Origin of the sequence: Dysgonomonas sp. ZJ709, assembly GCF_011039195.1 — a bacterium.
Classification (GTDB): domain Bacteria; phylum Bacteroidota; class Bacteroidia; order Bacteroidales; family Dysgonomonadaceae; genus Dysgonomonas.
In genome coordinates this window covers 1-57,671 of the sequence record NZ_JAAKEM010000014.1, presented here as the reverse complement: position 1 = coordinate 57,671, position 57,671 = coordinate 1, and the positions used below count along the sequence as shown (strand labels likewise).

The window sequence follows — 57,671 nt, the reverse complement described above, 5'->3', positions numbered from 1 at the left end:
ATCGTTTCATATTTAATATAGAAATTAAACAATCAAATATACAAGAAAAAAACAATCGGAATAAAAGTTTTAGTAAATTTTATCTAGCAGAATTTTCGCAGTCTCGAAAAGAACTTATTACCTCTGAAATAGAAATCAGCAAGTATACTTTTAGGATAAATAGTTTTAAGGCTACTTTGAGTCGCCTTCTCTAAATTTTCTTTCCTAGCTAAAGTGTAGGATTGCTTTATCTGTTTAAATTCTTTATGAGCAGCGTGCACAGCTTTAGCATTAGGCATTTTACCCGTCAATGCATATTTCAATGCTGCAATGTAGTCCAATAATATTCGTTTATTTAATACTTTATCTATCGAATCTTCGGGAAGGTTCTTATAAAGCATCAATAAATTATTCCTGAAATTGAGAAATGTCTTACGTGGGCTTTCTTCCGAAAGTGTAGCACCTCCTACATGATAAACCACAGATGATGGTATACAAACAATGCGTTTTCCTCGCGAGTTTAGCCGCCAACAAAGATCAATTTCTTCCATGTGAGCGAAGAAAGTAGCATCAAACCCTCCCGCATCGAAAAAATCCCGGGCACGAATCACCATGCATGCACCTGTTGCCCATAGCACATCTGTTATAGTATCGTACTGACCTTTATCTTGCTCTATTTCTCCAAATATGCGTCCTCTGCAAAAAGGATAGCCATATTTATCTAAAAAGCCTCCCGCTGCTCCTGCATATTCAAAATACGACTTATTTCTCTGTGCTAACAATTTAGGTTGAGCAGCAACAACATCTTCATTAACATCTAAAAAATCAACAATAGGCTGTAACCAGCCCTCTCCTACTTCCACATCGGAATTTAAGAGAACAAAATATTTGGCTTCAATCTGTTTCAATGATTGAATATAACCATCTGCATAGCCATAGTTTTCGGGTAAAACGATTCGCCTTATTTGTGGGTAAGTCTCTTTAAGGAAATCAATAGAATTGTCTGTCGAGCAATTATCTGCAACAATAATCTCTACGTCATCCGATAGTGTATATTGAATAACCGACGGTAGAAACTGCTCTAACAATTTCACACCATTCCAATTTAATATTACAACTGCGGTTTTAATCATCTATGTTGAATTGATTCTACTTCCTGACGACTTCTTTTCCAGCGTTTATGTGTCCAAAGCCAATAGGCCGGATAACGAAGAATCGTTTTTTCCATTGCCCTGATATATCTTTCTGTTATAACAAATTCGGGTTCATCCTGAGGCTTATCTGTTAACAAGCGGATAGTTGCTTTATAATATCCTCGTTTTAATTTCTGAACATCAAGATAAAAAACTATAAATCCTGTTTTCTTAGCAATACGCTCCACACCCGTAAACACAGGAGTGTCCTGATTCAGAAAATTAGTCCAATAGTGAATATTATTAACCGATGGCGTCTGATCGGCCATAAAGCCTATAAGCATTTGCTTATTTTCTCTTTTCTTCTTGATGATAACCCTCAGTGTATCACTCTTGGGTATTCCTAACGAACCGAAACGGCTTCGTATCTTAAGGAACAAATCATCAAAAGCCTTATTTTTCAGAGGTTTATATATCTGTGCTAGAACCTCTCCATCTACAAAATTCAGATTGAGAGATGGCACCCATTCCCAATTGGCATAATGCCCCATAAACAGCAAACCCGATTTGCCATTTTTCATGTATTCTTTCACCAGCCCAACATTCTCGAATTGTAAACGTTTCTGCATTTCCTCATCGGAGATATGCAAAAGCTTAACTGTTTCAAAAAAATAATCGCAAAAATGATGATAAAACTCCTTTTCTATAACTAGACGCTCTTTCATCGTCTTGTCGGGAAAAGAACCTGCCAGATTCCGGCGTACAACCCTCTTTCTATATCCGACAATATTATATACAATAACATATAAAACATCAGATAAGACATATAGGAACTTTAATGGAAGCAGGGCATGCAAATACATCCAAGCATATACAATATAATAAAGAATATTATTTAATAGTTTCTTCATTTTTCGACTAGAGCTGTTTTTGCATTGTTGAAATTGCCTAAAGTTATAATTTTTATTTCATTTGCCTGATTTATATCGAAAGGGACTTCTACTTTCACATAATTTTCGGTAAAACCATACATAACATCATCATATTGTGCATGCTCTAATAAAACTTTGCGTTGGGTACCTTGCTGTGACTGATAAAAAGTTTGTAATTTCTGATCCGACAAATCCAATAGAATCTTACTGCGTGTATGTTTTGTTTTAGGATCAACCTCATGGTCGATCTTCAATGCTTGTGTATTCGGACGTTCCGAATATGTAAAGACATGCAATTGCGAAAAGTCCAAACTTTCAAGAAATTGTCTCGCTTCCTCAAAATACTCGTCCGTTTCTCCACGAGTACCCACAATTACATCTACACCAATAAAAGCATCGGGTATAATTGATTTTATTTTCTCAACCTTATGACGGAACAAAGCTGTATCGTAGCGACGGCGCATCAATTTAAGTACCGCATCGGAACCCGATTGTAATGGAATATGGAAATGGGGAGCAAATCGCTTAGAACTTGCAACAAAATCGATAATCTCGTCAGTCAGCAAATTCGGCTCAATTGAAGATATCCGATAACGTTCAATACCTTCTACCTCATCTAGAGCTTTTACCAAGTCGAAGAACGTTTCTCCTGTTGTACGTCCAAAATCTCCGATGTTTACGCCTGTCAACACGATCTCTTTTCCTCCTTTAGCGACAACCTCCTGAGCTTGCTCCACTAAACTATCAATTGTTCCGTTACGGCTCCGCCCTCTAGCGAAAGGTATAGTACAAAACGAACAAAAATAATCGCACCCATCTTGCACCTTAAGAAAATAACGTGTTCTGTCGTCTTGCGAACAGGAAGGTACGAATGATTTTATATTATTTGTTTTAGATGTATGTATTACACCTTTATCTTTTTTCTTTAGCTCGTCAAGATAAGCAACAACATCCAATTTCTGTTCCGATCCTAATACAATATCCACCCCTTCTATGCCTGCAATATCTTCAGGTTTGAGCTGTGCGTAACAACCCGTTGCAATCACATACGCGCCAGGGTTTTCTTTAATCATCTTTCGAACAGCCTGACGGCATTTCTTATCGGCCAATTCCGTTACCGAGCATGTATTTATTATACAAATATTAGCCACTTCCCCTTCTCTTGCCTTTCTTACACCTACGGAGTTCAATTGCTTTCCGATAGCAGATGTTTCAGCAAAGTTTAGTTTACAGCCGAGAGTGAGATAAGCAGCAAGCTTATTTTCAAATATAGAGTTATCAATCATTATTATGTATAGTCCTAAATAAATATTGAGTGGGGTAATGTGCAGTTATAATATATAAACCATTACCCAAAAGCCTACAAAATTACATAATTGTCTCAACTTTACATAGAGAATACTTGGAGATTATGTTAAGAGTATTTATTTTTGCACAAATTCACTAAAAATGAGCAATCGATGATCGATAAAAATTTTGTAAAACTTTACGAAGACAGCTTCAAATACAATTGGGATCTTCCGGCACTTTCCGACTATTCGGAACAAAGCACGCTTTATTATAAAGATCTCGCAAAAGAAATTGCACGTGTCCATCTATTACTGAAAGGAGCAAATATAAAAACAGGAGATAAAATAGCGCTCATTGGCAAAAACAATATACCATGGTGCGTTACTTATTTAGCTGTTATACACTATGGGGCTATCATAGTTCCTATATTGCAGGATTTTCATGCCGATAATGTACAGCATATTATCAATCATTCGGAAGCAAAACTGTTATTTACAGGCAACCAAATATGGGATAACCTCGATGAAGATCGATTGCCTCTGATAAGAGGTGTATTTTCAGTAAATGACCTCAAATTTAATTGTTTGTATGAACAAAAAGGCGAAAGACTATCATTTATAGCCTCCTCTCTTGAAAGCCTTATGGCAGAAAAGTATCCGAGTGGCTATTCTCAAGGTGATGTGAAATATGCAGAGGTGGATAATTCGGAGGTTGTTCTCATTAATTATACATCAGGCACTACGGGCTTCAGCAAAGGAGTTATGCTGACAGCAAATAATCTGGCGGGAAATATAACTCATGCTCATTATCTACAACTTCTCTTTAGAGGACAAAACATTGTATCCTTCCTTCCTTTAGCCCATGCATACGGATGCGCATTCGAGTTTTTATACTCGCTGAGCGAAGGTGCACACACAACATTACTAGGCAAAACACCATCACCTAAGATTCTTACTCAGGCTTTTGCTGAAGTAAAGCCGCATCTCATTATTTCCGTTCCACTTGTTATAGAAAAAATATACAAAAAAGCTATTTTACCCAAGATAGAGAAACCAGCCATAAAGGCTGCCCTTAAAATACCAATTCTTAAAGATCGGGTTTACGCTAAAATCAGACAAGGGCTGATGGATGCGCTTGGAGGTAACTTCCACGAAGTAATAATTGGAGGCGCAGCACTAAACAAAGAAGTTGAAGCATTTTTACATAAAATTAAATTCCCTTTCACGGTAGGTTATGGCATGACCGAATGCGGACCATTAATCTCTTATGACCATAATTACGATTTTATCCCCACCTCGTGTGGCAAAGTATTAGATAATATTATGGAAGTAAGGATAGATTCTACCGATCCATATAATATTGTAGGTGAGATCCAGGTAAGAGGAGAAAATGTAATGAAAGGCTATTATAAAAATGAAGAGGCAACCAAAGCTGCATTTACGGAAGATGGTTGGCTGAAAACAGGTGATTTGGGGACAATAGACCACGACAATCGCATATTTATCAGGGGGCGTTGCAAAACGATGCTACTAGGACCCAGCGGACAAAATATATTCCCGGAAGAAATAGAAGCAAGACTAAATAATATGCCCTTTGTTATGGAAAGCCTTGTCGTAGAACGAAGCGGTAAATTAGTAGCACTTATTCACCCTGATTATGAATCGATGGATTCGGCTCAAATAGAACAAAATATGCTTCCCGAGATAATGGAAGAAAATAAACGCACGTTGAACAAATTGCTAGCCAGCTACGAAAATATCACATCAGTACAAATATATGCCAGTGAATTTGAGAAGACTCCCAAGAAGAGCATTAAGCGATATTTATATGAGAACTAGGGGTTCTCAGGACTAAAATGAGAAGAAAAATAAAAAACATTAAAAAAAATACATTTGTGTTATATAACATATAATAAATATGTGTATATTTGCATCGTGTTATCAATAAAATAACTCGAATACATTTACCGTTTAAGTTAAATAGAAAAGAAAAATGAAAAAATTAGTATTATTCGCTGTTGCTGCTATCGCAATTACTTTCGCATCTTGTGGAAACAATGCTGCTCAAAACGCAGAAGAAGCTGCTAAAAAAACTGCTGATTCTCTAGCTGTTGAAGCTGCAAAACTTCAAGAAGCTGCTGCTGCTCAAAGCGATTCTTTAGTTAACGCTGCTGACTCTCTTGTACAAGAAGTTAAAGCTGAAGTTAAATAATAGAAGCAAAACAGCCTTAATGGTTATAACCTGTATGAGTTACTCATATAGGTTTTTTTAATTTACACAAAACTACTCAATGCTAATATTCGTTGTATTTGAACAGACTTTACAAATATTCAGATAAAAAATAACTACCTTTACATAAAGATTGGCTATCGTCAAGTCAGTAGCTCAGAACAAACTCGTAAGCACAAAACATTCTAACAAATTATTATTTATTTAATGGAAGTAGAAAAAGAACACTGGGATATAGAGATAAAACCGAGAGGCAGTAATTTCTCGCTTAATCTCAAAGAAGTTTGGCAATATAGAGACTTGCTACAAATGTACATCAAGCGAGATATTGTAACAATGTACAAGCAAACAGTTCTTGGACCTCTGTGGTTTATTATACAGCCACTATTCACAACAGTTATGTACATGTTTGTATTTGGTGGAATTGCGAACATACCAACAGACGGCTTACCTCAGATGCTATTTTATCTAGCCGGAATCCTTTGCTGGAGCTATTTTGGAGATTGTTTGGGCAGAGCCTCCGGAACTTTTTCTCAAAATGCAGGTGTATTCAGCAAAGTTTACTTTCCTCGCCTGGTTGTTCCCATTTCTGCTATAACCTCTAACTTAATCCGCCTAGTAATACAATTAGCTATTTTCTTGATTGTCTACTTCTATTATATATACAACGGAGAAAATCTACAACCTAATTCGACATTATTCTTATTACCTCTGCTTATTTTAATGTTAGCAGGTCTAGGGATGGGATTTGGAATTATAATTTCATCTTTGACAACAAAATACAGAGACCTTGCCATATTATTTGGCTTTATTACTCAGCTTTGGATGTATGCAACTCCCATTATATATCCATTATCGGCTATACCACCCAAATACAGCGGAGTAAAATGGATAATAGAATTAAATCCTCTTACATCAATTGTTGAAACATTCAAATACAGTTTTACCGGAGCCGGAACATTTAGCTGGTTTTCACTAGCATATAGTTTCATTTTCACAATTGTAGTCGTAGTAATCGGCTCATGGATGTTCAACAAAATTGAACGGAAGTTTGTTGATGTAGTATAATTCTAAAAGGAACAAGAAATAATGTCTGATATAGCAATAAAATTCGAAAATATTTCTAAACAATACCGCCTTGGCACAATTGGCACAGGAACTATTAGTCACGACCTGAACAGATGGTGGCATGTGGTTAGGGGTAAAGAAGACCCCTATCTCAAAATTGGCGAAGTGAATGATCGCTCGTCGAAGGCTACCAGTGACTATGTATGGGCGCTCAGAGATATAAGTTTTGAAGTTAAACAGGGAGAAGTACTTGGTATCATTGGTAAGAATGGTGCCGGAAAATCTACTCTTTTAAAAATTCTATCAAGAGTAACATCTCCTACAACTGGCACAATTAAAGCAAAAGGGCGTATTGCTTCACTTTTAGAAGTAGGTACAGGCTTTCATCCTGAAATGACAGGCCGGGAAAACATATACATGAATGGTTCTATCATGGGGATGACGAAGGCAGAAATCACAAGAAAACTGGATGAAATAGTTGATTTTGCAGGCGTTGAAAAATACATTGATACACCAACTAAGCGCTATTCATCGGGAATGACTGTAAGGTTAGGATTTGCTATTGCCGCCCATCTAGAACCGGAAATCCTAGTAGTAGATGAAGTTTTAGCTGTTGGAGATACTGAATTTCAGAAAAAAGCTATAGGTAAAATGCAGGATGTATCGAGAGGTGAAGGAAGGACTGTATTATTTGTGAGCCATAATATGGCCGCTGTAAAAAATTTATGCAGAACAGGAGTCTATCTCGAAAATGGCACAGTTAAATTTGCTGGAGGAATCGATGATACTATTGACTATTATCTATCATTGAATCAAATAGAATCGACAGTCATATTAGAAAAAAAGAAATTCAAAAATTTATATACTGCCAAAATAGATAAAATAGAGCTACTAGATACATCTACTTATAAGTCTAAATCGGCTTTTAAAATGGGCGAGAATATCGGTATCAGGATTAGCTTTAGCATTCCTGAAACGCTGAATGACTTGGGTGTAACTGTAAGAATGAATGACATATACAGCAATGGAATTGCTGCTTGGAGAACAAAAGAAACCGGATTTACTATCGACTACAAGAAAGATTTATCGTTATATCTAGAAATTAACAACTTAAATGTTTTCGACGGAATATACAATTTGAGTTTCTCTCTGGTGAACGGTAAAGAGACTATCGATTTTCTTGATAATGCGATTAGTTTTGAAATAGTTGCATCTGAATTAGAGATTTTTGGCGGCAGAGCCATGACTAAATCCCATAATTTAATCTATACTCCATGCAAATGGATTGAGGAATAAAAATAATTTAACAAGTAAAAAATGAATCTCATATATTGGAAATCGGATATTGGAAATCTGGGGGACGATCTGAACCCTTGGTTATGGGAAAGAATTTTCGGCGATTTTTCTAATTATTCCGACGATTATGATTTCGTTGCTATTGGCTCTATTCTTACTAATAAAATAGAGGATGACAGAAAAAAAATAATTTTTGGTTCTGGAATCAGAGATTTTCTCTATAATCCAAATTTTCAAAATGGAAGTGATGTTAGATTTGTTAGAGGCCCTGTATCAAGCAAGGTATTTAATAATGCGCCATATATTACCGATGCCGCATACTGTTTAGGTCTATTGGAGAAGGAAGTGTATGAAAAAAAATACGAAACATCATATATCCCTTATTTTCGTCAAGTTCATACTTTTGACTGGAAATCATTTGAAAAATGGTCTGGTATGAAGGTTATTTTGCCGACAAACCCCATAGAACAAGTCATAAAAGAAATTAATGAATCGAAGAACATCATAGCTTCCGCTATGCATGGTGCTATTCTGGCCGATATATACCGTATACCTTGGATAAGGGCTCGATTTTCCAGTCTTGTTGGAGAATCAACTATGATTTCGGAGCTTAAATGGTTTGACTGGCACAAATCAATTGGAATTGATGATTTACGACCCATCACTTTTGGTTTTACGATCAACTATAAAAGTAAAAATTTCTTAAGTGATTTCACAAAAGGAATGATGATGATTAATAAATTCAAAAAAGCACATTATTTTTTATCCGATCAGTCATTGTTTGAAAAGAAAATCAATGAACTTAAGGATCAAGTAGAGTATATTAAAGATAGATACATCAAATAGCTTGATATCCAAAACGCATCTCATAACTACACTTAGTATAATCTCAATAAGCATGATATTATTTATAAAAATAATTATATAATATGAAAAAAATACTCATTATAAGCCCTGATATACCTTATCCTCTAACTAAAGGAGGAAGACAGGGGGTTTTTCATTTTATAGACAAGCTAAGAGATAGATATGATATTTCCCTTTTATTTATTTTGGATAATATTGATAAGGAATCGTATATTGAATTAAGTTCCCTATGGAATAATGTGACGTTCTATCCGCTAGAGAGGCCTGCCATTCAAGAGAGAAAAGAATCGTTATTTTCCAAGCTATATAATTTACCTTATAAGGTTAAGGATAAAATAATGTATTATTCTAAAAAAAATGATACAGATAAAGTAAGTAATTCTGATTTTGTAAGAGACAACAGCACTTTGAATAGTTCTTTAGTGCTTGTGCATTCAAAAGAATTTATAGACTATGTAACAAAAATAGCAACACAGGAATTTGATATAATACAAGTTGAATTTTATCCCCTACTATCTCTGGTACACATACTACCTGCTAATGTTGAAAAAATATTTATTCACCACGAACTACGGTATGTAAGAAATGAAATAGAGATGTCTTTTTTCCAAAAAGTAACCAATTGGGATAAATATGTATTCAAATCATCAAAATTATTCGAGATAGAAACCTTACGACTATACGATAAAATTGTAACAGTTACGGATATAGATAAACTAAAACTGGAACAAGAACTTGAAGGTAAATCTATCTTCGCCTCCCCATCAATGGTGAATATGCCTGAAGACAATCTCAGCTACAAATATAAATTTAATAATAAACTGACTTTTGTAGCGAGTGCAGCACATTTCCCTAATTATGATGGCATTAAGTGGTTTATTTCGAATATTTGGCAACAAGTATATAAAAAGCATCCTGAATTAGAACTGCATATAATTGGAGGTGGATGGAATGCCGAAATGTTCCAAGATATAGAGCTCCCTAAGAACATCTTTTTTGACGGATATGTAAAAGATTTAAAAGATATACTACCTAACTCTATTTCAATCATCCCAATAAGGATAGGAAGTGGAATGAGAATGAAAATTATAGATGCCGTTAATTTCAAAATACCTTTTATCACAACGAGTGTTGGAGTAGAAGGACTGGATTTTATTAACGGAAGAGACTGTCTCATTGCAGATGATGCTAACAGCTTTGCCCAACATATAACGGATCTAACTAAAAACGAATTATTACAGAATAATCTCATTTTGAGTTCTCATAATACGTTACGTAATATGTATAACGAAGACATCTTAATAAATAAAAGAATGCTTGTTTACGAAACAAGCATACCTAATAAAAAATTCGGTAAATAAGTATATTAGATAGTACAAAGTTTAAATAGAAAAAATAATGATATCGGTTATTCTTCCCAATTATAATCATGCTGCTTTTCTTAAGCAAAGAATTGATTCTATACTAAATCAAACTTATAAAGATTTTGAGCTTATTATATTGGATGATAAATCGCCCGATAACAGTAAAGATATCATAGAACAATATAGAGGAAACGAACATATATCACACATAGTATATAATGACGTAAACTCTGGATCTACATTTAAACAATGGAATAAGGGCATCCAGATTGCAAAAGGTGAGTATATCTGGATTGCAGAGAGTGACGACTGTGCTGACAATAATTTATTACAGACTTTGGTCACAAACATCCAAAAAGATAAAAATATTTTCATTTCATTTTGTCAGTCTTTTGAAATAAATGGACAGAATGAAATCGCTGGAGATTGGATATTCAGAACTCAGGATATGGTTGATTCTGAAATATTTAATTCTGATTTCACAATGAACGGCCAGGAGTTCATTACTAAATATTTAATAGAAAGAAATGTTATTCCGAATGCGAGTGCCGTTTTGTTCAAAAAAGAAGAATTCTCTAAAATAGGAAACGTTCCATCAAATATAGGCTTTGCCGGCGATTGGCTGCTATGGCTGCAACTCCTATCGGCAGGAGATATCGCTTATTCTCATCATAGGTACAATTATTTTAGAAGACATGATAAAAGTGTAGTTGTATCGACGACAAATAAAAAAATATTTTTAAAAGAATACGAACTAAAGATGCGATTCGCATATCAGAAGTATATGAATCGACACAATAAAATCACACATTTGATTAAATTAAATAAAAAATATATCGAAAGTAGTTCTATTCTGGAGGCACGATTTTCATGGAATAATAAGAAATACATAAAAGCTCTGAAATATTACTTATTCTCGATCCGATACTCTAGTGATTTAGTTCAAGTATTACAGCGTGGATTTAAATATGTATTTAGCAAAAAATAGTTATTTTTATTAATAATGATAAATATAGCCCACATATCTCCCAATCAGAATGCATATTCTGAGACCTTTATTCAAAGCCATAAAAAGCATTTTAAAGGTAATGTCAGTTTCTATTATGGAGGAAGCCACCCTCAATATTTGGAAGGAGAGGGTTTAATTCCCACTAAAAATAAGGTTAGATTAGAATTCTATATAAAAAGACTCCTGTCTAAAGAAGTATCCGCAGACTTCTTTAGAGAGAAAGCTTTGATAAACTCTTTCAAAGAAAAGAAAATAGATGTTGTATATGCCGAATTTGGCTTGACCGGCGTTGCAATGATGAATGTTTGTAAAAAACTAAGAATTCCTCTGATCGTAAACTTTCATGGATACGAAATTTCGGTAACTTCTTTAGTCGAAGAATATAAATACAGATATATCGAACTTTTTCATTTTGCGACAGCAATCATAGCTGTCTCTAAGGTAATGCAACAGCGATTAATAGATTTAGGATGTCCTCCTGAAAAAATAACATATACGCCATGCCCACCTGACAATTCTTTTTTTGATATTGTCCCTGATTATTCTGGAGAGATATTTTTGGCCATTGGACGCTTTACTGAAAAAAAAGCTCCATACTATACAATCTTAGCGTTTAAGAAAGTGTTAGAGAAACATCCGACAGCACAGCTTTATTTCGCTGGCGATGGGTCCTTATTTGAAGTCTGTGTAAACCTAGTTCGCTATTTAAAACTACAGAATAATATACATCTGCTTGGTAGCCGCCCCCATCAAGAATTATTTCATTATTATTCTATTGCGAAAGGTTTTATACAACATTCAATCACAGCTATGAGTGGTGATATGGAAGGGACTCCGGTAGCAATACTGGAAGCATCTGCAGCAGCGCTACCAGTCGTATCTACAAAACATGCCGGAATTCCTGATGTTATTATTAATAACGAGACCGGCCTGTTGGTTGATGAACACGATGTAGACCAGATGGCGGATAAGATAATCTATTTGATAGAGAATAAAGAAGTTGCTGAAGCAATGGGTAAAGCTGGTCGCCTGAACATAAAAGAAAATTTTTGTTTAGACATCCATATGAGTAAACTTAACAAAGTGATACAAAATAGTATTCAAGACAAATTAAAAATATAATCAAAATGGAATCTCATATGTTAGCTCCCATAGTGCTGTTCGTCTACAATAGACCGACACACACATTGCAAACATTAGAGGCTTTGGCAAACAACTCTCTTGCTAAGGATTCCATCCTCTATATATATGCTGATGGTGCAAAAACAAATGCAAATGTAGAAACAATAAAGAGAATTGAAGAGACAAAAGATATCATCAAACAGAAACAATGGTGTAAAGAAGTACATATTATAGAATCGGAAGAAAATAAAGGGCTAGCCAATTCTATTGTAGAGGGAGTGACTGATATTGTCAATAAATATGGTAAAATAATAGTATTAGAAGATGATATTGTAACATCACCCGGCTTTTTGAAATACATGAATGATGCATTAGATTTATATGAGAACAAAGATCGTGTTATGCACATATCAGGCTTTGTCCCTGTGACATCAGGCGCTGATAAATTGCCGGAAACCTACTTTCTACGTTTTATGAGTTGCTGGGGATGGGCCACATGGAAAAAAGATTGGAGTGAATTGATTCTCGATACAGACTTTTTATACAAAACAATACCTCATCAAAAAGATTATTCGGCGTTCAATCTAGAGGGTGCCACTAATATGTTTTCACAAATAGAGGCTAACCATAATGGAACTCTCAAAACTTGGGCTATAAAATGGTATTCCACTATTTTTCTTAAAAAAGGGCTATGCCTTTACCCCCGCTATTCTGTTGTAGATAATGTCGGGATCGATGGAAGTGGCGAAAACAGTGGTAATGCACAAGATTTGTTTAAGGTAATTCTGGCTCAGTCGGTTGAAGTTAAACCAATAAAGATAGAGGAGAATCTATACGCTAAAGAATATTTGAAAAGATTCTATATTTACGGAAGAGATTCGTCTTTTAGAAAACGATTAATTCGTTCGGTAAAAAAAACATTCCTTTTCAAGGTATATAAAAAACTTAGATACCAATGAAAGTCGTACACGTTTCAGCATCTGCCACCGGAGGAGCAGGACTTGCAGCCTACCGATTACATCTAGCTATGGAAGATATAGATGAAGTAGATAGTTATTTTGTGCAAAAAGCCGATACCAGCAATGAACAGGCAGCCAATAATACCTATACAGTACCGGAGAGGCATTCTATACCTTACAGAATACTAAGAAAGCTAAGACTTACTCCTGAATATGTAAATCAGAAACGAATACCAAAGTTCTCGAATAATTATCAATACGAGATAGCTACGTTCCCGACAACATCGTACAGAATAGAAGATTTCCCACTGATTAAAGATGCAGATATAATTCACTTGCATTGGGTAGCCGATTTCCTGAACTATCCAACTTTTTTCAAGAAAGTGAAGCAACCTATTGTATGGACACTTCACGATAAGAACCCATTTCACGGATTATTTCACACAGAAACAGACGAGGCTGCAAATAAATCCGCGTATGGAAATTTAGATGCTCAGATTTTAAAGAGTAAGGAAGAATATATACATCAGAATAATAATATACATATAGTTACGCCATCAGATTGGCTAAAAAAGAAATCGGAAAACAGCCAAATATTTAAACAATATCCTCATTATCTGATACCCAATAGTATCGATCTATCGAAGTGTAATATTAATAGAAATGAGGCCAAGAAAGAGTTAAATGTGAATAATGGACTCAAAACTCTGTTCTTCATCGCCCATTCGATAGATATACCTCGCAGAGGTTTTTTCCTCTTGCGTGACGCTATAGAAAAACTTGGATATACCAATTTCAATCTGATTACGCTAGGTGGTGATAGAATTGATATTAACAGTAATATTAACCACATTCATTACACAACCACTCATAACGAAACATTGATAAATACTATTTACTCAGCATCCGATCTGATGGTACTGCCAACAATGGAAGACAACCTACCTAATGTCATGCTTGAGTCGTTTGCAAACGGAACACCCGTTCTTAGTTTTAGCAATGGAGGTATGGCGGAACACATAAAAACAGGTGAGAACGGCATACTTATCGACAATATAAGTGTAGAATCTTTAACCGCAGGACTCAAGGATTTTCTAGATAATAAGTATACCTTTGATGAACAGCTAATAAGAGATTATGCTAAAGACCACTTTTCACCTAAATTACAAACAGACAGATATATAAACTTATATAAGAATATACTGAATAAATAGACACATGAAACTATCTATCATTACCATAAATTACAATAATGCACAGGGATTGGAAGATACAATCAAGAGTATTATTTCTCAAAGTTCGCAAGACTTTGAGTACTTGGTTATAGATGGTGCTTCTACAGATAGCAGTGTCGACATTATAAAAAATTATGCGGAGAATATAAGCTATTGGATCAGCGAACCCGATTCAGGTATATACAATGCCATGAATAAAGGCATTAAACAAGCTAAAGGTGAATATATTTTATTTGTAAATAGCGGTGATATACTACTTGAAAATGCAAAAATAGATTATATCATAAGCCAAGCAACTGGAGAAGATCTAATATATTATGATATTGATATATTCGATATTGATAACAATACCCATAGATTAAAGACATATCCCGATTTTCTAGATTTCAAATATTTTGTTTCAGACTCGCTACCCCACCCTGCGACTCTAATAAAAAAAGAGCTCTTTGATAAACATGGTTTCTATTCCGAAAATATAAAAATCATTTCTGACTGGGCCTTTTTTATGGATGTCGTTTGTCTTAAGGCGTGCACATATAAACACATAAGCGAAAGCTTTTCGTCCTTCAACTCGGGAGGTATTAGTTCACAAACAGAAAATCAAAAATTGATACTGGCAGAAAAAGGTAAGCATATCAGTTTGAACTATAAGCTCTATGAAAGCATTTATAAAGAATGGCTTTCGAACAGAGAAGAATTATATAAACTAAAAGTTGCTGCAAGTGTTAGATTCTTAAAGAAGTTAGGACTGTTAAGATGGTTAAAGTTATAAGAATATGAATCCTAAAATATCTATTATAGTTCCTTGCTACAACCAAGCCGCGTACCTATCTGAAACATTACAATCTGTTTTAGACCAAGAGTATGCTGACTGGGAATGTATTATCGTGAATGACGGATCGCCCGACAATACGGAAGAGATTGCGATGCAATGGTTCGAAAAAGATAGTCGATTCAAATACTTTTATAAAACAAACAGCGGTGTGTCGGATACCCGCAACTTCGGTATACAACAGGCCACAGGAGAATATATACTACCGTTGGATAGCGACGATAAGATAGAATCACACTATATCAGCAAAGCTCTAAAAGTATTCGAAAAAAACACCGATACTAAACTGGTTTACAGTAATTCCATCTTGTTCGGGAAAAAGGATGAAAAAATAATAGCACATGAATTTAACTTCGAAAGATTACTTTTCGAGAATTATATTTTTTGCTCGGCTATATTTCGTAAAGCTGATTTCCTGAAAACTTCGGGATATAATCCGAATATGAAACACGGATTGGAAGACTGGGATTTCTGGCTTACATTTCTCAAGAAAGAAGATGTTGTTGTAAAGCTAGATGATTTTCATTTCTTCTATCGGATTAAAGATATTTCGAGATCGCAGGCTATTGATATTAAAAAGAATGAATCGTTATTATTGCAAATATTCAAGAATCACACGGAATTATATCTCAGCTATGTAAATCCAATTAGAAACTATATAGAAGCTAATTATTATAAAGAGCAAGAACAGGTATATAAACGCTCTATCGAATACAAAATCGGATATATTATTTGTACACCTATCAGAATAATCAAGAAAATATTGAAACAAATATTCTAAAGTAATATATAATGAAACTGAATGTCTTATTAATAACATATAATCAAGAAAAATATATTGAACAGACAGTAGAAAGTATTCTGATGCAAGAAACTACTTTCGCTTTCAATATAATTGAGGCAGATGATTGCTCATCTGACTCAACGCTTGATATTATTAAAAGATATGCAGATAATAATAAAATAGAATTTCATTTTCTCCCCAAAACAAATAACTTAGGCTTTGTGAAAAATTATCAGCGAGCGTTCGAAGCTTGCGATGGTGAATATATAGCCATCATGGAAGGTGATGATTATTGGATAAGTCCTTTTCATCTTGAAAATCATGTGAAGTTTCTAGATCAACATCCCGAATGTTCGATGAGCTTCAACAGACATTTACGATTATTTGAAGATCAGAATCGTGAAGAGATATTCGAATGGGACAATGAAAAAGATTACGAATATATCTCGACAGAGCAGATGGCATTGGGCAACCGCATTGGCAATCTATCGTGCTGTGTCTTGAGAAATGAATTTATAAAAAAACTTGATCCTAAATTATTCAACCTCGAATTTGCAGACTGGTTACTTGGTATGATTATGGGGCAATATGGTCCCCTAGCCTATCTGAAAGAAGTAACATCAGCATATCGCATTCACGACAACGGACAATGGTCGAGAATGACAGATAAAGAACAAGGCGAAGCTATTATTGCTGCCATCGATATTTATGATAAAATACTCAACTATAAATACGCAGAAGTATTTAAACAACATAAAAAAAGAATAAACATCGGTCTCTACGGAGATAAATCGCTAAGAGGACAGATAAAAAATATTACACCCGAAAGTATAAGAAAATTATACCGACGAATTATAAAATAAAAGTCTAACAAAAAAGCAAGAATCAGCCAAACGAGGACAACCTATTGATAATGTGTCGGTAAACCCTTTGTTTGGCTTTTCTTTTGTGGCAGAAAAAGCCACCGATAGACAAAGGTAAGACAAACTTTAGTTACCACCTCATTACCAACGGCTAAAATGCAAATTGACCGTAAGTCACTATTTGTCTGCCTATTGCGTCATAGTATATAACCTCTTATAACTCAAAGTAAACTAATTTTGTAACGTTTAAAACTTTGAGGAAATGAGAAGTACCTTTAAAATTCTATTTTATCTGAAGAAGAACAGTCCGAAACCTGACGGAACAGTTCCTCTGATGGGAAGAATCACGATTGATGGAACAGTCAGCCAATTCAGCTGTAAGATGAATATTTTGCCTAATCTTTGGGATACCAAAGCAGGGAGGCTGACAGGTAAAAGCACATTAGCAGTCAAAACTAACCTTGCGTTGGATAAAATCCGAGTGGATATAAACCGCCATTATCAGGAAGTAATGCAAACAGACGGCTTTGTTACAGCTGACAAGGTAAAGAATGCCTATTTAGGATTAGGTGTAAAACAAGATACATTCCTTAGCCTATTCGCTAAGCACAACCAAGAATTTTCTCGAAAGGTAGGTTATAACCGAGCGCAAGGAACATACTCCAAGTATTGCACCATCTACAAACACATGGAGAGCTATATCAAACAGGAATATAAACGAGATGATATATTTCTGAAAGAACTAAACCTTGCCTTTATCAATGGTTTTGAGTACTATTTGCGAACTGAAAGAGAATGTTCTACCAATACAATATGGATGTACATGATAGGCGTAAAACACATTGTTGCTATCGCTCGCAATTCGGGTCTGTTAGCTATTAATCCATTTGCAGGCTACCTGATAAGCCCCGAACAAAAAGACAGGGGATTTCTCACAAAAGAAGAACTCAACTCACTTGTCAATGCCAAGATGAAGAATGCTCAATATGAATTGGTAAGGGATTTGTTTGTGTTTTCGTGCTTTTGCGGATTAAGCTACTCGGATGTAAAGAACCTTACAAATGGCAATCTGAAAACCTCATTTGATGGGCATTTGTGGATAATTACCCGCAGACAGAAAACCAATACCGATTCAAGTATTCGATTGTTGGAAGTTCCGAAGCGAATAATTGAGAAATACAAAGGCTACACAAGGGATAACAGAGTTTTCCCGATGCCGAGTAACGGAACATGTAACAATATTCTAAAAAAGATAGCGGAACAATGCGGAATCAAAACACGGCTCTCCTACCATGTAAGTAGGCATACGTTCGGAACGCTTTTAACTATTTCACAGGGAGTTCCAATTGAAACCGTTAGTCGGATGATGGGACATACCAATATCAAAACTACTCAAATTTACGCCAAGATAACGAAAGAGAAAATCAGTCAGGATATGGAAATTCTTTCCCATAAGTTAGAATCGTTTGAAAAGCAGATACTTGAAAAGATAGAAACAGAATAATTATTTGATTCATTTTTACACCTGATAATTCTATAAATGGAAGTACTTTTGTTAACAACATTAAATAGATGGAAATGATAAGATTACAAAATATAGCCAAAGCTTCATCCGAAGATATACAGCGATTGGCGAACAATCATGCTATCGCAATAAACTTGCGAGATGCCTTTCCTCATCCTTATACAATTGAGGATTCTGTTACATTTCTCGAATTAGCAACAAATGGAATGTTGGGAAAAGTTTATGGAATCTATGATGGAGATACATTCGTGGGATGTTGTAGTTTGATTCCGCAGCAGGATGTATATCGTATCAATGCTGAAATCGGTTATTGGATTGGCGAGCCTTATTGGGGCAAAGGATTTGCCACCGAAGCAGTAAAATTATTACTAAATGTAGCATTCAACAAACTTGGGTTATTGAGAGTTTATGCGTATATATTTGAATACAATTCGGCATCAATGAGAGTACTTGAAAAATCAGGATTTAAGAAGGAGGCAATTATAAAATCTTCCATAATTAAGGAGGGGAAGATATTTGATGAACATTTGTACAGCATTAGAAAAGATGAAGAAGATAGGTAAACATATTATCAATAAGTTGGATTTACAGGATATAGTTGATGTATTATCCGATAAGTTAAGCGGTTCGGAGCTTAGTACCGTGTTGCTTGATGTGTTTGATAAACGTATAAAACGAGAAAACCCTGCATCTTTATTGAATAAATATGAGGCAAATATATTAGTCAAGCCGATTGATATAGATGTTGTAAAGATAAAAGAGTATGAGTTGTATTGTTACAAAGCATTAGCAGATGGTGGTTTTGAACCTATGGAACTTTCTCCTGTTGCACAAATAGGAACAAGTAGCGTTGTTGCTACGGTAGATCAGAAAAAAGTTCTTACTGCATTACGAAACACAGAAGTACAAGCAGATCCGACCAATGCGATAGCCTTACATTATGCCTCATTGAAGAAAAAAGGCGAATTAAAAAACAGAACATATAACTACTGCAACATATCAAGAGTAATCCGCACACAGGCATTTCTTAATCCGATTTTTACACCGCATTTTTCGGTTTTATGTCTGATTTCTTGTGGGCGAGATACTGGTAGTTTCAATTTTGAAAAAGAGGAATTGCTAAAACAAATGCTCTCATCATACGCTATATGCAGAGAAGTTTTTGGGTTGCAAGATGCTTATTTTGAAATCATTCCATGTAAAGGATATGACAAGAAAAGCTCGCTAATTGTAGATGCAACTTCTTACATTCGGGAAAACAATAAGCAAATCTTTCAAGTCTCTATTGTTGAACCAGATTGTGAAAATAACTATTATAAAGGTTACCGCATCAAGTTGAAAATCGTACTTGATGGCTCTGTATATGAAATTGGTGATGGTGGATTACTTGATTGGACACAACAACTTTTAGCAAATAAAAAAGAGCGAATGTTGACTATGGGCTTAGGCTTTCAAACGGCATATAGATTATCAGAGAAATATGGTAAAAGGTAGAGTTATATTTGAAGATGAAGGGAGTGAGAAAGTAATACTTAAATATCCTTGTTTTGAACTAAAGGATATTGTCGAGTATTACTTTGAAATTAAAATACCCGGAAATTCTATAAACCCCTTTTCAATAGTAGCTCTGCCCAATGTCAATATTGTCGCATCAATACATCTTACCCGCAAAAGCCAATCATTTAAGGTGCATAGAGAGCTTGGTATTTCCGACACTTCGGGAGACAAACTTTGTGGAGGTTTAACAGAAGCTATTACAGTTATACATGCTCCCGGAACTCATGAATTTGCCATAAAATTTAAACCGGGTGTTTTACATTCTTGTTTGATAGGCGATTCTTCGAAATTGATTGATAGTCATATTCCCCTTTCAAAATATATTGAACAAGGAGTTATTGATGAATTGAAATCAAAAGAGTCATTTGCCGGACGTGTTAAGTTTGCTGAAAACTGGCTTTTGAATAATATACAACTATCCAAAACAGATTTTAGATTAGATACCGTATCAAAAGCAATGTATTACATCAATAGCTGCAAAGATTACAAAATAAGTGCAGTTAGCAAACAAGTCGGAGTGTCAAATGCCACTCTTAACCGTTACTTCAAGGAAATATTAGGAGTATCCCCAAAGCAGAGTTTCAAAGCACTACGCTTCAAAACAGCATTGAAAAACTACCGTTCTGTTGGCAGTAGCGACCTGTATGATGAATTGGGATATACTGATTTTTCTCACTTTGTGAAAGAAGCCAAAAGTTTGGCAAACAAAACGCCTTCGGAATTATAAAAAGAAATAAGTTGTCTAATCAAAAAAATAATGCCTATGGACTGAGTTCGGAAAAATTAAACCACTAAAAAATCCAATGTAAGTGATTATTCCATTAAGATTTATTCACCATTAAATTAATTACTTATGAATTATTTTTTAGAATCGAAGTTATTCAGTTTATTTTCTGAGACTTCACAAGAGGTTACAAGTCAAGAAATACAGAATGCCTATGAAGAATTTATTGCACATGTAGACACCATCAGCCAAGTCGGAAATGACCTTACAAGCATTATCAGAAAGCTGACCATTACTCGTATCGAGTTGGTATCCCTATTGAAGCAAAATCAGTACGAGCAGGGAAAAAAATGCGCTTAAACTTCGTTACATAGACAAAGCATTGTCTTATCTTGATTCCGAGCTATCGCTTATCCATCTTAGGATTGAGCATCCCGAACAGTTCACACAACCCAATCAGCCTACATTCGTTTCCGAGCTATATATAATCCCTAAGTCGAAAGACTTGGGGATTATTGCTTTAGCAGAGATTGTAGTCGCCTTATTTCTATCGAAGAAAGTCTTTCAGCGGAACGGAACACCTGCCTACCTGAACCAAATTGCAGATGTTTTTCAAAAAATGTTTAATTGCAGTTTTGGGAGTATCTACGACCAGCAGGAGAAGGTATTTGACCGTAAGCCGTTCAATCGGACAAAAGCTCTTGATTTTCTGAAAAATCTCATCATCCGTAAGGATAAAGAGGATAGAAATAAACAGAATGAAAAATAACCGTTTTGTAACAGTTTAAATAAAAGGCTGTTATCAAAAACTTTTGGGGGAGTAGTTAACTACTCCTCTATTTTTATGTCGTCTATTGTCCGAGCTTTGCCTTACCAATCGATTGGAATTAATCAAATTATTAATTTCAAAAACAACGTATTATGTATTTAGACAATGAAGATTTTGAAAAATGGATGGGTAAACTATCCAAGAAACTCAACGAAATAGGGCAAGACCTAAAATCTCTGATAAATACCGATAAGGTATTCAATGAAGAAGAAAAGATTCTCGACAACCAAGATTTGGCGTTTCTCCTGAAAGTGTCAAAACGAACCCTACAACGATACCGCTCCAATGGTATGTTACCCTATTTTGCCATAGGTCATAAAACTTACTACCGAGTGAATGATGTTCGGGACTTTGTCCGTGAACATATGGATTTTCACACCTACAAAGAGTTTGAAAAAAAGCACCCGAAAGAGGATGATAAGGACAAAAAAGAGGAATGATTCTGTATTTCCTAATCTAAGCAGAATGAAGCAAACTAACGAAGGCTTGTTTTAGTTTACGCCTTGTAAAATCGCTCCGCATTTCTCAAAAACAACCTCGCCTTGTGGCTCTGTTTGTTTCGAGAAATTGAGCAAGAGGGAACTGGACTTTGTCCTGTTCTTCCTCTTGCCCTGCGGGGCAAAGCCTTCGGCTTTAGCGGCTTAGTATAAACCGCTGTTATAACACCTGCTATAATCATTTTTAGTTTAATGCTTATTATCAGGTGGTTAATGATGTAAATAGTCATAAAATAGTTATAACTATGGGTAAACAGCATAGAGAAACGGTATTTACGACCATCGCCATAGATACAGAAACCAACAAATTGGTGGAAAAAATATGCAAACGCTATTCGCTGAAAAAAGGAGAAATTACAAAGCTGGCTTTTCTGTATTTGGATAAGGCTTCTATCAATCCCGCCGATGCTCCTGAATCGGTAAAATCGGAGCTTGCCAAGATTAACAAACGGCAGGATGATATTATCCGTTTCATTCGGAGCTACGAAGAAGATAAGCTAAACCCGATGATACGCACAAGTCATTCCATTGCTACCCGATTTGAGAAAGTGGTAAAGGAACTATGCGAGTTAGTTGCTTCCGAAATAAGTACTTCAAAAGAATTACAAGAGAATGCGTTGAAAAAGATAAGTGAAACATTCGGTCAACACGCAGGAGTAATTAACAACCAATCCAAGCAAATAAATTTCCTTTCTCAAACAGTGCAGAAAGATAGTAAGAAACTATTGAAGCTAATTGCTTTGTATGCGGATTTGACATCTTGCGGAGTGATGGACGGTAAACGAAAAGAGAATCTAAAAACCGAAATTAACAACCTGATAGACGAGCAATGAATATAGATTTCCCGCCACCATCCAAAGGCACATACAATAACGAAGGCAGTAGCCGAAGGCTTGCCAATTATCTGGAACATGAGGATATGGAGCGCATGGAGCAGGGAATTTATACAGACGGATTTTTCAATCTGACAGAAGATAATATCTATAAATCACAAGTGATTAAAGATATAGACGGTAATATCGGTCAATTACTAAAGACAGATGCCAAGTTTTACGCTATCCACGTCAGCCCATCGGAGAGTGAATTAAAAGCAATGGGTAACACCGAACAGGAGCAAGCCGAAGCCATGAAGCGATATATTCGTGAAGTGGTTATCCCTGAATACGCCAAGAACTTCAACAAAGGATTATCGGCAGAGGATATAAAATTCTACGGTAAGATACATTTCAGTCGGGATAGGTCAAGCAATGAGCTGAATATGCATTGCCACCTGATTGTAAGCCGTAAAGACCAATCCAACAAAGTCAAAATAAGTCCGCTTACCAACCACAAAAACACCAAAAAAGGAACGGTTAAGGGCGGTTTTGACAGAAAGAACCTATTCCAACAGGCAGAACAGGGATTTGACAGGCTATTTGGTTATGACCGACAATTAACCGAAACATTTGAGTATTGTAACACGATGAAGAACGGTAGTATAACCGACCAACTAAATATGCAGGAAAGGCAGATTGCTGTTGAGAGAAAAAATACAGATATGCAGATAAGCAACGATGCTGACAAGATTGAAAACAAGTTTGCAAATTTTCAAGATTCCAAATTAGAAAATTCCCAAACTATAAATCAAGATAATAAGCAAAGTTCCAATCTTCCTGATTTGGGTTTATCCTCTGCATTAGGCTTGCTTACGCCTGATGTTTCCAACCAAGAGGAAGAACAAGCTCCCATGAAAAGAAAAAAGAAGAAGCCCAAACGAGGATTCAGGCAGTAGTGAGGTTGAAACCGAAGTTATTTCCTGCGTCTATGTTGGTTATTTCCGCTTAGGGCTTCCCTGCCGTTTGGAGGGCGGAAGCCCGCAGAATAACCAACGACGCAAGAATAACTTCTACCGTTGTGCCAGTTACAGCCAATGTGTTCCATTGCTACACAATTTTCAAAACCGCTTGATATTCTGCTTTTCTTTGCTTCCAAATCATTGCAATGAGATTTTTAAATAATCAATTTTAAACAAAAATCAGTATGGATATTATAGCAATTGAAGGCAGAACCTTTGAGCAGATAAAGCAAAGCTTCGAGAATTTTACCCAGCAAATTAAATCCCTTTGCGGAGACAATCGGAACAATGAAAAATGGTTGGGTAATAAAACTGTTTGCGAACTTCTGCATATTTCGTCCCGAACCTTGCAATCGTACAGGGACAACGGAACATTGCCTTACTCTCAAATCGGACGTAAGTGCTACTACAAAACATCGGATATTGAAACCCTAATCAGTCAATCACAATCAAAAAAATTAATCCCATGAAAGAAGAAATATTATTTGATTTGAGTGTGTTGGTTGGCACATGGGAAAGCGTGAACCTGAATCCAACAGTTATGATTTGCCGAAATGAAGACAACTACATGCTAACTATTATCCACATGAATGAAACAAGCAAACAGGCAAGCCCTGCCACTTATGAAATTCAGGAAGATGAAAACGGATATTTCATCAGCTACAATCTAAAACGAACGGTTATCAGCTATGATGCAAAACTGGATTTATTAACCCTCTCTGCTTTGGGAGATTATATGCGTAACTAAATATGAAACTATTGGATAGAAAATCGGCTGAAATAGCCCAATTCTTTGCGACTTTGGATGAGATGTTGGATTCCGTCAGCCAAACTCTTAAAAACCGCACTCCGCACCTGAATGACGAAAAATTTCTGACAAATAAAGATGTTTGCCAAATGCTTCATGTCAGCCTGCGGACTTTACAGGATTGGCGGGATAACGGAATTATTCCGTTTGTTCAGATTAAAGGGAAGATTTTGTATAGGGAATCGGAGATTTTGAACCTATTGGAAAATACTCAAACATAGCTTTAATGAGTAATGATTATTGATTAGGGACGGCAAGGACACTTTTGTCGTCCTTTTTTTTAGGTTCTTTATAGACTATTTTAGTATTTGAGTTACACCTGTGTAGCTTAAAGTTTACGGGATTTTTGCCTTTTAAATTTGTTTTAAGAAGCCCCGAACTAAAAAAAAGTATTTCTTTACCGACTCTTGCAGTATGAGCAGTATGCTTAAACGAATACTCTTTTTTATCACAGTCTGAATATAATTCTTTTATCTCCGAAACATTGTCATAAGAAACAATCCAACGTATATTATTTATGTTTTTTATCTTTTCACTTACTAACCTATGGTTATCATCCTCATAGTGATTCATATATAAAGAACTAGCCTTGTAATAATATGGAGGGTCAAAATAAAAGATAACATTTGTATTTTCAGATTCCTTTTGAATCTTATCGATTAATTTCAGAGCATCCTTCTTGTATAAACGGATATCTTTCTTTCGAGATGCTATCTTTCTAATTCTTTTTATTAAATCAGATTTATTAAAGCGACAATCTATTAAATAATCGCCATCTTGCTTGACGCCTCCAATCATTCCCCCATTTATTATCCCCGAACGATTTGTTCTATTCAGAAAAAATGTAGAAAAGCCAAGTTCTAATAAATCTGCTTTATCCTTTCTAGTTTGAACTTCTTTTTGCCTTCTCCACTCTTCTAGGGTTATTTCTGTTTCTTCAATCATTCTACATAATTGCTCCGTCTTATTAAGAACAGAATGCCAAAACGCATATATGGATCTATCTTTATCATTGATAGTTATTTTACTAATAAATCCTTCAAATAAAAGAAATAGAGCAACAGATGCGCCACCCGAATATGGTTCTACATAATGTCCATTTATACCATTTTCGACACAGATATTTGCTATAAAGGCGGATAATTTATTCTTTCCGCCAGGATATCGTAAAGGAGAATAAAATTTACTCATCAGTAATAACTATATTGATGTGTTCGAGCAAAGGTAACAAATTTAGCATTGTATTCTCTAACTGGGATGGTTCTATGTGGAAATGTTGATTATGGACGAGCATGTTAAACCCGTGTAGATCAATAATATTGTTGTCTCCTTTTAAAAAGGCAGAAAAAGCATTTCTTTGTCTATTATCAGGGAATAATTCTGGTTTAGTAGCAATGTATTGTAACATTCCACGCAATGATAAAGAAGAAGAAACATCTGTTTTATGCCCCAATTTCAATATAAAACGAAAATCATCTTTTATTTCCTCATCACTTAAAGCATATTCGTCAACTAGATATTGTTTAATTTTCCCATAAAGTTTATCATTTTCTTTATTAGTTTTAGCATTTTCCTGTAATGACGAATCTTCTAAACTATTTTTCTTTTTTAGGAATTCATAAATCAACATATCCAAATAACAACGAAAAGCGATTCCAACAACATCAACATGTTTGTCATATCTCAATGTTTTCATTGTCCTAAATATGTTATCAATTCTAATTACTCCTGTATTCCATTCCTTATCAGGAAATAGTTTGAATTTGTTTTTTGCGGGTGTTTTTTTAGGTTCTTCTTCGGATTGTTTGTCTCCCTCTTTATCTAAATCACCTTGGATTCAGGTAATAAATCGTCATCAATTGGACTAGAGTGTTCAGATAACTGCTTTGAGAAATCAAATTTATCAGTCAAAGTTCTAAGATGATCAATATATTCTTTCTTATCTGTATCTCTATTAAAAACACGTGAATTAAGTTTGTCATTTACAATTTCTTCTACAATAAATCGCAAACGATTGTTTACTTCGCTTATATCTAGCCTTTTATCTATTTTTCCATTTGCTGCAAATGATATTCCAAGAAAGTCTAACCCATCTTTATATTCATACAACCTTTCTAAGTTAGTTATTGGAAACTTATCGCTTGATACAGTTTCTTTTAAGGTTGGATTATCATCGAATAGACTCATAGAGTATTGGTGTATATTATATCTCCTTAAAGCCTTTCTTATATTTGTTGTTGATTCACTTAGCATAGTTGCAATTTCCTCAATACTAAAACTGTCGTCAGTAAATAGTTTATGTATATGAGCATCTTGACTAACTGTTTCCCATCTTTTAATTGTGGTAGTTGTGTGTCTACGATATATTAAAATATCCGCATCACGTCTTGTAGGAGCTACATGGCAATTTAATTTTTCTAAAGAATAATTATACTTAAGTATATTTTGTGCTTTTAGATTAGAGAGGTATCTATGTGGATTCAATAATACTTTACATGCTGCTACCCGTCTGTTCCCTTCTAAGACTACATACGCATCTCCTTCCTTACAGACTATTGGTTCTTCATTTAGTAAATATCCATCTGTAGCAATGTCTTTGGCCAAATCATAAACATCAAAGCGATCTATCAGAAACTTAACAATTTCTGTTTGATTCATTTTCTTTTTTGAAAAATAAGAAAACCTAGGATTATCAATATCCAACTTTAAATGCTCTATGGATAAAAGTCTTTGGCTCCATTCTGAAAAGTCTAATCTCATAGTCAATTCTGTATAATTTGAGAATTAACAAAAATACAACATTTTTTTTGTTTTTACATGGGTAATATACTGAAAGTTAACAACAGCTAAAATAATATTTATTTTTCAATACTAATTTGAAAATTATCTGTAAATTTGACGTGAGTTATTTGAGGAAATACAGCGCAAAACGCAGAAATAGGCAGGTTACCAAATCGTTACCTCTACCGCTGATTATCCTTGCTTAAAGACTTCTATTCAATAACTTATCCCGAAAAGATAATTTAATAAAATAAAGATATGAGCAAAAAGATATATGTAACACAACCTGCGCTTCCCCCATTGGATGAGTTTATCCCTTATCTCGAAAAAATATGGGATAACAAATGGCTTACCAATAATGGTCCATTTCATCAGGAATTTGAAAAAGAACTAGCAGAGTATCTGGGTGTAAAACACATCTCTGTTTTCTCTAATGGTACATTGGCTTTGATTACTGCATTACAGGCCTTGCGTATTACTGGCGAAGTTATTACCACACCATTCAGCTTTGTGGCAACAACACATTCGCTATGGTGGAACAACATCAAGCCGGTATTTGTAGATATAGACGACAAACATTTCAATCTCGATCCGCAAAAGATAGAAGCAGCCATCACGCCGCAAACAACAGCTATCATGCCGGTACACGTGTATGGAAACCCATGTAATGTAGAAGAAATACAGCGAATTGCCGATATTTATGGGCTTCGTGTTATATATGATGCCGCCCATGCTTTCGGTGTAAAGAAAAACGGTGAATCTATTTTGAATTGGGGCGACCTATCTATACTTAGTTTTCATGCAACAAAAGTGTATAACACGGTTGAAGGTGGAGCGATTATCTGTCAGGATGAAAAAACAAAACAACGCATAGATCTCCTTAAGAACTTCGGATTTAAAGATGAGGTTACCGTCATAGAACCAGGTATCAATGCCAAAATGAATGAGATACAAGCAGCTTACGGCTCACTACAACTAAAATATGTAGACAGTTATATTGCCAAACGCAGAGAAATTGTAATGCTGTATAACAAACTACTGAAAGATGTCAAGGGTATCCAAGTAGTTGATGAAATGGACAATGTAGCTCATACTTACGCCTACTACCCGATATTAGTAAATACGCTGGAATATGGTATAAGCCGCGATGATTTGTATTACAAATTGCAGGAACATGATATAATAGGAAGACGTTACTTCTACCCACTTATAAGTGATTTCCCTACTTACAGAGGATTACCTTCGGCTAAAACAGATAACTTACCTATAGCGACTAAAGCAGCTAAAGAGGTTATTTGCTTACCAATATATCCCGAACTGGAGTTGAGCGATGTAGAAAGAATATGTAGTATAATTAAAAGTTACAAGCTGTGAGATTAGGCATAATGCAACCTTATTTTTTCCCTTATCTGGGATATTTCAGTCTGATTAAGCATACTGATAAATTTATACTGTTCGATCCTGTTCAGTTTATCAGACATGGCTGGATAGAAAGAAATAGGACTTTGAAACAAAACGAAGGCTGGCAATATATTCAGGCACCATTGGTGAAATATAGCCAAGATACACTTATCAAAGATATTGAGATAAATAACAGTACCGATTGGAAAGGTAAAATATTGGCGCAGTTGCAACATTACAAAAAAAAGTCGCCTTACTATTTTGCTACGATAAAAGTCCTTAACGATATTTTCAGTGAAGATTTTAATGATATAGTTTCGTTCAATTATGTATCGCTGAAAAAAGTTTGTGAATATATTGGAATAAATACACCGATTGAGATTTTCTCGAAAATGAATCTCGAAATAGAACCTGTCAATGCCCCCGACGAATGGGCACTGAATATATGCAAAGCGATAGGAAATGTTGACGAATACTGGAATCCGATAGGAGGAACATCTTTCTTTGACAGGGATAAATATGTGAAAAATAATCTCATATTGAAATTCCAGAATATGAAACTGGATGAATATAATCAGAACAGAGATACTTTCGAACCCGGTTTATCGATCATCGATGTTATGATGTTTAATTCTCCCGAAGAAATAAACAGAATGCTGGATAATTACGAATTAGTGTAAAAAATATGCTTGATACAACACTGATACATTTAGATAAATCCGCTAAAAGCAGTTCAGAACTAGCTGCTTATTACAGGCTATTAGATAAGTCTTTTGAGCCACCTTTAAGTTCGTATGTTGATATAGATGCTTATGCCGATAAATTGGTTAATAATGCTTATGTAGCTATTCTCAAGAATAAAGAAGAATTCATCGGTCTTTTTGCCGTATACATAAACGATCAGGAAAGAAAGACAGCATATTTATCATCTTTTGCTATCATGAATAAATATAAAGGTTTAGGTTATTCAGGATATCTCATAAATGAAATGACTAAAGTCGCAAAGTTATCAGGAATGCATAGAATACAACTCGAAGTAAAGTCATCGTATACACGCGCAATTAATTTTTATCAGAAGCATGGATTCAAAAGGAGCGATGAGAAAACAGCAGACAACTCTACATTCTATATGTATATGACTCTAACTGAAAACAATGACTAACGAGAAAGACATAATGGTATCAATCTGTATGGTTACTTACAACCATGAGAAGTTTATTGCGGAAGCAATAGATAGTATCGTTATGCAACAAACAAATTTCCAATTCGAACTTATAATAGGTGAAGATTGCGGTCCTGATAAGACTCGCGAGATTTGCATTGCTTATCAGCAAAAATATCCTGAAATTATTAAACTTAATTTTCAGGATAAGAATGTCGGTGCGCAACAAAATTTCATGAACACCTATAATCTTTGTAAGGGTAAATACATAGCTTTATGCGAAGGTGACGACTATTGGACAGATATGCATAAACTGCAAAAACAAGTCGATTTTCTCGAACAGCACTCCGATTTTGTAATGTGTGCCCACGCCTCTCAAACATATATGGATGGAGAATTTAAAGATTGTACGATTGATAAGTCAGTACTGACTTTCGACGATATTATAGCCGAAGACTGGGGTATAATGACTGCATCCATCCTCTTCAAGAAAGAGGCTTTCGATGTTCCCGAATGGTTCACTAAAATAAGAAATGGAGACTTCGGACTACAGCTACTATTATCCATAAAAGGGAAAATAGGCTATTTGTCCGACAATATGAGCGTCTATCGTCAACATCCGGGCGGTATATCTGCAACATTACAACCTCTCAATCAAGCGGCATGGCTCAGCTATTTACTGTATGAATTCGATAGATATACGAATCATAAATATAAAAAACAGATCAGAAAAAGAATAAAAAGACTGTATAACAAACAAATTTACTTTGCTAAATATTATCACCTTCGCAAAGCAAGAGTTATACTAACTTTGTTCCAAATAATGAGTCCTATAATCCCTTTTGCAATAAAAGACCTACGAAAATAAAAAATGAAATTATCTATTATAACGATCAATCTCAATGACAAAGATGGTTTACAACGAACTATCGAAAGTGTTATTTGTCAAAACTTTACCGATTATGAATTTATTATCATAGATGGTGGTTCTCAAGACGGTAGCATCGATATGATTGATCGGTACAAAGATAAGATCGCTTATTCGGTCAGCGAAAAAGATACAGGTATATATAATGCCATGAACAAAGGTATCAGACAGGCAAAAGGTGAATATTGCCATTTTCTTAATTCGGGCGATAGGCTTGCATCTAGCGATGTACTCAGCAAGATATTCGATAATGATCCCCACGATAGCTTTATCTGTGGAAACTTTATTACAGAGAAAAATAGAGTGTTGACCAAAGAAACTCCATATAAAAACAGAGATTGGACATTCTCTCTTTACGACATATACTCGGGCGACCTATGCCATCAGGCATTTTTTATTAAAGCAGACAATTTTACCAAATATGAACTATATAATGAGAGCTTTCGGATAACTTCCGATTGGCGACTCTTTTTTATTGCAATAGGTATTCATCATGAACCTGTTAAATATAAAAATGTAGACATTGTTATATACAATATGGAAGGCTTGAGTTCCCAGATAGGTGGGAAAGTGATTTATGAGGAAAGGAGAAAAACAGCACAAGAAGTTCTGTCTCAGAGCGTAGCTGATAAGCTGAACAGATTGTATTATCTTGAACAAAATAGCTATATTACTGATATTATCAAATCCCGCAAATGGATATCTTTCGCATTCCGTATTTTCTGTAAATTGGGAAAAATACTGGGATTTGTAAAAGAATAGTTTCGAGATTTAAAATAAAAACCTTTAGTTGGAGCAATAAATAATATCTATTTTTACCAGCTATTTCAAAAAACGTGATAAATGATAAAAAAGCATACTCTCGAAAGTTTAGTAAATGATAAATCTATTTTTATCATACTATTCTTCTATACTTTTTTATTACTGTTCTTCTGCTCAAAGATGTCTCCACTCTATCCTTTCAACGATTGGTCTGACATTAATCTTTACTTCAATATTGGGAAAAGTATATTTAACGGAAAAGTATTATACACAGAAGTATTTGATCATAAAGGACCTCTCATATTTTTCATTTACGGCTTCGGCTATCTGCTCTCAAACGATTCATTTATAGGAATGTATGTTATACAGGCAATAGTCTGGTTAATCATGGTTTATGCTGTTTACTTTACTTCCAGAATGTTTCTGGATAAAGTATACTCATTTATTGTCGCTCTTGCTTTTCCTGTTATCCTCCTTTCACACTCGCTTGACGGAGGTTCAGCTGAAGAATTTATTACTGCATTCATTGTCATCAGCCTATTCTACTTTATCACATATTTTAAAGAGAAGAACATCGCAATACATAAGCCTTCCTATATGTTTATCCACGGATTAATGTGTAGCATGGCTTTACTGATCAAACTGAATCTGGTTGTCTTCTGGATATTCCCACTTCTAGCTGTATTCATCAATATATTATTAAGTAAAGAATATCGAAATCTGTGGCTGAATATTCTAGCTTTCATCGGTGGGATGCTTGTTATTACTATCCCCATTTGCATATATCTTTTTATAAACGATGCGCTGACCGAATCGTACAATATCTATATACTGCTAAATAAAAGTTATGCTAAAATGAGTAGTATGAGCGATACTTTCGGATACCTTACAATCCGTTTTTATCAACGTCTGCGATTCGATCCTATCGAATTTACGATCATACTTATAGGAGCCATTTACTTCCCTATCAGATATATTAAGAATAGAATCGGGCAAATAGGACTGATACTTTCCTTCTGGTGTTTGTACACCGTTATATTCATGTCTCCCAACTATGTTTATTACTATTCCATACCCTATTATGTATATGCTATATTCGGATTTATTGTAATTGCAGACTATTTAAGTAAATATATAACAATCAGATATGCTTGGCATATTGCCATTATCTTTGCTTTTGTCGCTCTTTGTGGAGGTATTAGCAGAAAAAATTATTTCGAATACAGCACAGATGTACTGCTAAGACGGGGTGAAGATGAAAGTCTAAGAAATCAATTTGGCAAAATAATTGAAAAAGAGAAAGATTCCACACTTCTCAATCTTGGTCTTGATAGCGGTAACGGCCTATTTACGAAACTGAATATTTTCCCTAAACATAAATATTTTATTTCGCCCAACCTTCCCTATGAAATTTACCCTCAAATGCGGGACGAACAAACAAGATATATTGAAAATAGAGAAATAGAATTTATTATACTGGCTGATTACTCATTCAACTTTGAATATTTCAGAAGCTTACCTGCTTTAAACGATAATTATACGGTAGTAGATACCTATTTGGAGGACGATTTTAAGACCTATTATCTGTACAAAAGAAACGATTAATATATAATAAACATGCAACCATCTCTTTTTCTGATACCTGTTACATTAGGAGAAACAACGATAGAAAGAGTATTACCCTCTTACAACAAGGAAATTATTCTGCAAACAAAACATTTCATTGTAGAAAATATACGTACGGCTCGCCGTTTCCTCAAAAAAGTAGATGCGTCTATCGATATCGACGAACTTACATTCTACGAGCTGAATAAGCATACCAATCTCGAGCAAATAGAAACATACCTCACCCCTATCAGCAAAGGATTTCATATCGGAATTATTTCAGAGGCAGGCTGCCCCGCCATAGCTGATCCGGGTAGCGATATAGTCGCTATTGCTCAACGCAAGAATTATAATGTAATACCGCTCATTGGACCATCGTCTATTCTCCTATCACTTATGGCATCAGGATTTAATGGCCAGAGTTTTGCATTTCAGGGCTATCTTCCTGTCGATAGTGGCGAACGTGTAAAAAAGATAAAACAACTAGAGCACCGCATCCTAAACGAAGATCAGACTCAAATATTTATCGAAACACCTTATCGCAATTTAAAAATAGTAGAAGACCTTATTAAAAACTGTCCATCTTCTCTTAAACTCTGCATAGCCATGAATATCACTTGTGAAGATGAATATATCAAAACATTACCGGTGAAGGAGTGGTCTAAAAAGCTACCTGATATGGCAAAGAAGCCGTGTATCTTCCTCTTGTATAAATAGAATCTACATTTTATTTACTTATCTATATAGGTCAGCATATTTTGTTGCCTTAAATACCTATGCCTCAACCCAAAACATTTTTCCACAAAACCTCAACACAAACGAGCAAAAAGAAGTCAAATCAACAAATATTTTGATTTTTTGATTTTTATTTGAAATAAAATTGCACAAAAAGATATTTTGACATACTTTTACATCGTTAAGAATCACAAAGACAGATAAAGACCATATCTAGTATCATAATATAAATAAATATACGATTTTAACATCTATAAATATTTTAATTATGAAGACATCATTACTTACGAAGTCAGTCTACTTTTCCTTATTGGCATTCTTGCCAGTACTAGCAACAGCTCAAGATAAATTAAGTGCTAATCTCGGTGCCGACCTGGTTAGCTCATATGTTTGGCGAGGTATCAAACAAGGTGGTGGCGCAAGCATTCAACCAGCCTTAAATGCCAGCTATAAAAATTTCACTTTAGGCACATGGGGTTCAACCGACCTTGGAAATTCGGGAGCCAAAGAAATAGATTTTTATACATCTTACGAAAATTCGGGATTTAAATTTCTGGTTACCGATTATTGGTGGGACAGCGAAGCTGCTTTCCGCTACTTTAGTGCACCTACAGGCGGTAACGGTCATTATCTCGAACTAACGGCAAGTTACAGTTTTGCAGAATCTTTTCCGTTAAGTGTTTCATGGAACACTTTCGTATTAGGCAAAGGAAATAAAAAAGACAATGGTAATAACTCCTATTCCACATATATAGAGTTCGCATATCCTTTTACTATTGATAATCTAGAAATGGGAATTTCTACAGGATTTACACCTTGGAGCGGTGCTGTTTATAATACCGACGGCTTTGAATTCACCTCAATACAGTTAAGTGCTCTGAAAAATATAAAGATCACTGATAAAATAACACTACCCATATTCGGTAATCTAATAGCCAATCCTGCACATGAAGACATTCATTTCGTATTTGGCATCAAAATAAATTAAGTACAATAACAATAATGAATTATGAAAAAGATTGAAGCAATTATTCGCAAAGCAAAATTTAATGAAGTTCGTAAAGCTTTACACGAAGCCGATATAGAATTCTTATCATGGTGGGATGTAAAAGGACAAGGAAGTGCCCGCCAAGGGTTAATATTCAGAGGGATAGCCTATGATGTAAATGCAATCGACCGAATATTTATTTCGTTTGTTGTCAGAAACATCAACGTGGAAAAATCAATAGATGTGATACTTAAATCGGCGTATACAGGCGAAAGTGGAGATGGCAGAATCTTTGTTTCCAGTATCGAACAATCAATTCGTATTCGTACCGGTGATCATGGAGACGAATCGCTATACGACAAAGAAGATGAGAAATAGGATAGTAAAGATTTAGCTAAAATAATAAAGAAGAATATGAAACCAAGAATATTAAAATATATGGCAATACTGTTATTCGCATTCTCGATAGCAGTTGCAGCCCAAGATACAACACCTGTTGTAGCCGATAGCCTTACAACCACAATAGCAGTAATAGTACCCGCAGAGGAAGTTGCAGTTGTAGAAGAAGTAGCTCAATTAGATTCGGGAAATACTGCGTGGATTATTGTAGCAACTATTCTAGTAATGATGATGACAATTCCTGGATTAGCTCTTTTCTATGGTGGTTTAGTACGTCAAAAAAACGTGTTAAGCATTATAATGCAATGCTTAGTTATTACAGGAGTGATAAGTATACTCTGGATATCATTTGGATATAGTTGGGTATTCGGCACCGCTTTTATAGAATCAGGTAATCCTTTGAGTTTTATAATGGGTGGACTAGACAAAGTATTCCTACACGGAATAACACTCAACACATTAGTGCCGGGAGCAAATATACCTGAATTACTATTTGCACTCTTCCAATGTATGTTTGCCGTTATCACACCGGCTCTAATTATCGGTGCATTTGCCGAAAGAATTAAATTCTCGGGATTCCTTGTATTTACTATCTTATGGGCTATTATCGTTTACAATCCCATGGCTCACTGGGTATGGGGCGGTGGATGGCTACAACAAATGGGAGCTATTGATTTTGCAGGAGGTACAGTAGTACATATCAACGCCGGTATTTCGGCACTCGTTATGGCAATTATGCTTGGTCGCCGAAAAGGATACAGAACTACGGGACATCCCGTTACGCCACACAGCATACCATTGGTTTTTATCGGAACAGCACTATTGTGGGTAGGCTGGTTCGGCTTCAATGCAGGAAGCGGACTAGCTGCCGATGGCTTGGCTGCCAATGCATTCCTTGTAACACATTTCGCTACTGCTGTTGCTGCCACAGGATGGATGGCACTAGATTGGCTTATCAATAAGAAACCTACAGCAATCGGTTTTTGTACCGGAGCGGTTGCCGGGTTAGTTGCTATCACTCCTGCTGCCGGAACAGTAGATGTACTAGGAGCATTTTGTATAGGTCTGATCTCAACAATAATTTGCTACTGCATGGTTGCCTATGTAAAACCAAAACTGAAATACGACGATTCATTAGATGCCTTTGGCGTACATGGAATAGGTGGTATAGTCGGATCTATTCTTACAGGCGTATTTGCAACACAAACCATCACCGGTGCAGAAGGCGTGCAAGGAGCCTTATATGGCGACTGGAATCAATTATGGACACAAGTTATTGCTACCGGAGCTTCAATAGCATATAGTGCAATACTAACTATCATACTATTCTTTATTGTTAACAAAACGATCGGACTTAGAGTTACTAAGGATGACGAATCTATCGGTCTGGATATTTCACAACACGGTGAAATTGCTTACAGCGAAGATGAATAAATCGTATTCTTCTATCATTTAAACACGAAAAGCGAGAGGCATAAACCTCTCGCTTTTATTATAATGTAAAAAATGATTATAGTAATTTTTCTAAATATCCTGCCATTTCTTCTTGAAGTTTTTTAGCCTCAGCCGCTGCGGCATAAGTAAACTCAAGCGTATTATCTGCATAAATAATACCGCGAGAAGAATTTACCAACAGTCCACATTGGTCATTCATTCCGTATTTCACAACCTCAGCTAAACTTCCGCCTTGCGCTCCTACTCCCGGAACTAATAAAAAATGATTTGGAGCATGTTTTCGAATATCAGCAAACATTTCACCTCGAGTAGCACCAACCACAAACATCAACTGCTCATCGGTAGCCCACTCTTGCGACTTCTTCAAAACTTTCTCGAACAGGCGCTCACCATTAGCATCTTCTATTAGTTGAAAATCTTGTGAACCCTTGTTTGATGTCAATGCGAGCAGGATAATCCATTTATTCGGGTATTTAAGAAAAGGCTTAACGCTGTCTTCTCCCATATAAGGAGCAACAGTAACAGCACTTGCCTTAAGATGTTCAAATGCAGAGACTGCATACATTTCTGATGTATTACCAATATCTCCGCGTTTTGCGTCCAGAATAATAAATTGATCCGGATATTTAGTACGAATATATTCTATTGTTTTTTCTAATGCAAGAATACCCTTAATACCTAGACTTTCATAAAAAGCAGTATTCGGTTTATAAGCCACGCAGTATTTTGCAGTGGCATCTATTATCCCTTTATTAAATGCATAAATAGGATCCTCTTCCTCTAATAAATGAGCCGGTATTTTTTTTATATCTGAATCCAGTCCTACACATAGGAAAGACTTTTTCTTCTTTATATTTTCGAATAATTCTTGCTTAGTCATAACTTTATTTATTATAATTCACTCTCTTTCAAACGTTCTGTATTTTCAACTATTATCAACTGATCTATTATCGATTGGATATCACCGTCCATAATAGCTGATAAATTATACAATGTAAGGTTTATACGATGATCGGTAACCCGACCTTGAGGATAGTTATATGTTCTGATTTTGGCAGAGCGGTCTCCTGTCGAAACCATCGTTTTACGTTTAGAAGCTACCTCATCCAAATATTTTTGGTATTCCATATTGTAGATACGGCTACGTAACTCGACCATAGCTTTAGCCTTATTCTTCAACTGTGATTTTTCATCCTGACATTGAACTACAACCCCTGTAGGTATATGTACCAGACGTATCGCAGAATAAGTTGTATTTACCGATTGCCCACCGTTTCCTGATGCACAAAAAGTATCAACCCGAATATCCGATTCTTTTATTTCCACATCAAATTCTTCGGCCTCAGGCAAAACTGCAACAGTAGCAGCAGATGTATGTACACGACCTTGTGTTTCTGTAGCAGGAACACGCTGTACACGATGAACACCCGATTCATATTTTAATATACCGTAAACACCTTCACCTGCTACGGTAAATATTATCTCTTTAAATCCACCCGAAGTACCTTCGGTAAGACTTGTTATTTCAGTTTTCCAACCTTTCGATTCGCAGTATTTAGTGTACATACGATAAAGATCACCTGCAAAAATCGCAGCCTCATCACCACCTGTACCACCTCTAATCTCAACAATAGCATTTTTAGCATCCTCCGGATCGGCAGGAACAAGCAGCAGTTTTATCTCTTCTTCTAATACAGGTAATCGACTATTAGATTCCTCCAGTTCTTCTTTCGCAATCTCTCTTAGTTCCGGATCACTTTCTGCGTCCAGAATTTGTTTTGCTTCAGCTATATTTGATAAGACTTGCTGATACTCTTTACGAGCATTAGCAATCTTCTCCAGATCGCGATATTCTTTAGTCAACTTGACATACCGCTTCATATCACTAATAATATTAGGATCAGTAATTAGTTTCCCAATCTCTTCGAAACGGATTACTAAAACATCAAGTTTTTCTAATAAAGATAATTGAGTCATTCTGTATAGTTAGTCTCTAAATTTTATTCGAGTGCAAATGTAAGGAAAAAGGTTAATATAAACCGCAAAGGCAAAAGCAGAAGTGGAAAAATAAAAAAAAGAAAGCCCGCGAAATCCTTCGCAGACTTTCCAACCTTAACACAAACTTTACAAAACTACACAATAGAGTTGATTGCAGTCTGATAATCCGGTTCAACCGTAGTCTCAGGAACCAACTCTGTGTACGATATATTTCCTTCGGGATTAACAACTACCACTGAGCGAGCCAAAAGACCTTTCAATGGACCATCGATTGTTAATACACCATAATTTTTAGCAAATTCAGGATTTCTGAATACAGAAACTGGAATTACATTTTCAATTCCTTCTGTTGTACAGAAACGTCCACTAGCAAAAGGCAAATCAGCCGACACTGCTAGAATGACTGTGTTAGATAAACCTGCAGCCTCTTTGTTGAATCTTCTAACAGAAGAAGCACACACTCCGGTATCCAAACTTGGGAAAATATTCAGAACAACATATTTACCTTTCAAATCTGCAAGAGATAATTCAGATAAATCATTCTTCACTAACGTAAATGCAGGAGCAACTGTACCCACTTTAGGTAAGTCTCCGCTTGTATTTACATTTGCACCTTTGAATGTTATTGTTGCCATATCATTTTCATTATTACATTACAAATATAGTGTTTCTTTTCGTCAGAGCAATACTTTGAAGCTTTTTTCCACAATAAATTCACACTTTTTTACATTAGCTTTTTAGTCGAACTCTTTAGCGAGATATTCAGCTGTAAAACTACCCTTCACTTTGATTATATCTTCGGGCTTCCCTTTAGCAATAAGGGTTCCACCCCCAGCCCCACCATCTGGACCCATATCTATAATATAATCAGCACTTTTAATTATATCCTGATTATGTTCTATGACAATTACAGTATTACCTCTGTCCACCAATTTATTCAAAACACCGAGCAAAACCCTGATATCTTCGAAGTGGAGTCCGGTAGTCGGCTCATCAAGTATATATATAGTATTCCCTGTATCTACGCGAGCTAATTCTGTAGCAAGTTTCACTCTTTGGGATTCTCCTCCTGATAAGGTAGTAGATGGCTGCCCCAATTTTATATAGCCAAGCCCTACTTCTTGCAGTACTCTTATCTTATTTAATATTACCGGAACGTTTTCAAAAAACTCGACCGCCATATTAATTGTCATATCCAATACATCGGCAATAGATCTACCTTTGAAACGGACTTCGAGTGTTTCCCTATTATAACGTTTACCATGACATTCCTCACAAGGAACAAAAACATCCGGTAAAAAATTCATACCTATCACCTTGTAGCCATTCCCTCCGCATACTTCGCAACGCCCTTCTTTTACATTAAAAGAAAAACGTCCCGGTTTATACCCTCTGATTTTCGATTCCGGCAGATTAACAAACAAATTTCTTATATCTGAAAATACACCTGTATATGTAGCCGGATTAGAACGAGGCGTACGACCGATTGGCGATTGATCGACACTTATTACTTTATCAACGTTGTCAATCCCCTCTATTGTTTTATAGGGCAATGGATCAGCTAATGACTTATATAAATGCTGACTCAATATCGGTTGCAATGTCGCATTTATCAAACTTGATTTTCCACTACCCGATACCCCTGTCACACAAATAAATGTGTTAAGAGGAAAACTGGCTGTCACATTCTTTAGGTTATGACCTGTAGCTCCCTTAAGTGTTATCTTTTTGCCGTTTCCTGTTCTTCTTTTCTTGGGAATTTCTATTTCCTGTCTTCCATTCAGATAATCGGATGTAAGCGTATTGGCTTTAAGCATTTCCGCCGGAGTGCCCGAGAACACGACTTTGCCACCTCTACGCCCGGCATACGGTCCCATATCAACAACATAGTCTGCTTCAAGCATAATTTCTTTATCATGCTCTACTACCACAACAGAGTTCCCTGTATCACGTAATTTCTTTAACGAATCTATTAATCGAGTATTATCACGCTGATGCAGACCAATACTTGGCTCATCTAATATATACAGGACATTTACCAGCTGCGAGCCTATTTGAGTAGCTAAACGTATGCGTTGGCTTTCCCCTCCTGACAGTGTTACTGATGATCTATTCAACGAAAGATAATTTAACCCGACATCCAACAAGAAAGTAAGACGAGACAGAATTTCTTTTTTTACTTCCGAAGCAATGGCTGCCTGTCTGCCAGATATATGTTTATCAACATCCTGTATCCAATTATACAGTTCCTGAATATCCATATTGGCAAGTTCAGCTATATTCTTTCCATTAAGCCTATAGTGAAGCGCTTCTTTGTTTAATCGCTGCCCATCACAATCAGGGCAGGTTCCTGTCTTCACAAACTGCTCCGCCCACTTTTGAGCCGAAGCCGAGGCTTCACTCTCCTGCTGCATCGATATATACTTTGCAACACCTTCGAAAGCTATTGTATAATTTGACGCACCTCCAAGAGATTCATTCTTAATCTGCAATTGCTCGTCAGTACCGAACATTATGTCATTCATCGCCTCTTCGGGAATATCCTTGATCGGCGTTTTGATCGTAACTCCATACTTTTCACAAATAGCTTCTATCTGCCAAAAAAACAAATAGTTCTTATATTTGCCCAATGGTGTTATACCTCCGGCATAAATACTCAACTGAGGCTTCGGCACAATCTTATCCATATCGATCTGATTGATGACCCCAAGTCCTTTACATCGAGGGCATGCTCCATAAGGCGAATTGAACGAGAACGTATTTGGCGCAGGCTCGCTATACGACAAACCTGTAGACGGGCACATTAACTGACGACTAAAATGACGTACCTCTTCGGTTTCTACGTCTTCAATCAGAATAAGACCATCTCCCTGCTTCATCGCTACACGAAGGCTTTTCTTTAGATTGTCGACATGTTTATTCGATACAACCATTTTATCGATAAGCACTTCGATATTATGAATTTTATATCGATCGACACGCATACCCGGAAGTATTTCGCGGATAACGCCATCGACACGAACAGTAAGATACCCCTTCTTGCTTATTTGCTCAAACAACTCCTTGTAATGACCTTTACGGCTACGAACAACAGGAGCCAGTAAATATATCTTCTTCCCTATATACCTCTCCAGAATAAGTTCCAGAATCTGATCTTCGGTATATTTCACCATTTTCTCTCCGGTGAGATATGAATATGCTTCTCCGGCACGTGCATAAAGCAAACGCAGGAAGTCATATATTTCGGTGGTAGTTCCCACTGTAGAACGGGGATTACGATTGGTTGTTTTTTGTTCTATAGATATAACGGGACTGAGTCCTGTTATTTTATCAACATCAGGACGCTCCATTCCGCCCAAGAAACTACGGGCATAAGCTGAAAATGTTTCTATATATCGGCGTTGACCTTCTGCAAAAATTGTATCAAAGGCTAATGATGATTTGCCACTACCACTCAGACCGGTGATAACGACCAATGAATCACGAGGAATTTCTACATCAATATTTTTTAAGTTGTGAACACGTGCACCATACACGTTTATTTTCTCTTTTTCCTCTACTTGTTCTGTTTCCATTTAATAAAAAGACGTGCTTTATATTACTAGTTATCAATCTTGTGTAATCCAATTCTTATCATGAACTTTCACCTGGTCACCTTTTTTGTAATAAAGGGATTGCTGGCTAGGTATAAGAATTGTATATGATCTTTGGCTTTTAGGCGAAATCGTCAGTTTCCTGTCGCGAAGCCACGAATTAAAATCTTTCAATTGTGCGTAAGTAAGTCCGTTATCTTTAGCAAAAGCTGCTAAATCGGGAATGGATTCAGTTATCTCAACCGATTTAAACTCCATTGGTTTATATAGCTGATTTGCCGTTAATACGAAACCATATTTGTATGGACTCTCAAAAAGTTGTTTTATAGCCAACATGCGGAAATAATAACGCGATGTTTCATCTACAAGCCAAAGATCTAAGCCATCTTCTACTTGTTGTTTATCCAATTCGCCACTAATTCGCCCTTGCCCTGCATTGTAAGAAAGAGCCACACTAGCCCAACTACCGTATTTGTTATATGCCTGTTTGAAATATTTACAAGCCGCCTCGGTTGACTTCTCTACCGAGTATCTCTCATCAACCTCCGAACCTACTTCCAGCCCATACGATGGTGCTGTCTTCGGCATAAACTGCCATAGCCCTGCTGCTCCTGCAGAAGATACCGCACGATGATTCAAGCTACTTTCTATAACAGCCAGATATTTAAAATCTTCGGGTATTCCATTTGCTTTAAGAATAGGTTCGATAATTGGAAAATAACGATTTGCTTTCTTTATTAACAACATTGTTGTCGAATGCAAATAAGTGAATCCGTTTATCTCTCTATCGTAGCGCTCATGCAGATCATATCTGTCCAAATCGAGATCTTCGCCTGCAAACGATACTTTATGAGGTACATCTATCGATTTTGTCATCGACAAAACATAAGGTGTCTTTGTTTCAACTTCTACTTTGCTGTTATTTGACAAGAGAAAGACAGCTAACACACAGATACAAACACCCGGTATAATGAACAATGCTATTTTTTTCATAAAATAAAATTATTAAACCGCATCTCCAATAGATACATCTATCAAAGATACGGCTTTTATTTCGTAAAATAAAGATACCGACAAGAACTTACATACCCTTTACAACCCAGATATTACAGTCTGGATAAAGCGTTTGAAGGGCTTTAACGTCTTCGTTAAATATTCCAAAAACGGAAGAGCCTGATCCTGTCATAGATGCATACAAAGCACCATGCTTATACATTGTCTCTTTTATCTCATTGATTAGAGGATATTTAGCAACAACACTTTTCTCAAAATCATTTATCATCAAGTCCCTCCATTCTGTCAAGGGTCTCTTTATTATCTCTTTAAGAGACACACTCGGTTCTAAAGGCTTTATTTGAGCAAAAGCGTCTTTTGTAGACACATGAATATCCGGTTTAATCAATATAAGCGTATAATCTTTAAGGGATAACTCCACGTCTTCGAAAACCTCTCCTATCCCAGTTGCAAACATCGGTCGATTGTAAATAAAAAATGGACAATCAGCCCCTAAATGAACAGCAATATCGGCTAGTTCTTTATCAGACGCCCCAAGATCGAAAGTCTTATTTATCAACTTCAACATAAAAGAAGCATCTGCTGAGCCACCGCCTAAACCGGCTCCAAAGGGTATTTTCTTAAGTAAATGAACTTCCAACGAAGTAAATTCATATTTCCTTCGCATTAACTTAAGCGTCTTTATTACCAGATTACTTTCCGGTGCAGCATCAACTTTAATACCTGCTTCGATAAAAATATCTTCTGACTGATCTTCTTTAACAATAATCTCTAAAGCATCTTTTATTGCAATAGGATAAAAAACTGTTTCGAGATTATGATAACCGTCTTCTCGTTTAGATACAATATTTAATCCGAGATTTATTTTTGCATTGGGGAAACAAATCATATACGATCTTTATTTTATACAAGCTTTTTAATCAAAGCTTCTTTATCACCATAAATATAGTCGATAACAGGAACTTCGATCATTGTATACGCTCCCGGTCTTTGCTTCATAGCTGCACGTGCCGAAGCTACGAGTACCTGAGCTGTGAGAGCAGGATTATTGATTTTCATATTAAAGTCTAAAAGTTGATTTTGGGTAGTACCCGAAACTCCTTTGCGTACCATATTTACACCGTGTCCCATATCCTTAAGATCATCAACACAATCTACTTGTTTCACATGTGTTTCGTCGTTAACAAAATAATCGTCAGATTTAATTGCTGCCGCAACTTCTTCAAAATTATAACCATTTTCAACTTCGATATACACCATACGGCGATGAATACTCGTTCCCAAAGGAATAGTCATAGACAGTGCTGCTTTCACTCCTTTTATAGCTTTTACAGCTACTGTATGCCCCATACTCATACCCGGACCAAAGTTGGTATAGGTTACACCCTTAGGTGCCATAAATTCCATCATCGAACGCACCATAGAATCTGTTCCCGGATCCCAGCCTGCCGAGATTATTGAAACAGTATTGTTTGCCACAGCAACAGCATTTAATTCTTTGCGAAGATTTACGATGCCACCATGAATGTCATAACTATCAACAGTGTTGATACCAGCTGTTAAACATTCTTTAGCGTAAATCTCTACGCTACGTGTCGGAGTACAAAGTATTGCTACGTCTACATCGTTCAGTTCAGCAACTGTTTTTACTACGGTATATTTACTTATTTCCTCAGGAATATTAGCCGGATCACGACGAACAATACCTGCTACTTCAAAATCGGGAGACGCTACTATTGCATCTAAAACGTATTTACCAATGTTGCCATACCCAACGATGGCTGCTCTAAGCTTCTTCATTCTATTTTTGTTTTGTCTATTATTTATTAAAAGGTCGGAAACCTTAATTATTTTATTCAGGTTGACTTTCTTTAAAGAAATTATATAACCATTCAAGGGCTACAAAATCTTCCTGTATCTGTTCGGCGAATTTAGCAGAAAATACCTCGTTTCCTATCGGTCTTTGTTTTGCAACCCAAACACTTTTCTTTTGCATCCATGGCTGATAATATTCTGACAGATCGTTTGGTATTTGCCTTTTATAGTCTTCGCCCATTATACTAAAGCCTCTGTCCAGAACGGTCTTTTGAGTGACCTCCTTAAATTCAGCAGCATTATATTTTATATTATCTTTAAAGTCGTCCATAATTTTCTTCTTAGCCATATATAGCCCCATACCGCAGAGATAGCCTTCGTCGCTAAGTTCCATAAAATATCCGGGATAATTCTGCCAGTCGCCTGCGGCTACCGGTATCTGAAACGTCATCCAAAGACACGTTTTGTATGGATCTTTATTTTTTGAAAAACGCACGTCCCTATAAATACGGGATACTACCCGATGAGGACGCAGTTCGAATTGCGGATCGATATTATGCATAGCAGGGGATAGGCTCACCACAAGACTTTTGAATGGGTTCAACAGCTCTCGTTCATAAACATCACGATGCTCTTCAAACCACTCTTTATAATTATTTTCTTTCAAACCCTGGAGGAACTGAATTGTCGCATGTGTAAAACCGTTGAATGCTGCTAAATCTGCCATAATCGTCTGTGATTTATATAAAACAAAAAAATAGGATAACAAATCTATAAATAAAATGATTGTTATCCTACTGTTTTCATATCTGGTTTTACCCTGTTATTTTGCCAGCTGTTTGATTACAGCCATTATTTCACCTCCTATTTCTTCAGCCTCTTTCATTGTATGAGCTTCAGAATAAACACGAATAATAGGTTCTGTATTCGACTTACGCAAATGCACCCATTTATCAGGAAAATCGATCTTCACACCATCGATATCAGTAACCTCTTCCGATGAAAATTTCTCTTTCACTGCCGCCAAAATAGCATCTACATCTATCTCGGGCGTTAGTTCTACCTTTTGTTTTGCTATATAATATTGCGGATAACTTGCACGTATTTCGCTTACAGTCTTTTTCTCTTTAGCCAAATGACTTAAAAACAATGCGATGCCAACTAAAGAATCACGGCCATAATGGCTCGACGGGTAAATAATACCTCCATTGCCTTCTCCTCCGATTACTGCGTTTGTCGCTTTCATCTTAGCAGTAACATTTACTTCTCCTACTGCCGACGGGCTGTATTCACATCCATACTTACGTGTTACATCACGTAAAGCACGGCTCGAACTTAGATTAGACACAGTATTACCCGGTGTATGTTTCAATACATAATCGGCCACTGCCACAAGTGTATATTCTTCACCAAACATTTCTCCATTTTCACAGATGATCGCCAAGCGGTCAACATCCGGGTCGACAACGAAACCAACATTAGAATCTGTTGTCTTCATCATTACCGAAATATCTTCCAGATGCTCAGGTAGCGGTTCCGGATTGTGAGGAAAATCTCCATTTGGCGTGCAATATAATTCATTTATTTTTGTCACGCCTAAAGCATTTAGCAAACGAGGGAGAACGATTCCTCCAACTGAATTCACACAATCGATAGCCACCTCAAAATCAGCAGCTTTTATAGCTTCTACATCAACTAACTCTAGATCGAGTACAGCCTGTATATGTTTGTCTGTATAATCTTTTTCTACAACTTTGCCTAAATGGTCTACATTCGCAAAATCAAAATCTTCGGCTTCGGCCATACGAAGTATCTCTTCGCCTTCTTTTGCATTAAGAAATTCGCCGTTTGCATTCAAAAGTTTCAACGCATTCCATTGGCGTGGGTTATGACTAGCAGTAAGAATAATTCCACCACTGGCATTCTCCATTGTTACAGCCAGTTCGGTAGTAGGGGTTGTCGCTAGGCCGATATTCACCACATCAAAACCAGCACCCATAAGAGCACCTACAACCAACTGTTCCATCATTTTACCTGAAATACGGGCATCACGACCAACAACAATTTTGTTCGAATCCGTTTGTTTGTTCCGTTGAATAAAAGAGGCATAAGCCGATACAAATTTAACTGTATCTAAAGGATTCAAGCCTTCACCTACTTTACCTCCGATTGTACCTCTGATACCAGAAATCGATTTTATAAGTGCCATTTCAAAGTATTATTTTTATATTAATCTGCAAATGTATATTTCAAATATCCGTAATAAAGGGTAGAATAGTCGCCAGTTTGCTGGCTCGATCCTTGTGAAAAAGGTACAATCATACTAACAACTGCTCCATCACGCACATATTGCAAAGGGAAAGCACAGCCAGGTGACAAAAATGCATAGAACAATATGTCTTTATGTGAAGTAGTATACGCAAAAGTATAACTTCCTGTATTTCCATAAGTTAAAGACAAGCCATAATGACCATCATCAGGTCCATTATTCGTCCAGACTACTGTATCTCCTAAAAAACGCGTATCAGCATATCTCATATCAACAGAAGTTCCACCTTGGCTTCCTCCTGCTACAAATTTTTTAGCTTTTTCACCAACACCCGAATCTATCACATGAAGATAGATACCTGTTTTAGGGTCTTTAAAAAACTCTTTATCTTTAAACGCTCTATTTACGGGGTAATAGTCAATAACAGTGATACCTTCTTCTTTTATAAATCGCTCAATGGCTTTCTTTTCTTTGTCCAATTTCTTAGCATAAGTATCTCCGCTACAAGCAGAAATTACAATAGCTAATCCTATAAAAGCAAATATACATCCTATAATTTTTCTCATCTAAATTTCTAATATTATGTACGTTATTATTTTATCAATAAATCTTTATATTCGGGAAGCGTCTTCTCAAAAATAGCGATAGCCTCTTCCAAAGTTCCATAAAATTCACCACCGGATGCATTCAGATGCCCTCCTCCGTTAAAACATTGGGCCGAGAATTTATTCGTTGGGAAATCCCCCTGTGAACGTAACGAAATTTTTATCATTTCATTGTCTTCCCGAAGGAAAACTGAAAAAATTATTTTCGAAATATTCAGCGGCAAATTAGCAAATCCTTCCGTATCGCCTTTCTTTGCATGATATTTAGCCTGTTCTTCTTTTGTCAGCCAAATAAGAGCAGCATTATATTCAGGATATATCTTCATCTTTTCAGATAATGTATACCCAAGCATACGATAACGATCTTCTGAATAATTATGATAGACATTAGAATATATTTGGTCTTTATCTATTCCTTTTTTAAGTAATTCGCCAATAATATAATAAATTTCGGCATTATTTGAATTATAGGTAAATGCTCCTGTATCAGTCATCATACCTGTATAAATAGCTTCGGCACACTCTTTACTCATAGCTTCGAAATCTCCCATACGACAAATCAGACGGAAAACAAGTTCGCTTGTAGATGATATTTGCGGATACGAAATCGTAACATCACAAAAATCGGAAGGCTCGGGATGATGATCCACCATTACCTTCTTAGCTTTAGCTGCCTCAATAAGAGGGCCTACATTATTAGTACGCTTAGGTATATTAAAATCAAGACAAAATATCAACTGAGCTTCTTCAATAAGTTTTTGAGCATATTCGGGATATTTTTCATAAACCAATATATCTTTTGCTCCTTTTATCCAGCGTAAAAAGTCAGGGAAAACATTCGGAACTATTACTGTAACTTCGTTACCTAAATCATTTAGATAGTGATACAAACCCAATGATGAACCGATAGCATCTCCATCAGGTGAAACATGTGTTACAATTACAATTTTGTCATGCTTATCTAGTAAATCTTCAACTTGCGATATTTTACGACTGTCTATTATCTTTGAAATCATTTATTTATTCTCTCTCCTTTGAGTCTATATTAAGGTCTCAGACCTATCCTTAAGTTTATCGGTATTGTAAGTAAAACATACCATCAGTCAATTATACAGTGATAAATAGCTAGTATGTCTATTCAGTGCAAAAATACTAAAAAATCAAACTATATGCACCATTTTGTGCCACATCATAACAAGGAATATTCAGTTTTAGGCATTCACCCTTCAATCGACTCACTGTTTTTGCTGATAATGAGGCATCTACAACAACCTCCTGCATAGAAAACAATTGAGTTAAAGAATATAAAGACAGGGAATTATCTCCTGTTAGCACCAAGCAATCAACTACAAATTTTTCGTCACTCTGTTTATCTCTCCAAATATTTTTAGATATAATCAGTAATTTAACTGCATCTATCTCTACCAACTTATACCCTCTTGCTCGATCTTCGTTTTCTATCATATAATTTTGATGCCCGATATTCCATTTAATTTCAGTTGTATTTCGTCTATTATAAACCGTAATTGAATCGGGTTTACTACAGAGATTATCATATAGATGAATACTAAAGAATATGAGAATAGAAGATAAACCAACAAGTAACGATCTTGGCTTCTTATAGATGACAACAAGTAAAAAACTTATTATAGTGATGGCTATTAAAAACAGATCGAACAATGAAACATAAGCATTTTCAATCAGAGCAAAAGGCAGCTTTTCAAAAAACTCAATAACCGAAGTCATTATCCCAACCAACAGTTTCAATATATTGACCGGCAGATAGAATAAGTAAACACTCAAGCTTGGCATAATATAGCTTAATAACTTTGCCAGAAATATTCCTGCTACCGAATAAGTGATAAGTGATACCAGTGGCACAATCAGCAGATTACTTATAAAGAAATAAGTTGGGAATGTCCCAAAATAGTAGAGACATAAAGGGAAAGTTCCCAATTGAGCAACTAAAGATAAAGTAAACATCTGCCAGAATGCACGTAAATACTTGTTTTTGACAGCTAATAAATCGGATGTCCGAGGTTGTAAATAGACGATAGCCAGAACAGACATAAAACTCAATTGAAATCCTATATCAAAAAGGGAAAAAGGACTTATCAGCAGCATAAAAAAGGCTGTGATATAAAGTGCATTCACAGAGAAACTTTTCCGGTTGAAAACCTCCGACACGCAGAAAACAGACAACATAGCGCTTGCACGAATAACTGAAGGCGGTAACCCCGTTATGAAAGCATATACCCAAAGTAAGACAATAATAATGGTGGGTTTCAACCAATAGTATTTTGAATTACGACGAATAAAACTCAACAAAAAACTTATCATCACATAGATTATTCCCACATGTAGACCACTGACAGAAAGGACATGAACTGTACCTGTTGTTCTGAACGATTGTTTCAGATCGTCAGATAAGGCATCCTGATACCCGAGTGTCAATGCTGAAAGAATAGCATATTCAGTATTATTGAAACCTAACGATTGATAAAATATCAATATATGCTGACGACATCTTAATGCTTGTGTTATCAACGACGAAGAAGATCTTCCCGTTGCTTGCCACGAATCGGATGGTATGTAAACAGAACCTGCAAAACCTTTATTATGCATAAAGCTCACATAGTCGAAGTCATCAGGGTTTCCTTGATTCTTAAAAGCCTGTATCTTGCCTTTAAACAGGAACTCATCACCCGGCAGCAAATAGGTATTATATAATGTATCACGTTGAAAATAGCAAACTATTTGCTTATCTACATCTGGCAACCGGACTTTATATGCCACAGAACGAGGTTTCTCTTGCGGTGTATCTGTTACGATGGCTCGGTAAGTTTGCGGTTGATCGGAAAATATAAAAGACGATTCCTGCTGACGATAACCGCTAGTCGTAATCCCAATGCCAATAAGGAAAAGGCTTAAACCTGCACCAAACAGCCAACGTAATCTAAACTCTTTATCCTTGGGTATTAAATATGAAAAGAGCATAACAATCGCTCCCAAGAGGAAGAATGCTATGCTCCAATTTTGTATATTGAAATAGTATTGAAGTACAATACCGCTAATCAAAGGTATTAGCAATGCTAGAAAAGGAGTTTTAGACAAAGCGTTTTGCATCTCAACTCATTCTCCCTGCATCATACAATACTCTTCAACCTATGTATCATTTCTGTTGGATTAGGATCTGCAAATACTGCATTCCCAGCCACAAGCACATCTGCTCCGGCATCAACTAAACGTTTACCTGTTTCGAGATTTACACCTCCATCTACTTGTATCAGTGTCGACAGATTTCGCTTCAGAATCATTTCCTTCAAACGAGCAACTTTTTCTACAGAGCGTTCTATAAATTTCTGCCCCCCAAATCCGGGATTTACAGACATTAATAGAACCATATCTACATCCTGCAAAATATCTTCGAGCAGAGATACAGGGGTATGAGGATTTAAAGTTACACCGGCTTTCATTCCTGCATCGTGAATAGCTCCTATCGTACGGTGTAAATGAATACAGGCTTCGTAATGCACATTCATCATATATGCGCCACAATCTTTTACCTCTTTAATATACTTATCGGGGTTAACAATCATAAGATGTACATCCAAAGGCTTCTTTGCTATCTTACTAATTTGTTTAATGATAGGGAATCCAAAAGATATATTAGGGACAAAACTCCCATCCATTACATCGCAATGAAACCAATCTGCTTCACTGTTATTAATCATTTCTACATCTGACTGTAAGTTCAAAAAATCTGCGGAAAGCAAAGATGGTGCTATTTTATGGCTCATACGATTGAATTTTATATTGATATAAACAAAAGTACTAAAAAGACAATCAGCACAAAAACAAAAAGGTACAAAAAGCATAATGCCTTTGTACCTTATATTTTTACTTGCTGCATATTATGAAGTCAATTTACACAAACCTCATTCAGCGAATTTGGCAATGATTTTTCAACATAATAAGTGCGTGAAAACAGTTTCAAAAAATCTAATATTTTAATAGAAGGTGCGACAACCATCTTTTCTTTTTTAGTAAATATATTACTGAGTTTAGGAGTAATGTTTTTTTTCATAGGCCAATTATTATTTATGTTTCGTACTTAATTGAAACGCAAATTAAAAAAGCTTATTGCCTCCAATCTCATTTTTAACTATTTAGTATTTTTAATATAGTCCCCCCGCTTAAAAACAATAAACAGAGTTCCAGACTCAACTCATTCTGCTTTTATAATCCTGATAATCGAATTCACGATAAATATTCAATTGATTATCTTTTGTCCACAATGCGATTGCCGGATGAGAAATACCATTAAACATCGTTGTTTTCACAATAGTGTAATGAATCATATCTTCAAAAATAATTTTATCACCCACAAGCAATGGTTCATCGAACGACCACTCACCGATGAAATCGCCACTTAAGCAACTGCTTCCTCCCATTCTATAAGTTGGTAATCCTGCCACAGGTTCATGATATGCACCTCTGATCTGTGGTTTGTAAGGCATCTCCAAGCAGTCTGGCATATGACAAGCAAAAGAAACATCTAATATAGCTGTTTTTATACCTTTGTTCTCTACAACATCAACTACAGTAGATACTAAAATACCTGTTTGCCATGCAAAAGCGCTACCCGGTTCCATAATAACATGGAGATTCGGATATTTTTCGTTGAAACGCTTCAGAACCTTGATCAAATGCTCTATATCATAATCGCTACGGGTCATGAGGTGACCACCACCCATATTGAACCATTTAGCCTGAGACAGTAAGTGTCCAAATTTCAGTTCAATTTGTTCTAATGTTTTCTCCAGATCGTAAGATGAAGACTCACAAAGTGTATGAAAATGCAAACCTTCTACTCCCTCGGGCAATTGGTCGCCTAATAAATCGGCTACGATACCCAAACGCGAACCGGGTGCACAAGGATTATAAAGATCTGTTTCGACTTCCGAATATTCGGGATTGATACGCAAGCCAAATGATACTTTCTCATCGTACTTTTCAGCTTCCGGATAGAAACGATTAAACTGCGATAGAGAGTTAAACGTTATATGGCTACTGTATTTCATGAAAATCGGAAAATTCTCATGAGTATATGCCGGTGAAAATGTGTGTGCACGACTTCCCATTTCTTCGTATGCCAATTGTGCCTCAAAAACGGAACTAGCTGTGGAATGGGGAATATATTCGCGTATGATCGGAAATGATTTCCACATAGCGAACGCTTTGAATGCCAAAATAATATCCACTCCTGCCCTATCCTTTACAGATTTGATAAGAGAAAGATTTTTTCTTAACAATTCTTCTTCCATTACAAAGCATGGAGATGGTACTTTATTTATTTCTATCATCAGATATTCTCTTTTTTTAAGTTTAGTCGAAATTATGCTTATTTCAAAGATTATGCAAAGGTCGGAATTTTTTGTCGAATAGAATAATAAACGGTTTTCCTTTCTTATATATAGACATTAATAAATATGAAAGAGTCTGCTTATCTCGAAGACAAACAGGCTCTTTCATATTTCGACAATCAAATTACTTAATTATTTACTCTACACCTTCTGGTTCAACCTCTACACCCTCTGCATTTGTTGTCTTTTCTGTACGGGTCTTATCTCCCCTTTTACCTTCTTTACGAGATGATCTTGATTCAGATCTTTCGCGTTTTTCAGTACTTCTTTCTTCTTTGCCTTCTTTTGAAGTCTTAGAATCCGATTTTTTCCCTTTACGACCAGATCTGCCTTCTTCTTTAGAATCTCTAGTCTCGGTTTTGTTTACTTTCTTTTTACTCACACGAGTAGAATCCTGAGCATTGACAGCTAATACAGAAGTAAACAAAATACTCATTAATAAAATAACGTACTTCTTCATTTGATATATTTTTTCAAATTACAACAATCAGCATACCAACTGTTATCCAATCAATTAAAACAAATATGCTTGCCTAGGTATAAGAACAAGTGAAAGTATTTATTTGTTTTACCTAATTAAAAAAGTATAGTTTATATATTTACATCTTATAAAGATATTCTATCGACATTGATACTTAAAATGAAAAAATATACCCTTCCTGTTATAAATCAACAAATCGAAACCGTTATACTGGCTAACGGAGAATTCCCAACCCACCCTATCACGCTATCGATACTCGAGAATAGTAAATATCTGGTTTGCTGTGACGGTGCTATCAATAATCTGTCTCATACGAATAAAATACCCGATGCCATAGTTGGAGATTGCGATTCATTGTCCAAAGAAAACCAACTCCGATTTTCAAATATCATTCATCGCATATCCGAACAAGATACAAATGATTTGACCAAAGCCGTTCACTTTTGTATTGAACAAAGTCGTAAGAAAATTACAATATTGGGGGCAACCGGCAAACGTGAAGATCATACGATAGGCAATATAAGTCTTCTTTGCGAATACATGAAGTGTGGCGATGTAGAAATGATTACAGACTATGGGGTATTTGTAGGAATAGAAACAAATTCAGCATTCGAGAGCTCTCTCAAACAACAGGTATCCTTATTTAGTATCGATCGCTGCAAAGTCACAACACATAACTTACTTTACCCTGTTACAAATCATGAATTCACAAACTGGTGGCAGGCAACCCTCAATGAAGCGACTGACAAAGAATTTTGTATAGAAACAAATGGAAGAATGATTATTTACAGGGCTTTCTTATAAAAATCAGCTATTTTTAGCTTTAAATGCCATTGCGTAGAAACGCATTTGTTTAATCATTGAAACCAAACCATTCGAACGTGTTGGTGATAAGTGTTCTTTCAATCCTATCCGTTCTACAAAGTAGAGGTCTGTATTGATAATCTCGTCGGGCGTTTTATCTGATAATACTTTTATCAACAAGGCTATTATTCCTTTTACAATAACAGCATCACTTTCGGCATTGAATACAACCTTACCATCCACGTATTCAGCATGCAGCCAAACGCGGCTCTGACAACCTTCTATCAGATTGTTTTCAACCTTATATTTCTCATCTAATTTTTCAAGCGAATTTCCCAATTCGATCAATAGACCATAACGGTCCATCCAATCGTCAAACATAGAAAACTCCTCTATTATTTCGTCTTGTATTTCGTTTATCGTAGCCATTTCTATTATAGTTTATATACCACTACATTAACATTTAGCGAGTAGCCGTATTTTTCGTTTATAAAATCAATAAAAATTTATAAACTTATTTTTCTTTCTCCTTATATATTATTTCCAATACTGTTTGACCAACAGCTTTCAGTGTTTCTTTACTGATATTACTCATATCATCTTTTTGAGTATGCCAATGCGAAACAAATGATGAATCTGCATTCGTATGAATAATGTCTATACTAGGTATATTCCTTTTTTGATTCACATATACATGATCATCAGTCACTCCCATGCCATTTTTACTGACAAAATATGCACCGTAATCTAGCTGTCGGGCTGTACTCCATACCTTCTCAACTATATCGTTCGCATAATACCTCGAATACTCTTCTCTGTAAAAAGTAGCGTCAGCCGCCCCGACCATATCTAACAATATACCATATTTCGCTTTATAATTTGGCACATGGGGATTAGCCCCCCAATATTGAGAACCCAGACACCACCAATCACCGGGTTTTTCTTCCGCAAAAGCAGGTGTACCATAGTCCTCTGCATCAAAAAAGATAATATCTATACCTATTTCAGGTGTTTTCTGCTGTATAACACGTGCAACTTCGAGTAATATTCCTACTCCGCTACCTGCATCGTTTGCTCCAAGTACAGGTTTATGATGATTATTTGAATCCGGATCATGATCCGAAAAAGGGCGGGTATCCCAATGAGCAAATAAAAGAACTCTGGTCTTTTTATCCAATCCGTATGAACCTATTATGTTTCGTGCATTCAGCTTAGTTCCATCAAAAGCGGTAACAACCATCTTTTGTTCCTTTACATCTGCTCCAAAACGTTTCAATTCGCCGACAAGGTAATCTCCACATGCCACGTGTTCTTTTGTATTGGGAACGCGGGGTCCGAAAGCTACTTGTCTATCAACAAAGTGATATGCACTATCGCCACTAAAATCGGGCGATATCTTCTCGTATGCCTGAACCGCATTCGTATTAGTTGCAGTCCTATTGCTGCATGAGCATGCCACTAACGAAAGTAAGAGCGTAATAAAAGAAATATTCTTAATTGTCATTTTTCGTATAATTAAGGTCTTCAACCTATTTTTTTTACAATATAAAAACACAATAATTCAATACTTGAAAAGAGTCTAAATGCTTGATAACACTTAAAATTCGGCTGTAAAGATAAGAAATGACATCTTATTATTTATATCTTAATAATAAAAAGAAAAGCCATATACCCTGTGATTAAAGTAAAAGTCGAGACGACTTCACTATAAGCAGCTCTCTATTTTTGCTTATAAAGCAACAAAAGCCTATTTACTTTTTTTCTTTCTCTTTATATATTACTTCTAATATTGTTTGCCCCACAGCTTTCAGCGTTTCTTTGCTAATATTACTCATATCATCTTTTTGAGTATGCCAATGCGAAACAAATGATGAATCTGCATTCGTATGAATAATGTCTATACTAGGTATATTCCTTTTTTGATTCACATATACATGATCATCAGTCACTCCCATGCCATTTTTACTGACAAAATATGCACCGTAATCTAGCTGTCGGGCTGTACTCCATACCTTCTCAACTATATCGTTCGCATAATACCTCGAATACTCTTCTCTGTAAAAAGTAGCGTCAGCCGCCCCGACCATATCTAACAATATACCATATTTCGCTTTATAATTTGGCACATGGGGATTAGCCCCCCAATATTGAGAACCCAGACACCACCAATCACCGGGTTTTTCTTCCGCAAAAGCAGGTGTACCATAGTCCTCTGCATCAAAAAAGATAATATCTATACCTATTTCAGGTGTTTTCTGCTGTATAACACGTGCAACTTCGAGTAATATTCCTACTCCGCTACCTGCATCGTTTGCTCCAAGTACAGGTTTATGATGATTATTTGAATCCGGATCATGATCCGAAAAAGGGCGGGTATCCCAATGAGCAAATAAAAGAACTCTGGTCTTTTTATCCAATCCGTATGAACCTATTATGTTTCGTGCATTCAGCTTAGTTCCATCAAAAGCGGTAACAACCATCTTTTGTTCCTTTACATCTGCTCCAAAACGTTTCAATTCGCCGACAAGGTAATCTCCACATGCCACGTGTTCTTTTGTATTGGGAACGCGGGGTCCGAAAGCTACTTGTCTATCAACAAAGTGATATGCACTATCGCCACTAAAATCGGGCGATATCTTCTCGTATGCCTGAACCGCATTCGTATTAGTTGCAGTCCTATTGCTGCATGAGCATGCCACTAACGAAAGTAAGAG

The 57,671-nt window shown here is 36.0% G+C and carries 61 protein-coding genes (1 of these 61 running past the window's edge); 36 read left to right on the top strand and 25 right to left on the bottom strand.

What is annotated here, in order from left to right:
• The 4 genes from G7Y56_RS10990 to mtaB form a co-directional block, all read right to left on the bottom strand.
• Positions 1 to 10, bottom strand: the 5' portion of a protein-coding gene (locus G7Y56_RS10990) for a DUF4294 domain-containing protein (protein WP_165043422.1). It extends 614 nt beyond the left edge of the window; the window shows 10 of its 624 coding nt (coding positions 1–10); its start codon is at positions 8 to 10; its stop codon lies beyond the left edge, outside the window.
• A 73-nt stretch (positions 11 to 83) separates the two neighbouring features.
• A complete protein-coding gene (locus G7Y56_RS10985; protein ID WP_165043420.1) occupies positions 84 to 1,112 on the bottom strand; it encodes a glycosyltransferase family 2 protein in 1,029 nt (342 codons plus the stop codon).
• Positions 1,109 to 2,023, bottom strand: a complete 915-nt coding sequence (locus G7Y56_RS10980; protein WP_165024525.1) for a lysophospholipid acyltransferase family protein — start codon at positions 2,021 to 2,023, stop codon at positions 1,109 to 1,111. The genes G7Y56_RS10985 and G7Y56_RS10980 overlap by 4 nt, the downstream gene beginning before the upstream one ends.
• Positions 2,020 to 3,330 (bottom strand): tRNA (N(6)-L-threonylcarbamoyladenosine(37)-C(2))-methylthiotransferase MtaB, encoded by a 1,311-nt coding sequence (gene mtaB, locus G7Y56_RS10975; protein WP_165043418.1) that lies wholly within the window; start codon positions 3,328 to 3,330, stop codon positions 2,020 to 2,022. Before mtaB ends, G7Y56_RS10980 begins: the two co-directional genes overlap by 4 nt.
• A gap of 174 nt (positions 3,331 to 3,504) precedes the next feature.
• On the opposite strand from mtaB, the gene G7Y56_RS10970 reads away from it, so the two are divergent.
• The 25 genes from G7Y56_RS10970 (at position 3,505) to G7Y56_RS10850 (ending at position 24,957) form a co-directional block, all read left to right on the top strand.
• Entirely contained in the window at positions 3,505 to 5,172 is a 1,668-nt protein-coding gene (locus G7Y56_RS10970; protein ID WP_165043416.1) for an AMP-binding protein, read from the top strand.
• Between the two features lie 154 nt (positions 5,173 to 5,326).
• The gene (locus G7Y56_RS10965; RefSeq protein WP_165024530.1) at positions 5,327 to 5,545 is read left to right on the top strand and encodes a hypothetical protein; all 219 of its coding nucleotides are present in this window, start codon (positions 5,327 to 5,329) and stop codon (positions 5,543 to 5,545) included.
• A 225-nt stretch (positions 5,546 to 5,770) separates the two neighbouring features.
• Positions 5,771 to 6,631, top strand: coding sequence for an ABC transporter permease (locus G7Y56_RS10960; protein ID WP_165043414.1), 861 nt, complete (start codon positions 5,771 to 5,773; stop codon positions 6,629 to 6,631).
• A gap of 21 nt (positions 6,632 to 6,652) precedes the next feature.
• A complete protein-coding gene (locus G7Y56_RS10955) occupies positions 6,653 to 7,927 on the top strand; it encodes an ABC transporter ATP-binding protein (RefSeq protein ID WP_165043412.1) in 1,275 nt (424 codons plus the stop codon).
• A 21-nt stretch (positions 7,928 to 7,948) separates the two neighbouring features.
• Positions 7,949 to 8,773 (top strand): polysaccharide pyruvyl transferase family protein, encoded by an 825-nt coding sequence (locus tag G7Y56_RS10950; protein ID WP_165043410.1) that lies wholly within the window; start codon positions 7,949 to 7,951, stop codon positions 8,771 to 8,773.
• An 83-nt stretch (positions 8,774 to 8,856) separates the two neighbouring features.
• Positions 8,857 to 10,155, top strand: coding sequence for a glycosyltransferase (locus G7Y56_RS10945; RefSeq protein WP_165043408.1), 1,299 nt, complete (start codon positions 8,857 to 8,859; stop codon positions 10,153 to 10,155).
• A 37-nt stretch (positions 10,156 to 10,192) separates the two neighbouring features.
• On the top strand, positions 10,193 to 11,146 hold the full coding sequence (locus G7Y56_RS10940; RefSeq protein ID WP_165043406.1) for a glycosyltransferase: 954 nt from the start codon (positions 10,193 to 10,195) through the stop codon (positions 11,144 to 11,146).
• A 15-nt stretch (positions 11,147 to 11,161) separates the two neighbouring features.
• Positions 11,162 to 12,289 (top strand): glycosyltransferase, encoded by a 1,128-nt coding sequence (locus tag G7Y56_RS10935; protein ID WP_165043404.1) that lies wholly within the window; start codon positions 11,162 to 11,164, stop codon positions 12,287 to 12,289.
• A 5-nt stretch (positions 12,290 to 12,294) separates the two neighbouring features.
• Positions 12,295 to 13,248, top strand: coding sequence for a glycosyltransferase family 2 protein (locus G7Y56_RS10930; protein WP_165043402.1), 954 nt, complete (start codon positions 12,295 to 12,297; stop codon positions 13,246 to 13,248).
• Entirely contained in the window at positions 13,245 to 14,462 is a 1,218-nt protein-coding gene (locus tag G7Y56_RS10925) for a glycosyltransferase (RefSeq protein WP_165043400.1), read from the top strand. Before G7Y56_RS10930 ends, G7Y56_RS10925 begins: the two co-directional genes overlap by 4 nt.
• A gap of 4 nt (positions 14,463 to 14,466) precedes the next feature.
• A complete protein-coding gene (locus G7Y56_RS10920) occupies positions 14,467 to 15,255 on the top strand; it encodes a glycosyltransferase family 2 protein (RefSeq protein WP_165043398.1) in 789 nt (262 codons plus the stop codon).
• Between the two features lie 4 nt (positions 15,256 to 15,259).
• Complete coding sequence (locus G7Y56_RS10915; RefSeq protein WP_165043396.1) at positions 15,260 to 16,096, top strand: glycosyltransferase family A protein; 837 nt, start codon at positions 15,260 to 15,262, stop codon at positions 16,094 to 16,096.
• A gap of 11 nt (positions 16,097 to 16,107) precedes the next feature.
• Positions 16,108 to 16,962: a glycosyltransferase gene (locus tag G7Y56_RS10910; RefSeq protein WP_165043394.1), complete on the top strand. Its 855-nt coding sequence runs from the start codon at positions 16,108 to 16,110 to the stop codon at positions 16,960 to 16,962.
• Between the two features lie 262 nt (positions 16,963 to 17,224).
• Entirely contained in the window at positions 17,225 to 18,466 is a 1,242-nt protein-coding gene (locus G7Y56_RS10905; RefSeq protein ID WP_165043392.1) for a site-specific integrase, read from the top strand.
• A gap of 74 nt (positions 18,467 to 18,540) precedes the next feature.
• The gene (locus G7Y56_RS10900) at positions 18,541 to 19,050 is read left to right on the top strand and encodes a GNAT family N-acetyltransferase (RefSeq protein ID WP_165043390.1); all 510 of its coding nucleotides are present in this window, start codon (positions 18,541 to 18,543) and stop codon (positions 19,048 to 19,050) included.
• Positions 19,034 to 19,981 carry a hypothetical protein gene (locus G7Y56_RS10895; protein ID WP_165043388.1) on the top strand — a complete coding sequence of 316 codons (948 nt, stop codon included), beginning with the start codon at positions 19,034 to 19,036 and terminating at the stop codon, positions 19,979 to 19,981. Before G7Y56_RS10900 ends, G7Y56_RS10895 begins: the two co-directional genes overlap by 17 nt.
• A complete protein-coding gene (locus G7Y56_RS10890) occupies positions 19,968 to 20,771 on the top strand; it encodes a helix-turn-helix domain-containing protein (RefSeq protein WP_165043386.1) in 804 nt (267 codons plus the stop codon). Before G7Y56_RS10895 ends, G7Y56_RS10890 begins: the two co-directional genes overlap by 14 nt.
• 126 nt (positions 20,772 to 20,897) lie before the next feature.
• Positions 20,898 to 21,128 (top strand): hypothetical protein, encoded by a 231-nt coding sequence (locus G7Y56_RS10885; RefSeq protein ID WP_165043384.1) that lies wholly within the window; start codon positions 20,898 to 20,900, stop codon positions 21,126 to 21,128.
• A gap of 22 nt (positions 21,129 to 21,150) precedes the next feature.
• On the top strand, positions 21,151 to 21,537 hold the full coding sequence (locus G7Y56_RS10880) for an RteC domain-containing protein (RefSeq protein WP_255498727.1): 387 nt from the start codon (positions 21,151 to 21,153) through the stop codon (positions 21,535 to 21,537).
• A 152-nt stretch (positions 21,538 to 21,689) separates the two neighbouring features.
• Positions 21,690 to 22,037 (top strand): helix-turn-helix domain-containing protein, encoded by a 348-nt coding sequence (locus tag G7Y56_RS10875; RefSeq protein ID WP_165043382.1) that lies wholly within the window; start codon positions 21,690 to 21,692, stop codon positions 22,035 to 22,037.
• Positions 22,038 to 22,339: 302 nt separating this feature from the next.
• Complete coding sequence (locus tag G7Y56_RS10870) at positions 22,340 to 22,927, top strand: BfmA/BtgA family mobilization protein (RefSeq protein ID WP_165043380.1); 588 nt, start codon at positions 22,340 to 22,342, stop codon at positions 22,925 to 22,927.
• Positions 22,924 to 23,865 carry a DUF5712 family protein gene (locus G7Y56_RS10865; protein ID WP_165043378.1) on the top strand — a complete coding sequence of 314 codons (942 nt, stop codon included), beginning with the start codon at positions 22,924 to 22,926 and terminating at the stop codon, positions 23,863 to 23,865. The genes G7Y56_RS10870 and G7Y56_RS10865 overlap by 4 nt, the downstream gene beginning before the upstream one ends.
• Before the next feature lie 248 nt (positions 23,866 to 24,113).
• Entirely contained in the window at positions 24,114 to 24,398 is a 285-nt protein-coding gene (locus G7Y56_RS10860) for a helix-turn-helix domain-containing protein (RefSeq protein WP_165043376.1), read from the top strand.
• Positions 24,395 to 24,676: a DUF3876 domain-containing protein gene (locus G7Y56_RS10855; protein ID WP_165043374.1), complete on the top strand. Its 282-nt coding sequence runs from the start codon at positions 24,395 to 24,397 to the stop codon at positions 24,674 to 24,676. Before G7Y56_RS10860 ends, G7Y56_RS10855 begins: the two co-directional genes overlap by 4 nt.
• 2 nt (positions 24,677 to 24,678) lie before the next feature.
• A complete protein-coding gene (locus G7Y56_RS10850; RefSeq protein ID WP_165043372.1) occupies positions 24,679 to 24,957 on the top strand; it encodes a helix-turn-helix domain-containing protein in 279 nt (92 codons plus the stop codon).
• A gap of 16 nt (positions 24,958 to 24,973) precedes the next feature.
• Here G7Y56_RS10850 and G7Y56_RS10845 read toward each other — a convergent pair whose 3' ends face one another.
• From G7Y56_RS10845 to G7Y56_RS10835, 3 genes are all read right to left on the bottom strand, one after another.
• Entirely contained in the window at positions 24,974 to 25,927 is a 954-nt protein-coding gene (locus G7Y56_RS10845) for a DNA adenine methylase (RefSeq protein WP_165043370.1), read from the bottom strand.
• Positions 25,920 to 26,432, bottom strand: a complete 513-nt coding sequence (locus tag G7Y56_RS10840; protein ID WP_165043368.1) for a hypothetical protein — start codon at positions 26,430 to 26,432, stop codon at positions 25,920 to 25,922. The genes G7Y56_RS10845 and G7Y56_RS10840 overlap by 8 nt, the downstream gene beginning before the upstream one ends.
• 125 nt (positions 26,433 to 26,557) lie before the next feature.
• Positions 26,558 to 27,496, bottom strand: a complete 939-nt coding sequence (locus G7Y56_RS10835) for a hypothetical protein (protein ID WP_165043366.1) — start codon at positions 27,494 to 27,496, stop codon at positions 26,558 to 26,560.
• A 279-nt stretch (positions 27,497 to 27,775) separates the two neighbouring features.
• Between G7Y56_RS10835 and G7Y56_RS10830 the strand changes: the two genes are divergently transcribed.
• The 10 genes from G7Y56_RS10830 (at position 27,776) to G7Y56_RS10785 (ending at position 36,931) form a co-directional block, all read left to right on the top strand.
• Entirely contained in the window at positions 27,776 to 28,891 is a 1,116-nt protein-coding gene (locus G7Y56_RS10830) for a DegT/DnrJ/EryC1/StrS aminotransferase family protein (protein ID WP_165043364.1), read from the top strand.
• Positions 28,888 to 29,598, top strand: a complete 711-nt coding sequence (locus G7Y56_RS10825; RefSeq protein ID WP_221412131.1) for a WbqC family protein — start codon at positions 28,888 to 28,890, stop codon at positions 29,596 to 29,598. The genes G7Y56_RS10830 and G7Y56_RS10825 overlap by 4 nt, the downstream gene beginning before the upstream one ends.
• Positions 29,599 to 29,603: 5 nt before the next feature.
• On the top strand, positions 29,604 to 30,080 hold the full coding sequence (locus G7Y56_RS10820) for a GNAT family N-acetyltransferase (RefSeq protein ID WP_165043362.1): 477 nt from the start codon (positions 29,604 to 29,606) through the stop codon (positions 30,078 to 30,080).
• A complete protein-coding gene (locus tag G7Y56_RS10815) occupies positions 30,073 to 30,948 on the top strand; it encodes a glycosyltransferase (RefSeq protein WP_255498726.1) in 876 nt (291 codons plus the stop codon). The genes G7Y56_RS10820 and G7Y56_RS10815 overlap by 8 nt, the downstream gene beginning before the upstream one ends.
• A gap of 3 nt (positions 30,949 to 30,951) precedes the next feature.
• Complete coding sequence (locus G7Y56_RS10810; protein ID WP_165043360.1) at positions 30,952 to 31,770, top strand: glycosyltransferase family 2 protein; 819 nt, start codon at positions 30,952 to 30,954, stop codon at positions 31,768 to 31,770.
• Positions 31,771 to 31,851: 81 nt separating this feature from the next.
• On the top strand, positions 31,852 to 33,375 hold the full coding sequence (locus G7Y56_RS10805) for a glycosyltransferase family 39 protein (protein WP_165043358.1): 1,524 nt from the start codon (positions 31,852 to 31,854) through the stop codon (positions 33,373 to 33,375).
• Positions 33,376 to 33,387: 12 nt separating this feature from the next.
• A complete protein-coding gene (locus G7Y56_RS10800) occupies positions 33,388 to 34,092 on the top strand; it encodes an SAM-dependent methyltransferase (protein ID WP_165043356.1) in 705 nt (234 codons plus the stop codon).
• A 286-nt stretch (positions 34,093 to 34,378) separates the two neighbouring features.
• Positions 34,379 to 35,098 carry a hypothetical protein gene (locus G7Y56_RS10795; protein ID WP_165043354.1) on the top strand — a complete coding sequence of 240 codons (720 nt, stop codon included), beginning with the start codon at positions 34,379 to 34,381 and terminating at the stop codon, positions 35,096 to 35,098.
• Between the two features lie 21 nt (positions 35,099 to 35,119).
• Positions 35,120 to 35,476, top strand: a complete 357-nt coding sequence (locus tag G7Y56_RS10790) for a P-II family nitrogen regulator (protein ID WP_165024566.1) — start codon at positions 35,120 to 35,122, stop codon at positions 35,474 to 35,476.
• Positions 35,477 to 35,512: 36 nt separating this feature from the next.
• Positions 35,513 to 36,931, top strand: coding sequence for an ammonium transporter (locus G7Y56_RS10785; RefSeq protein WP_165043352.1), 1,419 nt, complete (start codon positions 35,513 to 35,515; stop codon positions 36,929 to 36,931).
• A gap of 76 nt (positions 36,932 to 37,007) precedes the next feature.
• On the opposite strand, the gene pyrF is transcribed toward G7Y56_RS10785, so the two are convergent.
• The 15 genes from pyrF to G7Y56_RS10710 all read right to left on the bottom strand — a co-directional run bounded on the left by pyrF (position 37,008) and on the right by G7Y56_RS10710 (position 54,132).
• Entirely contained in the window at positions 37,008 to 37,832 is an 825-nt protein-coding gene (gene pyrF / locus G7Y56_RS10780) for an orotidine-5'-phosphate decarboxylase (protein WP_165024573.1), read from the bottom strand.
• Positions 37,833 to 37,843: 11 nt separating this feature from the next.
• Positions 37,844 to 38,929, bottom strand: a complete 1,086-nt coding sequence (gene prfA / locus G7Y56_RS10775; protein WP_165024580.1) for a peptide chain release factor 1 — start codon at positions 38,927 to 38,929, stop codon at positions 37,844 to 37,846.
• A 155-nt stretch (positions 38,930 to 39,084) separates the two neighbouring features.
• Positions 39,085 to 39,585 carry a thiol peroxidase gene (tpx, locus tag G7Y56_RS10770; RefSeq protein ID WP_165024582.1) on the bottom strand — a complete coding sequence of 167 codons (501 nt, stop codon included), beginning with the start codon at positions 39,583 to 39,585 and terminating at the stop codon, positions 39,085 to 39,087.
• Between the two features lie 102 nt (positions 39,586 to 39,687).
• On the bottom strand, positions 39,688 to 42,525 hold the full coding sequence (gene uvrA / locus G7Y56_RS10765) for an excinuclease ABC subunit UvrA (RefSeq protein WP_165043350.1): 2,838 nt from the start codon (positions 42,523 to 42,525) through the stop codon (positions 39,688 to 39,690).
• Between the two features lie 33 nt (positions 42,526 to 42,558).
• Positions 42,559 to 43,536, bottom strand: coding sequence for a lytic transglycosylase domain-containing protein (locus G7Y56_RS10760; RefSeq protein WP_165024587.1), 978 nt, complete (start codon positions 43,534 to 43,536; stop codon positions 42,559 to 42,561).
• Between the two features lie 88 nt (positions 43,537 to 43,624).
• Positions 43,625 to 44,446, bottom strand: coding sequence for a 4-(cytidine 5'-diphospho)-2-C-methyl-D-erythritol kinase (gene ispE / locus G7Y56_RS10755; protein ID WP_165043348.1), 822 nt, complete (start codon positions 44,444 to 44,446; stop codon positions 43,625 to 43,627).
• Positions 44,447 to 44,460: 14 nt separating this feature from the next.
• The gene (locus tag G7Y56_RS10750; RefSeq protein WP_165043346.1) at positions 44,461 to 45,357 is read right to left on the bottom strand and encodes a diaminopimelate dehydrogenase; all 897 of its coding nucleotides are present in this window, start codon (positions 45,355 to 45,357) and stop codon (positions 44,461 to 44,463) included.
• A gap of 52 nt (positions 45,358 to 45,409) precedes the next feature.
• Positions 45,410 to 46,099: a DUF2461 domain-containing protein gene (locus tag G7Y56_RS10745; protein ID WP_165043344.1), complete on the bottom strand. Its 690-nt coding sequence runs from the start codon at positions 46,097 to 46,099 to the stop codon at positions 45,410 to 45,412.
• A gap of 96 nt (positions 46,100 to 46,195) precedes the next feature.
• On the bottom strand, positions 46,196 to 47,581 hold the full coding sequence (gene glmM / locus G7Y56_RS10740; RefSeq protein ID WP_165043342.1) for a phosphoglucosamine mutase: 1,386 nt from the start codon (positions 47,579 to 47,581) through the stop codon (positions 46,196 to 46,198).
• A gap of 20 nt (positions 47,582 to 47,601) precedes the next feature.
• The gene (locus G7Y56_RS10735; RefSeq protein WP_165043340.1) at positions 47,602 to 48,207 is read right to left on the bottom strand and encodes a DUF4827 family protein; all 606 of its coding nucleotides are present in this window, start codon (positions 48,205 to 48,207) and stop codon (positions 47,602 to 47,604) included.
• Positions 48,208 to 48,233: 26 nt separating this feature from the next.
• Entirely contained in the window at positions 48,234 to 49,262 is a 1,029-nt protein-coding gene (locus tag G7Y56_RS10730) for a bifunctional oligoribonuclease/PAP phosphatase NrnA (RefSeq protein ID WP_165043338.1), read from the bottom strand.
• Between the two features lie 136 nt (positions 49,263 to 49,398).
• Positions 49,399 to 51,372: a ComEC/Rec2 family competence protein gene (locus tag G7Y56_RS10725; RefSeq protein WP_165043336.1), complete on the bottom strand. Its 1,974-nt coding sequence runs from the start codon at positions 51,370 to 51,372 to the stop codon at positions 49,399 to 49,401.
• Positions 51,373 to 51,392: 20 nt separating this feature from the next.
• Positions 51,393 to 52,046 carry a ribulose-phosphate 3-epimerase gene (rpe, locus tag G7Y56_RS10720; RefSeq protein ID WP_165024605.1) on the bottom strand — a complete coding sequence of 218 codons (654 nt, stop codon included), beginning with the start codon at positions 52,044 to 52,046 and terminating at the stop codon, positions 51,393 to 51,395.
• A 423-nt stretch (positions 52,047 to 52,469) separates the two neighbouring features.
• Positions 52,470 to 53,612, bottom strand: a complete 1,143-nt coding sequence (gene nspC, locus G7Y56_RS10715) for a carboxynorspermidine decarboxylase (protein WP_165043334.1) — start codon at positions 53,610 to 53,612, stop codon at positions 52,470 to 52,472.
• Between the two features lie 196 nt (positions 53,613 to 53,808).
• Positions 53,809 to 54,132, bottom strand: coding sequence for a hypothetical protein (locus tag G7Y56_RS10710; RefSeq protein WP_165043332.1), 324 nt, complete (start codon positions 54,130 to 54,132; stop codon positions 53,809 to 53,811).
• Positions 54,133 to 54,312: 180 nt separating this feature from the next.
• Here G7Y56_RS10710 and G7Y56_RS10705 point away from each other — a divergent pair, with 180 nt between their 5' ends.
• Positions 54,313 to 54,957 carry a thiamine diphosphokinase gene (locus tag G7Y56_RS10705; RefSeq protein ID WP_165043330.1) on the top strand — a complete coding sequence of 215 codons (645 nt, stop codon included), beginning with the start codon at positions 54,313 to 54,315 and terminating at the stop codon, positions 54,955 to 54,957.
• 3 nt (positions 54,958 to 54,960) lie between these two features.
• Here G7Y56_RS10705 and G7Y56_RS10700 read toward each other — a convergent pair whose 3' ends face one another.
• From G7Y56_RS10700 to G7Y56_RS10690, 3 genes are all read right to left on the bottom strand, one after another.
• Complete coding sequence (locus G7Y56_RS10700; protein ID WP_165024616.1) at positions 54,961 to 55,386, bottom strand: SufE family protein; 426 nt, start codon at positions 55,384 to 55,386, stop codon at positions 54,961 to 54,963.
• Between the two features lie 85 nt (positions 55,387 to 55,471).
• Positions 55,472 to 56,461: a M28 family peptidase gene (locus G7Y56_RS10695; protein ID WP_165043328.1), complete on the bottom strand. Its 990-nt coding sequence runs from the start codon at positions 56,459 to 56,461 to the stop codon at positions 55,472 to 55,474.
• Between the two features lie 247 nt (positions 56,462 to 56,708).
• The coding region (locus G7Y56_RS10690) for a M28 family peptidase (RefSeq protein WP_165043326.1) at positions 56,709 to 57,671 on the bottom strand (963 nt) is incomplete at its 5' end.

Excerpts from the sequence above, each read along its gene's own strand:
- G7Y56_RS10985 (WP_165043420.1), bottom strand. The coding sequence starts at position 1,112 with ATGATTAAAACCGCAGTTGTAATATTAAATTGGAATGGTGTGAAATTG.
- G7Y56_RS10980 (WP_165024525.1), bottom strand. The coding sequence starts at position 2,023 with ATGAAGAAACTATTAAATAATATTCTTTATTATATTGTATATGCTTGG.
- mtaB (WP_165043418.1), bottom strand. The coding sequence starts at position 3,330 with ATGATTGATAACTCTATATTTGAAAATAAGCTTGCTGCTTATCTCACT.
- G7Y56_RS10970 (WP_165043416.1), top strand. The coding sequence starts at position 3,505 with ATGATCGATAAAAATTTTGTAAAACTTTACGAAGACAGCTTCAAATAC.
- G7Y56_RS10965 (WP_165024530.1), top strand. The coding sequence starts at position 5,327 with ATGAAAAAATTAGTATTATTCGCTGTTGCTGCTATCGCAATTACTTTC.
- G7Y56_RS10960 (WP_165043414.1), top strand. The coding sequence starts at position 5,771 with ATGGAAGTAGAAAAAGAACACTGGGATATAGAGATAAAACCGAGAGGC.
- G7Y56_RS10955 (WP_165043412.1), top strand. The coding sequence starts at position 6,653 with ATGTCTGATATAGCAATAAAATTCGAAAATATTTCTAAACAATACCGC.
- G7Y56_RS10950 (WP_165043410.1), top strand. The coding sequence starts at position 7,949 with ATGAATCTCATATATTGGAAATCGGATATTGGAAATCTGGGGGACGAT.
- G7Y56_RS10945 (WP_165043408.1), top strand. The coding sequence starts at position 8,857 with ATGAAAAAAATACTCATTATAAGCCCTGATATACCTTATCCTCTAACT.
- G7Y56_RS10940 (WP_165043406.1), top strand. The coding sequence starts at position 10,193 with ATGATATCGGTTATTCTTCCCAATTATAATCATGCTGCTTTTCTTAAG.
- G7Y56_RS10935 (WP_165043404.1), top strand. The coding sequence starts at position 11,162 with ATGATAAATATAGCCCACATATCTCCCAATCAGAATGCATATTCTGAG.
- G7Y56_RS10930 (WP_165043402.1), top strand. The coding sequence starts at position 12,295 with ATGGAATCTCATATGTTAGCTCCCATAGTGCTGTTCGTCTACAATAGA.
- G7Y56_RS10925 (WP_165043400.1), top strand. The coding sequence starts at position 13,245 with ATGAAAGTCGTACACGTTTCAGCATCTGCCACCGGAGGAGCAGGACTT.
- G7Y56_RS10920 (WP_165043398.1), top strand. The coding sequence starts at position 14,467 with ATGAAACTATCTATCATTACCATAAATTACAATAATGCACAGGGATTG.
- G7Y56_RS10915 (WP_165043396.1), top strand. The coding sequence starts at position 15,260 with ATGAATCCTAAAATATCTATTATAGTTCCTTGCTACAACCAAGCCGCG.
- G7Y56_RS10910 (WP_165043394.1), top strand. The coding sequence starts at position 16,108 with ATGAAACTGAATGTCTTATTAATAACATATAATCAAGAAAAATATATT.
- G7Y56_RS10905 (WP_165043392.1), top strand. The coding sequence starts at position 17,225 with ATGAGAAGTACCTTTAAAATTCTATTTTATCTGAAGAAGAACAGTCCG.
- G7Y56_RS10900 (WP_165043390.1), top strand. The coding sequence starts at position 18,541 with ATGATAAGATTACAAAATATAGCCAAAGCTTCATCCGAAGATATACAG.
- G7Y56_RS10895 (WP_165043388.1), top strand. The coding sequence starts at position 19,034 with ATGAAGAAGATAGGTAAACATATTATCAATAAGTTGGATTTACAGGAT.
- G7Y56_RS10890 (WP_165043386.1), top strand. The coding sequence starts at position 19,968 with ATGGTAAAAGGTAGAGTTATATTTGAAGATGAAGGGAGTGAGAAAGTA.
- G7Y56_RS10885 (WP_165043384.1), top strand. The coding sequence starts at position 20,898 with ATGAATTATTTTTTAGAATCGAAGTTATTCAGTTTATTTTCTGAGACT.
- G7Y56_RS10875 (WP_165043382.1), top strand. The coding sequence starts at position 21,690 with ATGTATTTAGACAATGAAGATTTTGAAAAATGGATGGGTAAACTATCC.
- G7Y56_RS10870 (WP_165043380.1), top strand. The coding sequence starts at position 22,340 with ATGGGTAAACAGCATAGAGAAACGGTATTTACGACCATCGCCATAGAT.
- G7Y56_RS10865 (WP_165043378.1), top strand. The coding sequence starts at position 22,924 with ATGAATATAGATTTCCCGCCACCATCCAAAGGCACATACAATAACGAA.
- G7Y56_RS10860 (WP_165043376.1), top strand. The coding sequence starts at position 24,114 with ATGGATATTATAGCAATTGAAGGCAGAACCTTTGAGCAGATAAAGCAA.
- G7Y56_RS10855 (WP_165043374.1), top strand. The coding sequence starts at position 24,395 with ATGAAAGAAGAAATATTATTTGATTTGAGTGTGTTGGTTGGCACATGG.
- G7Y56_RS10850 (WP_165043372.1), top strand. The coding sequence starts at position 24,679 with ATGAAACTATTGGATAGAAAATCGGCTGAAATAGCCCAATTCTTTGCG.
- G7Y56_RS10845 (WP_165043370.1), bottom strand. The coding sequence starts at position 25,927 with ATGAGTAAATTTTATTCTCCTTTACGATATCCTGGCGGAAAGAATAAA.
- G7Y56_RS10840 (WP_165043368.1), bottom strand. The coding sequence starts at position 26,432 with ATGAAAACATTGAGATATGACAAACATGTTGATGTTGTTGGAATCGCT.
- G7Y56_RS10835 (WP_165043366.1), bottom strand. The coding sequence starts at position 27,496 with ATGAGATTAGACTTTTCAGAATGGAGCCAAAGACTTTTATCCATAGAG.
- G7Y56_RS10830 (WP_165043364.1), top strand. The coding sequence starts at position 27,776 with ATGAGCAAAAAGATATATGTAACACAACCTGCGCTTCCCCCATTGGAT.
- G7Y56_RS10820 (WP_165043362.1), top strand. The coding sequence starts at position 29,604 with ATGCTTGATACAACACTGATACATTTAGATAAATCCGCTAAAAGCAGT.
- G7Y56_RS10815 (WP_255498726.1), top strand. The coding sequence starts at position 30,073 with ATGACTAACGAGAAAGACATAATGGTATCAATCTGTATGGTTACTTAC.
- G7Y56_RS10810 (WP_165043360.1), top strand. The coding sequence starts at position 30,952 with ATGAAATTATCTATTATAACGATCAATCTCAATGACAAAGATGGTTTA.
- G7Y56_RS10805 (WP_165043358.1), top strand. The coding sequence starts at position 31,852 with ATGATAAAAAAGCATACTCTCGAAAGTTTAGTAAATGATAAATCTATT.
- G7Y56_RS10800 (WP_165043356.1), top strand. The coding sequence starts at position 33,388 with ATGCAACCATCTCTTTTTCTGATACCTGTTACATTAGGAGAAACAACG.
- G7Y56_RS10795 (WP_165043354.1), top strand. The coding sequence starts at position 34,379 with ATGAAGACATCATTACTTACGAAGTCAGTCTACTTTTCCTTATTGGCA.
- G7Y56_RS10790 (WP_165024566.1), top strand. The coding sequence starts at position 35,120 with ATGAAAAAGATTGAAGCAATTATTCGCAAAGCAAAATTTAATGAAGTT.
- G7Y56_RS10785 (WP_165043352.1), top strand. The coding sequence starts at position 35,513 with ATGAAACCAAGAATATTAAAATATATGGCAATACTGTTATTCGCATTC.
- pyrF (WP_165024573.1), bottom strand. The coding sequence starts at position 37,832 with ATGACTAAGCAAGAATTATTCGAAAATATAAAGAAGAAAAAGTCTTTC.
- prfA (WP_165024580.1), bottom strand. The coding sequence starts at position 38,929 with ATGACTCAATTATCTTTATTAGAAAAACTTGATGTTTTAGTAATCCGT.
- tpx (WP_165024582.1), bottom strand. The coding sequence starts at position 39,585 with ATGGCAACAATAACATTCAAAGGTGCAAATGTAAATACAAGCGGAGAC.
- uvrA (WP_165043350.1), bottom strand. The coding sequence starts at position 42,525 with ATGGAAACAGAACAAGTAGAGGAAAAAGAGAAAATAAACGTGTATGGT.
- G7Y56_RS10760 (WP_165024587.1), bottom strand. The coding sequence starts at position 43,536 with ATGAAAAAAATAGCATTGTTCATTATACCGGGTGTTTGTATCTGTGTG.
- ispE (WP_165043348.1), bottom strand. The coding sequence starts at position 44,446 with ATGATTTGTTTCCCCAATGCAAAAATAAATCTCGGATTAAATATTGTA.
- G7Y56_RS10750 (WP_165043346.1), bottom strand. The coding sequence starts at position 45,357 with ATGAAGAAGCTTAGAGCAGCCATCGTTGGGTATGGCAACATTGGTAAA.
- G7Y56_RS10745 (WP_165043344.1), bottom strand. The coding sequence starts at position 46,099 with ATGGCAGATTTAGCAGCATTCAACGGTTTTACACATGCGACAATTCAG.
- glmM (WP_165043342.1), bottom strand. The coding sequence starts at position 47,581 with ATGGCACTTATAAAATCGATTTCTGGTATCAGAGGTACAATCGGAGGT.
- G7Y56_RS10735 (WP_165043340.1), bottom strand. The coding sequence starts at position 48,207 with ATGAGAAAAATTATAGGATGTATATTTGCTTTTATAGGATTAGCTATT.
- G7Y56_RS10730 (WP_165043338.1), bottom strand. The coding sequence starts at position 49,262 with ATGATTTCAAAGATAATAGACAGTCGTAAAATATCGCAAGTTGAAGAT.
- G7Y56_RS10725 (WP_165043336.1), bottom strand. The coding sequence starts at position 51,372 with ATGCAAAACGCTTTGTCTAAAACTCCTTTTCTAGCATTGCTAATACCT.
- rpe (WP_165024605.1), bottom strand. The coding sequence starts at position 52,046 with ATGAGCCATAAAATAGCACCATCTTTGCTTTCCGCAGATTTTTTGAAC.
- nspC (WP_165043334.1), bottom strand. The coding sequence starts at position 53,612 with ATGATAGAAATAAATAAAGTACCATCTCCATGCTTTGTAATGGAAGAA.
- G7Y56_RS10710 (WP_165043332.1), bottom strand. The coding sequence starts at position 54,132 with ATGAAGAAGTACGTTATTTTATTAATGAGTATTTTGTTTACTTCTGTA.
- G7Y56_RS10705 (WP_165043330.1), top strand. The coding sequence starts at position 54,313 with ATGAAAAAATATACCCTTCCTGTTATAAATCAACAAATCGAAACCGTT.
- G7Y56_RS10700 (WP_165024616.1), bottom strand. The coding sequence starts at position 55,386 with ATGGCTACGATAAACGAAATACAAGACGAAATAATAGAGGAGTTTTCT.
- G7Y56_RS10695 (WP_165043328.1), bottom strand. The coding sequence starts at position 56,461 with ATGACAATTAAGAATATTTCTTTTATTACGCTCTTACTTTCGTTAGTG.